Annotated in this window: 46 protein-coding genes (2 of these 46 running past the window's edge); 18 read left to right on the top strand and 28 right to left on the bottom strand. The window is 67.6% G+C overall.

All coding sequences use genetic code 11. The features are described from left to right. The 12 genes from hisS to surE all read right to left on the bottom strand — a co-directional run. On the bottom strand, positions 1 to 1,211 hold the 5' portion of the coding sequence (hisS, locus tag ACSQ3D_RS21870; protein ID WP_436128312.1) for a histidine--tRNA ligase. 58 nt of this gene lie to the left of the window's left edge; only the first 1,211 of its 1,269 coding nucleotides appear in the window; its start codon is at positions 1,209 to 1,211; the stop codon falls past the left edge of the window. Between the two features lie 149 nt (positions 1,212 to 1,360). Then, a complete protein-coding gene (gene ispG, locus ACSQ3D_RS21865; RefSeq protein WP_396507362.1) occupies positions 1,361 to 2,641 on the bottom strand; it encodes a flavodoxin-dependent (E)-4-hydroxy-3-methylbut-2-enyl-diphosphate synthase in 1,281 nt (426 codons plus the stop codon). Continuing rightward, entirely contained in the window at positions 2,641 to 3,591 is a 951-nt protein-coding gene (locus tag ACSQ3D_RS21860) for a helix-turn-helix domain-containing protein (RefSeq protein WP_436128311.1), read from the bottom strand. The genes ispG and ACSQ3D_RS21860 overlap by 1 nt, the downstream gene beginning before the upstream one ends. Further along, positions 3,584 to 4,417: a type IV pilus biogenesis/stability protein PilW gene (pilW, locus tag ACSQ3D_RS21855; RefSeq protein WP_396507364.1), complete on the bottom strand. Its 834-nt coding sequence runs from the start codon at positions 4,415 to 4,417 to the stop codon at positions 3,584 to 3,586. The genes ACSQ3D_RS21860 and pilW overlap by 8 nt, the downstream gene beginning before the upstream one ends. A 35-nt stretch (positions 4,418 to 4,452) precedes the next feature. Further along, positions 4,453 to 5,574 carry a 23S rRNA (adenine(2503)-C(2))-methyltransferase RlmN gene (rlmN, locus tag ACSQ3D_RS21850; RefSeq protein WP_436128302.1) on the bottom strand — a complete coding sequence of 374 codons (1,122 nt, stop codon included), beginning with the start codon at positions 5,572 to 5,574 and terminating at the stop codon, positions 4,453 to 4,455. Between the two features lie 87 nt (positions 5,575 to 5,661). Next, positions 5,662 to 6,087: a nucleoside-diphosphate kinase gene (gene ndk / locus ACSQ3D_RS21845; protein WP_056173919.1), complete on the bottom strand. Its 426-nt coding sequence runs from the start codon at positions 6,085 to 6,087 to the stop codon at positions 5,662 to 5,664. 92 nt (positions 6,088 to 6,179) lie between these two features. Beyond that, positions 6,180 to 7,802, bottom strand: coding sequence for a pseudouridine synthase (locus ACSQ3D_RS21840; RefSeq protein WP_436128301.1), 1,623 nt, complete (start codon positions 7,800 to 7,802; stop codon positions 6,180 to 6,182). After that, positions 7,802 to 8,665 (bottom strand): SMC-Scp complex subunit ScpB, encoded by an 864-nt coding sequence (gene scpB / locus ACSQ3D_RS21835; RefSeq protein ID WP_436128300.1) that lies wholly within the window; start codon positions 8,663 to 8,665, stop codon positions 7,802 to 7,804. Before scpB ends, ACSQ3D_RS21840 begins: the two co-directional genes overlap by 1 nt. A gap of 153 nt (positions 8,666 to 8,818) precedes the next feature. Continuing rightward, positions 8,819 to 9,853, bottom strand: coding sequence for an RluA family pseudouridine synthase (locus tag ACSQ3D_RS21830; RefSeq protein WP_436128299.1), 1,035 nt, complete (start codon positions 9,851 to 9,853; stop codon positions 8,819 to 8,821). 28 nt (positions 9,854 to 9,881) lie between these two features. Further along, positions 9,882 to 10,811: a peptidoglycan DD-metalloendopeptidase family protein gene (locus ACSQ3D_RS21825; RefSeq protein ID WP_436128298.1), complete on the bottom strand. Its 930-nt coding sequence runs from the start codon at positions 10,809 to 10,811 to the stop codon at positions 9,882 to 9,884. A 233-nt stretch (positions 10,812 to 11,044) separates the two neighbouring features. Further along, positions 11,045 to 11,821, bottom strand: a complete 777-nt coding sequence (locus ACSQ3D_RS21820; protein WP_436128297.1) for a protein-L-isoaspartate(D-aspartate) O-methyltransferase — start codon at positions 11,819 to 11,821, stop codon at positions 11,045 to 11,047. Between the two features lie 2 nt (positions 11,822 to 11,823). After that, positions 11,824 to 12,612 carry a 5'/3'-nucleotidase SurE gene (gene surE, locus ACSQ3D_RS21815; RefSeq protein WP_056411712.1) on the bottom strand — a complete coding sequence of 263 codons (789 nt, stop codon included), beginning with the start codon at positions 12,610 to 12,612 and terminating at the stop codon, positions 11,824 to 11,826. A gap of 151 nt (positions 12,613 to 12,763) precedes the next feature. Between surE and ACSQ3D_RS21810 the strand changes: the two genes are divergently transcribed. The 5 genes from ACSQ3D_RS21810 to ACSQ3D_RS21790 all read left to right on the top strand — a co-directional run bounded on the left by ACSQ3D_RS21810 (position 12,764) and on the right by ACSQ3D_RS21790 (position 19,641). Further along, positions 12,764 to 13,738: an NADPH:quinone oxidoreductase family protein gene (locus ACSQ3D_RS21810; protein WP_436128296.1), complete on the top strand. Its 975-nt coding sequence runs from the start codon at positions 12,764 to 12,766 to the stop codon at positions 13,736 to 13,738. Positions 13,739 to 13,871: 133 nt separating this feature from the next. Beyond that, positions 13,872 to 15,413: a GGDEF domain-containing protein gene (locus tag ACSQ3D_RS21805; protein WP_436128295.1), complete on the top strand. Its 1,542-nt coding sequence runs from the start codon at positions 13,872 to 13,874 to the stop codon at positions 15,411 to 15,413. A 295-nt stretch (positions 15,414 to 15,708) separates the two neighbouring features. Then, complete coding sequence (locus ACSQ3D_RS21800) at positions 15,709 to 17,274, top strand: alkaline phosphatase D family protein (RefSeq protein ID WP_436128294.1); 1,566 nt, start codon at positions 15,709 to 15,711, stop codon at positions 17,272 to 17,274. A gap of 157 nt (positions 17,275 to 17,431) precedes the next feature. Next, entirely contained in the window at positions 17,432 to 19,297 is a 1,866-nt protein-coding gene (locus tag ACSQ3D_RS21795) for a gamma-glutamyltransferase family protein (protein WP_156370968.1), read from the top strand. Between the two features lie 23 nt (positions 19,298 to 19,320). Continuing rightward, positions 19,321 to 19,641 carry a hypothetical protein gene (locus ACSQ3D_RS21790; protein ID WP_436128293.1) on the top strand — a complete coding sequence of 107 codons (321 nt, stop codon included), beginning with the start codon at positions 19,321 to 19,323 and terminating at the stop codon, positions 19,639 to 19,641. Positions 19,642 to 19,812: 171 nt separating this feature from the next. Here the strand turns inward: ACSQ3D_RS21790 and ACSQ3D_RS21785 are convergent, their stop codons facing one another. Then, positions 19,813 to 20,253, bottom strand: a complete 441-nt coding sequence (locus tag ACSQ3D_RS21785; protein WP_436128292.1) for a cupin domain-containing protein — start codon at positions 20,251 to 20,253, stop codon at positions 19,813 to 19,815. 180 nt (positions 20,254 to 20,433) lie between these two features. Further along, positions 20,434 to 21,192 carry a sulfite exporter TauE/SafE family protein gene (locus ACSQ3D_RS21780; RefSeq protein WP_436128291.1) on the bottom strand — a complete coding sequence of 253 codons (759 nt, stop codon included), beginning with the start codon at positions 21,190 to 21,192 and terminating at the stop codon, positions 20,434 to 20,436. Between the two features lie 105 nt (positions 21,193 to 21,297). Here ACSQ3D_RS21780 and ACSQ3D_RS21775 point away from each other — a divergent pair, with 105 nt between their 5' ends. The 3 genes from ACSQ3D_RS21775 (at position 21,298) to ACSQ3D_RS21765 (ending at position 25,409) form a co-directional block, all read left to right on the top strand. Beyond that, positions 21,298 to 22,275 carry a LysR substrate-binding domain-containing protein gene (locus ACSQ3D_RS21775; RefSeq protein WP_436128290.1) on the top strand — a complete coding sequence of 326 codons (978 nt, stop codon included), beginning with the start codon at positions 21,298 to 21,300 and terminating at the stop codon, positions 22,273 to 22,275. 484 nt (positions 22,276 to 22,759) lie between these two features. Beyond that, positions 22,760 to 23,245, top strand: coding sequence for a type III secretion system chaperone (locus tag ACSQ3D_RS21770; RefSeq protein WP_436128289.1), 486 nt, complete (start codon positions 22,760 to 22,762; stop codon positions 23,243 to 23,245). A gap of 10 nt (positions 23,246 to 23,255) precedes the next feature. Then, a complete protein-coding gene (locus tag ACSQ3D_RS21765) occupies positions 23,256 to 25,409 on the top strand; it encodes a DUF4135 domain-containing protein (protein ID WP_056173876.1) in 2,154 nt (717 codons plus the stop codon). Positions 25,410 to 25,771: 362 nt separating this feature from the next. Here the strand turns inward: ACSQ3D_RS21765 and ACSQ3D_RS21760 are convergent, their stop codons facing one another. Then, a complete protein-coding gene (locus ACSQ3D_RS21760) occupies positions 25,772 to 26,476 on the bottom strand; it encodes a pyridoxamine 5'-phosphate oxidase family protein (protein ID WP_436128288.1) in 705 nt (234 codons plus the stop codon). A gap of 285 nt (positions 26,477 to 26,761) precedes the next feature. Further along, complete coding sequence (locus tag ACSQ3D_RS21755; RefSeq protein WP_436128287.1) at positions 26,762 to 27,337, bottom strand: carboxymuconolactone decarboxylase family protein; 576 nt, start codon at positions 27,335 to 27,337, stop codon at positions 26,762 to 26,764. A gap of 165 nt (positions 27,338 to 27,502) precedes the next feature. On the opposite strand from ACSQ3D_RS21755, the gene ACSQ3D_RS21750 reads away from it, so the two are divergent. Continuing rightward, positions 27,503 to 28,387, top strand: a complete 885-nt coding sequence (locus ACSQ3D_RS21750; protein ID WP_396507393.1) for an AraC family transcriptional regulator — start codon at positions 27,503 to 27,505, stop codon at positions 28,385 to 28,387. A gap of 234 nt (positions 28,388 to 28,621) precedes the next feature. Here the strand turns inward: ACSQ3D_RS21750 and ACSQ3D_RS21745 are convergent, their stop codons facing one another. Continuing rightward, positions 28,622 to 30,304: a diguanylate cyclase domain-containing protein gene (locus ACSQ3D_RS21745; protein ID WP_436128286.1), complete on the bottom strand. Its 1,683-nt coding sequence runs from the start codon at positions 30,302 to 30,304 to the stop codon at positions 28,622 to 28,624. Between the two features lie 2 nt (positions 30,305 to 30,306). Continuing rightward, entirely contained in the window at positions 30,307 to 31,401 is a 1,095-nt protein-coding gene (locus tag ACSQ3D_RS21740; RefSeq protein WP_436128285.1) for an ABC transporter substrate-binding protein, read from the bottom strand. 58 nt (positions 31,402 to 31,459) lie between these two features. Here ACSQ3D_RS21740 and dnaG point away from each other — a divergent pair, with 58 nt between their 5' ends. The 4 genes from dnaG (at position 31,460) to ACSQ3D_RS21720 (ending at position 39,143) form a co-directional block, all read left to right on the top strand. Further along, positions 31,460 to 33,547, top strand: coding sequence for a DNA primase (dnaG, locus tag ACSQ3D_RS21735; protein ID WP_436128284.1), 2,088 nt, complete (start codon positions 31,460 to 31,462; stop codon positions 33,545 to 33,547). A gap of 257 nt (positions 33,548 to 33,804) precedes the next feature. After that, positions 33,805 to 36,177, top strand: coding sequence for an RNA polymerase sigma factor RpoD (gene rpoD, locus ACSQ3D_RS21730; protein ID WP_056411739.1), 2,373 nt, complete (start codon positions 33,805 to 33,807; stop codon positions 36,175 to 36,177). Positions 36,178 to 36,485: 308 nt separating this feature from the next. Beyond that, positions 36,486 to 37,520, top strand: a complete 1,035-nt coding sequence (locus ACSQ3D_RS21725; protein ID WP_056411740.1) for a tripartite tricarboxylate transporter substrate binding protein — start codon at positions 36,486 to 36,488, stop codon at positions 37,518 to 37,520. Positions 37,521 to 37,568: 48 nt separating this feature from the next. Continuing rightward, the gene (locus ACSQ3D_RS21720; protein ID WP_056411741.1) at positions 37,569 to 39,143 is read left to right on the top strand and encodes a methyl-accepting chemotaxis protein; all 1,575 of its coding nucleotides are present in this window, start codon (positions 37,569 to 37,571) and stop codon (positions 39,141 to 39,143) included. Positions 39,144 to 39,804: 661 nt separating this feature from the next. Here ACSQ3D_RS21720 and ACSQ3D_RS21715 read toward each other — a convergent pair. From ACSQ3D_RS21715 to ACSQ3D_RS21705, 3 genes are all read right to left on the bottom strand, one after another. Continuing rightward, the gene (locus tag ACSQ3D_RS21715) at positions 39,805 to 40,824 is read right to left on the bottom strand and encodes a Bug family tripartite tricarboxylate transporter substrate binding protein (RefSeq protein ID WP_436128283.1); all 1,020 of its coding nucleotides are present in this window, start codon (positions 40,822 to 40,824) and stop codon (positions 39,805 to 39,807) included. 81 nt (positions 40,825 to 40,905) lie between these two features. Next, a complete protein-coding gene (locus ACSQ3D_RS21710) occupies positions 40,906 to 42,150 on the bottom strand; it encodes a CaiB/BaiF CoA transferase family protein (protein ID WP_436128282.1) in 1,245 nt (414 codons plus the stop codon). Between the two features lie 44 nt (positions 42,151 to 42,194). Further along, positions 42,195 to 43,151 carry a hydroxymethylglutaryl-CoA lyase gene (locus ACSQ3D_RS21705; protein ID WP_436128310.1) on the bottom strand — a complete coding sequence of 319 codons (957 nt, stop codon included), beginning with the start codon at positions 43,149 to 43,151 and terminating at the stop codon, positions 42,195 to 42,197. A gap of 151 nt (positions 43,152 to 43,302) precedes the next feature. Between ACSQ3D_RS21705 and ACSQ3D_RS21700 the strand changes: the two genes are divergently transcribed. From ACSQ3D_RS21700 to ACSQ3D_RS21690, 3 genes are all read left to right on the top strand, one after another. Next, entirely contained in the window at positions 43,303 to 44,250 is a 948-nt protein-coding gene (locus ACSQ3D_RS21700) for a LysR family transcriptional regulator (RefSeq protein WP_436128281.1), read from the top strand. 161 nt (positions 44,251 to 44,411) lie between these two features. Beyond that, positions 44,412 to 44,726, top strand: a complete 315-nt coding sequence (locus ACSQ3D_RS21695; RefSeq protein ID WP_056173851.1) for a winged helix-turn-helix transcriptional regulator — start codon at positions 44,412 to 44,414, stop codon at positions 44,724 to 44,726. Between the two features lie 166 nt (positions 44,727 to 44,892). Then, a complete protein-coding gene (locus ACSQ3D_RS21690; protein WP_056411744.1) occupies positions 44,893 to 45,252 on the top strand; it encodes an FKBP-type peptidyl-prolyl cis-trans isomerase in 360 nt (119 codons plus the stop codon). Positions 45,253 to 45,434: 182 nt separating this feature from the next. Here the strand turns inward: ACSQ3D_RS21690 and ACSQ3D_RS21685 are convergent, their stop codons facing one another. The 4 genes from ACSQ3D_RS21685 to ppsA form a co-directional block, all read right to left on the bottom strand. Beyond that, a complete protein-coding gene (locus ACSQ3D_RS21685; protein ID WP_056411745.1) occupies positions 45,435 to 45,953 on the bottom strand; it encodes a hypothetical protein in 519 nt (172 codons plus the stop codon). Between the two features lie 140 nt (positions 45,954 to 46,093). Then, the gene (locus ACSQ3D_RS21680; RefSeq protein WP_056411923.1) at positions 46,094 to 48,217 is read right to left on the bottom strand and encodes a VC_2705 family sodium/solute symporter; all 2,124 of its coding nucleotides are present in this window, start codon (positions 48,215 to 48,217) and stop codon (positions 46,094 to 46,096) included. Beyond that, the gene (locus ACSQ3D_RS21675) at positions 48,210 to 48,578 is read right to left on the bottom strand and encodes a DUF4212 domain-containing protein (RefSeq protein ID WP_056411746.1); all 369 of its coding nucleotides are present in this window, start codon (positions 48,576 to 48,578) and stop codon (positions 48,210 to 48,212) included. Before ACSQ3D_RS21675 ends, ACSQ3D_RS21680 begins: the two co-directional genes overlap by 8 nt. Positions 48,579 to 48,657: 79 nt before the next feature. Continuing rightward, positions 48,658 to 51,048, bottom strand: coding sequence for a phosphoenolpyruvate synthase (ppsA, locus tag ACSQ3D_RS21670; protein WP_436128280.1), 2,391 nt, complete (start codon positions 51,046 to 51,048; stop codon positions 48,658 to 48,660). A 205-nt stretch (positions 51,049 to 51,253) separates the two neighbouring features. Between ppsA and ppsR the strand changes: the two genes are divergently transcribed. After that, positions 51,254 to 52,075: a posphoenolpyruvate synthetase regulatory kinase/phosphorylase PpsR gene (ppsR, locus tag ACSQ3D_RS21665; protein WP_056411749.1), complete on the top strand. Its 822-nt coding sequence runs from the start codon at positions 51,254 to 51,256 to the stop codon at positions 52,073 to 52,075. A 221-nt stretch (positions 52,076 to 52,296) separates the two neighbouring features. Continuing rightward, positions 52,297 to 52,518: a hypothetical protein gene (locus ACSQ3D_RS21660; RefSeq protein WP_156370974.1), complete on the top strand. Its 222-nt coding sequence runs from the start codon at positions 52,297 to 52,299 to the stop codon at positions 52,516 to 52,518. Positions 52,519 to 52,527: 9 nt separating this feature from the next. Here the strand turns inward: ACSQ3D_RS21660 and ACSQ3D_RS21655 are convergent, their stop codons facing one another. The 3 genes in view from ACSQ3D_RS21655 to ACSQ3D_RS21645 are tightly spaced (at most 50 nt apart) and all read right to left on the bottom strand, a layout consistent with a single transcriptional unit that may run on beyond the window. Further along, on the bottom strand, positions 52,528 to 52,917 hold the full coding sequence (locus ACSQ3D_RS21655; RefSeq protein ID WP_436128279.1) for a hypothetical protein: 390 nt from the start codon (positions 52,915 to 52,917) through the stop codon (positions 52,528 to 52,530). Between the two features lie 50 nt (positions 52,918 to 52,967). Further along, entirely contained in the window at positions 52,968 to 56,087 is a 3,120-nt protein-coding gene (locus tag ACSQ3D_RS21650) for an efflux RND transporter permease subunit (RefSeq protein WP_436128278.1), read from the bottom strand. 13 nt (positions 56,088 to 56,100) lie between these two features. Then, positions 56,101 to 56,701: the 3' portion of an efflux RND transporter periplasmic adaptor subunit gene (locus ACSQ3D_RS21645; protein ID WP_436128277.1), read on the bottom strand. Its footprint extends 521 nt past the window's final position; the window shows 601 of its 1,122 coding nt (coding positions 522-1,122); the start codon falls outside the window, past its right edge; it ends in the stop codon at positions 56,101 to 56,103.

Genomic DNA, 56,701 nt, shown 5'->3' with positions numbered 1-56,701 from the left:
GTCTGTGCGCCGCCCGCGCCATCGCGCAGCGACTTGACCACGACCATGCCCCTGGCGAGTTCGTCCTCGCCAAAAATGAGCGCGTAGCGTGCACCGCTGGCGTCTGCCTTTTTGAATTGCGACTTCATGCTGCCCATACCCCCGCCTGCCGCAGGAGCCGCATGCATCTGCACGCTGATGCCCAGTCCGCGAAGGCGCTCGATGGTCGTGACCGCCACCGGCAACGCAGCCGTGCCCGGAATGATGGCGTAGGCGTCAGGCACCAGCGCAGGGATCTCGCCGGCCTGCTCCTTGAGCAGTTCCAGCACGCGCTCCACGCCCAATGCCCAGCCCACGGCGGGCGCGGGCTTGCCACCGATCTGCTCGATGAGATAGTCATAGCGCCCACCACCACAGATGGTGCCCTGCGAGCCCAGTTGCTCGGTGATGAACTCAAACACCGTGAGGTTGTAGTAGTCCATGCCGCGCACCAGGCGCGGGTTGACCGTCCATGCCACGCCGTTGGCATCCAGGATGGATTTCACCGCATCGAAATGGGCCAGCGATTCCGCCCCCAGGAAGTCGATGAGGCGGGGCGCCGCATTCACCAGCGCCTGCATGGCGGGGTTCTTGGTGTCCAGGATCCGCAGCGGGTTGGCATGCAGCCGGCGGCGCGCCTCTTCATCGAGTTGGTCGGCGTTCTGCTCGAAATAGGCGATCAGGGCCGCGCGGTGCGCTTTGCGCTCCTCGGGCTGGCCCAGGCTGTTGAGCTCCAGGCGCACATTGCGCAGGCCAATGTCACGCCACAGCGCGTTGGCAAGCAAGATCAATTCAGCATCGACCTCGGGGCCTCCGAAGCCCAGAGCCTCGGCACCCACCTGGTGGAACTGGCGGTACCGGCCACGCTGCGGTTTCTCATGGCGGAACATGGCCCCCATGTAGTACAGGCGTTTGCCGCCTTCATACAGCATGTTGTGCTCGACCACCGCGCGCACCACGCCTGCGGTGGCTTCCGGGCGCAGCGTGAGGCGTTCGCCGTTGAGCTGGTCGACAAAGGAGTACATCTCCTTTTCGACGATATCCGTCACTTCCCCCAGGCCGCGCACGAACAGCGGCGTAGGCTCGACGATAGGGGTGCGCATGTTGCGGTAGGCGTAGCGTGCCATCAGCTGGCGCACCTTGTCTTCCAGCCATTCCCACCGGGCAGACTCGGGTGGGAGGATGTCGTTCATGCCTTTGACCGCCACCAGCTTTTCAGGCTTGGGTGACGCGGCGATTTTTTCGTTGCTCACAACTGTTCTTTTCCGTGATCTTGCAGGGGGTAAGAATGCCGCCGCCGCGCACTCCCCCACGGGCCCGTGGGCAGGTGCGGCGCGGGGTGTCAGTTCACAGCCACCGCAGCGCCGAAACGCTTCTCGATGTACTGCTCGACAATTTGATGGAACTCGTTGGCGATGTTGTCGCCACGCAGGGTCAGGGCCTTTTCACCATCGATGAAGACGGGGGCCGCAGGGGCCTCGCCCGTGCCCGGCAGGCTGATGCCGATGTCTGCATGCTTGCTCTCGCCCGGGCCATTGACAATACAGCCCATCACCGCGACACGCAGGCCTTCGACACCGGGGTAACGCACTCGCCACACCGGCATCTGGGCACGCAGGAAATCGTCGATCTGCTTGGCGAGCTCCTGGAACGTCGTACTGGTCGTGCGGCCGCACCCAGGGCACGCGGTGACGCTGGGCACGAACACGCGCAGGCCCAGCGCCTGCAGTATCTCGGACGCCACCACCACCTCCTGGGTGCGCGCTTCGCCAGGCTGCGGCGTCAGGGACACCCGGATGGTGTCGCCGATGCCTTCTTGCAGCAGCACCGACAGCGCCGCAGCAGACGCCACCGTCCCCTTGGTGCCCATGCCGGCTTCCGTCAGGCCCAGGTGCAACGCATAGTCGCAGCGGCGTGCCAGCTCGCGGTACACCGAGATCAGGTCCTGCACACCACTGACCTTGCACGACAGGATGATCTGGTTGCCGTCCAGGCCCATGGCTTCGGCGCGGCGCGCGGACTCGATGGCGGACGTGATCAGGGCCTCGTACATGACCTGGCGTGCCTCCCAGGGGGTGGCGCGCCGGCTGTTGGTGTCCATGAGGTCCGCCAACAGTTCCTGGTCCAGGCTGCCCCAGTTCACACCGATGCGCACTGCCTTGTCCCAGCGCATGGCGGCCTCGATCATCTGGCCGAACTGCTTGTCCCGCTTGTCGCCCTTGCCGACATTGCCGGGGTTGATGCGGTACTTGGACAGGGCCTGGGCGCAATCCGGAAAGTCCGTCAGCAGCCGATGGCCGTTGTAGTGAAAGTCACCCACCAGGGGAACGCTCTCGCCCATGCGGTCCAACTGCTCGCGGATGTACGGCACAGCCGCGGCCGCCTCAGGCGTGTTCACGGTAATGCGCACGAACTCCGACCCGGCCTGCGCGAGTTCCTTGACCTGGATGGCGGTGCCGATGGCATCCACCGTGTCGGTGTTGGTCATGGACTGCACGCGCACGGGGGCATCACCGCCCACGGTCACCACGCGTGAACCCCACACCACCCTGGCTTGCCGCGACCGTCGAGGCAATGCAGACGCAACCGCGATGGGTCCGAATTCAGTTGGGAGCTTTTCCACTATTTCACCTCGAAACGGGCGACGTTCTCACGCGATACACCCGCCAAATCAAAAGGCTTGCCACGCACAAAGACTTCGGTGGCGTCGGCACGGCCGATCACCACCGCCAGAGGCGCCGGAGCACTCACGGAAACAGACTCTTCTGCCGCCAGGTTGCGCTGCAGCACCACAGAACCCGCAGCATCCTTGACCTGCACCCAGGATTGGCTGCGCGCACGCAGCACCAGGGTACCGGAAGCCACCGCAGCCGCACTGGCCGGTTCACTGGCTGCCACCGCAGGCGAAGGCGTCGCAGCGGTAGCGGTAGCAGCAGCCGGTCCCGCACCCGCCACAGGAGCCGAGGCGGTCGGGCGTGCGCCGGGTGCCGTGGCGACGGGATCGCTGGCCACTGTCTGCGCAGTCACTGCCACAGGCTCTACCACCGACGCAGGCTCGGTGGGCGGCGATGCCGGCACGGGCTCGCCCGCGCCGGGCTGGGTTGCAGGCCCGGAAGAAAGGAACGACCAGCCGCCAGGCTGGCGGGGGAAAAAGAACACAGCCACCGCCCCGACCAGCAAGGCGAGCACCACCAACGACACGGATCGCGACCGCGCATTGCCGCCGGAAGAAAACGATGCCGAGGATGACGAAGACTTTCCGGCACTTACCTTGACCGGCGCGTTCAGCCCGGCGCTGTCGGCAGACAAACGCGGACTCTGGCTCTGGGGCAAAAGGGAGAGGACGGGCCCCGGGTCCACCTTGAGCGTCCGGCACACGCTGGATGCGAGTGCCCGCACGAACACGGTGTCCGGCAGCGCCGCATAGTCGTCGGCCTCCAGGGCCTCGAGCTTGCTGACGGGCACCTTCAGTGCCACCGCCAAAGCCGCGATGTGCATTCCGCTCGCCTGGCGCGCCTCACGCAGCAACCCGCCTGCCGTTACCGTCACAGCACCCTCCACAACCTCACTCATTGAAAGCCCCGCGTTCGTATGCACCCAGTTCCCGGGATTCCGGGAAACGCTTGCGCAACTGGTCTACCAATTGCCGCATCGCCACCGTATCGCCCAGCGCTCGCTCGATCTTGATACCCAGCCAGAGCGATTCAGAATTGGCAAACTGGCTGTTGTTCAGGCGACGGATGTAAAACTGGGCGCGGGTCAGCTCATCGCGCCGCAAAAGAAGCGAAGCAAGGTGATAGCCAACGACGGGATTCGCAGCGTCCAGCTCATAGGCCTTCAGCATCGATTGCTCGGCCTCCACAAACTGGCCCGCGCCCGACTGGCACAGCCCGCGGGCCATCAAGGTCTTCGAACGTGTGAGATACGCTGGATTGGCCAATGCACGCACGAACTGCTGGTCCGCTTCTGCATACTTCTGCTGCTGGCACATCAACCATCCATAGTTGTGCTGCAGGTTCGGATCGTTAGCACGCAGTGCCAGGGCCCGGCGAAAACTGTCCTCGGCCTGAATAAGATCGTTCAGGCGCATGTAAATGAGGCCGCGCAAGTTGAAAGCGTCCGTGTAGCTGGGGTCAGCTACCAGCGCCTGCTTCACTTCATCCAGCGCCACAGCCGTCTGCCCATTTTCGAAATAGTTGGACGCCAGTTCCAAGCGAATGCGCGCGCGGCGGCGTGCTTCGGGCTCGTCGGATGGGGTCACCAGCCCGGCATCCGAATCATTGGCGGCACCGCCAGAATTGGTTGCGCAGCCTTGAAGGACCGCCATGCAGGCGACCGACCCGCACGCCACCAGTGTCCAGCGGCACCATTGCTGCCAGCGTCCAACCAATCCCACCATGTAGCGCCTCCTTGAAGTAAGCCGATATCCGTCGATCAATTCACCGGTTTGAGAACGATTGTGCGCTGCTTTGCCATGCGTTCAGCGGCACGTGTGCGGTCTTTGACATCACCCGCCAGTTGCCCGCAGGCGGCGTCGATATCATCGCCGCGGGTCTTGCGCACTGTCGTGACAATACCTGCATCGCTCAAGACCTTGGCAAAAGCCAGCACCTGATTCTGCGGCGAACGCAACAGCCCTGATGCGGGGAACGGATTGAAGGGGATCAGGTTGAACTTGCAGCGCACGCTAGCGCCGCGCGCCGGACGCACCAACTCAATGAGTTGATGCGCATGCTCGATCTGGTCATTGACGCCGTCGAGCATGCAGTATTCGAACGTGATGAAGTCGCGTGGCGCATGCGCCAGATAGCGGTTGCAGGCCTCGAGCAGCTCCTCGATCGGATACTTGCGGTTGAGCGGCACGAGGTTGTCGCGCAGCGGATCATTGGGCGCATGCAGCGACACCGCCAGGGCCACGGGGCAGTCCTGGGACAGCCGGTCCATCATGGGCACCACACCCGATGTGGAGACCGTCACGCGCCGGCGCGACAGGCCATAGCCGTGGTCGTCCAGCATGGCGCGCAGTGCCGGCACGAGAGCGGTGTAGTTCTGCAGCGGTTCACCCATCCCCATCATCACGACGTTGGAGATCACCCGTTCGTCGGTGTGCAGGCGCTTGCGCAGCGAATGTTCGGCAAACCACAGCTGGGCGATGATTTCGCCGGTGGTCAGGTTTCTGCTGAAACCCTGGTGTCCCGTGGAGCAGAAACGGCACCCCACGGCGCAACCCGCCTGGGATGAAATGCACAGCGTGCCGCGGTCATCCTCGGGGATGAACACGGCCTCCACGGCATTGCCGTCGCCCACGTCGAACAGCCACTTCACGGTGCCGTCGGACGACACGTGTTCAGAAATGACGGGCAGCGCCTCGACCCGGGCGCAGCCCTTGAGCTTGTCGCGCAAGGCCTTGGCCAGATCGCTCATGGCGTCGAAGTCACTGGCGCCGCGCTGGTGTATCCAGCGGAACAGCTGGGTGGCGCGAAAGCGCTTTTCCCCCAGCTGCTCACAGAAGGCCGCCAGGCCGTCGAGATCGAATTCGAGCAGGTTCGTGGTCATCGCACCGACCTCCCATGGGGCCGGGCGCAGTGCTCCCCATGACGCAGGCATCCCACCATGGCGGGAACAGGCATGGGGATCACCATATCAACGCGAGTAGACGTTCAGGCCGGGGAAGAAGAAAGCGACTTCTGCGGCAGCCGTTTCGGCAGCGTCGGAGCCATGCACTGCATTGGCGTCGATGCTGTCGGCGAAGTCAGCGCGGATGGTGCCGGCTTCTGCCTTCTTGGGGTCGGTGGCGCCCATCAGTTCGCGGTTCTTCAGGATGGCGTTCTCGCCTTCCAGGGCCTGGATCATCACGGGGCCGGAGATCATGAAGTCCACGAGGTCCTTGAAGAAAGGACGCTCCTTGTGCACGCCATAGAACTGCTCGGCTTCCAGGCGCGACAGGTGCACCATGCGGGCGGCCACAACCTTCAGGCCAGCAGCTTCAAAGCGGGCGTAGATCTGACCGATGACGTTCTTGGCCACTGCGTCGGGCTTGATGATGGAGAGAGTGCGTTCGATTGCCATGTTGATTTCCTGAATGAATGATTTAGCTGTGATTCGTTTGTCCAGCGGACAAAGCCCTCGATTCTAACCGGCAGCGCCGACGGGTCGGCGCGTCAACGCCCACCGCGCCGAGGGCCACCACCGCCGCTGCCACCGCCACCGGGGCGGCGCTTGTCCTGGCGATGGCGCGCAAGACTGTCCGTGCCGATGTAGCCCACCGAGGTCTTCATCGGGTCGGGTTGCGCGCTGCCCCCCGAGCCATTGCCACGGCCGCCCTGCCCCTGGCCACCGCCGTCGCGGCGCGGTTTTTGTCCGCGTGCGGGCGCCTGCCCGCCAAACGCTCCGGTCGGGCTGGGGAAACCGTCGCGGCGCGGACCATTGCCGCGCGAGGCATTGCGGCCGCCCCGCTGGCGCTTGTCACCATTGCGGGAACCCGCATCGCCATGGGCACCGGCCGGGCCCTCGGCGCGCGCTGGAGCCCCTTCGGGCGCACCGGCACTTGCGGCCCGGACCAGGGCCCGGATGTCGCTGTCGTCCAGCTCCAGCCATGCGCCCCGCTTGAGGCCGCGCGGCAAGACCATGGCGCCGTAGCGGATACGGATCAGGCGGCTCACCGCGTGACCCACGGCCTCCAGCATGCGGCGCACTTCGCGGTTGCGCCCTTCGGAGATCGTGACGCGGTACCAGCAGTTGGAGCCTTCTCCGCCGCCATCTTCGATGGAACCGAAAGCGGCCATGCCGTCGTCCAGGCGCACGCCGTCCAGCAGCTTTTGCTTCTCTTCGTTGCTGAGCGCGCCCAGCACACGCACTGCGTACTCACGTTCCAGGCCAAAGCGCGGATGCATCAGCTTGTTGGCCAGCTCGCCTGAACTGGTGAACAGCAGCAGCCCTTCGGTGTTCAGATCCAGGCGACCCACGGACTGCCACTTGCCCTGCATCAGGCGCGGCAGCTTGCGGAACACGGTGGGCCTGTTTTGCGGATCGTCGTGCGTCACCACCTCGCCCACGGGCTTGTGATAAGCGATCACACGGGCTGGCGGCGGGTCGATGCGGTAGCGGATCGGCTTGCCGTTGACCTTGACCTGGTCGCCGTACTGGATGCGCTGGCCGATGTGGGCCGGCTCGTTGTTGACGGAGATGCGCCCCTCCAGGATGAGCTGCTCCATCTCCAGCCGGGAGCCCAGGCCCGCCTGCGCCAAGACCTTGTGCAGCTTGGGGGTTTCCACCTGAGGCAGCAGCACGCGCTTGGCGGGCACGGCCTCTGCAGAGGTTTCTTCGTCGTCGAAGCGGCCCGACACCACATCCGCAAACTCATAACCATCCACCGCCAGCGCAGGCTGGTTGCGCTTCTGGCCACGGCCTTCGCCCTCAGGGCGCGGCGGGCGCTGGCCGCGGGACTGACCCTGCGGAGGACGCCGGTCGCCACGCGCAGGCACGTCGGTTGCCTCAGCGGCATCCGCGGCATCCGGCGCATCCACTGCACTCGGATTTTCACCCTGGGGAGCCTCGTCGCCGGCGGGCGCGGAAGCCACGTCCAGCTGTGCAAGCTGCTCCGACGGCTGTGGAGCCTCGGCGGACGACGAGTCCACGCTCACCGCATCCACCGGCGCGTCCGCCGCCACCACGGCCGGGGCGGGCTTCTTGCGGGGCGCACGCTTGGCAGCCGGCTTCTTGGCCGATACAGCGGGCTCTGCGTCCGGCTCGGTGGCCGGGTTGTCGGGGGTCGAATCGTTCATCAAGTTTTTCCCTGGATACCACCGGGGGTATCGGCGTCGTCATCGTGGAGACCTGTCTCCACATTGTCAAAAAAATCGTCCCTGCGCAGCTCTGGCTCTGGCTCTGGCTCTGGCTCTGGCTCTGGCTCTGGCTCTGGCTCTGGCTCTGGCTCTGGCTCTGGCTCTGCCGAAATCTGCGGTTCCGCCTGCTCCTCTTCACGCTCCGGTGCCACGGCCACGGCTTCGGCTTCGGCTTCGGCAACCTCCACCCCCAGCCCCGGTTCCGGTGCCTGCGCGGCTTCGGGTTCAGGCTCAGGCTCGATCACACCTTGCGCCGCTGCCGCCATGGCCTCCAGCACGTTGGCATTGCCAGACGGGTCGTCGAGCACTGGCAACTGGTCCAGCGACTGCAGGCCCATGTCGTCCAGAAACTGCCGCGTGGTCGCAAACAGCGACGGTCGGCCCACCGTCTCCCGGTGGCCGATGACCTCGACCCAACCCCGGTCCTCCAATTGCTTGATGATCAGGCTGTTGACCGTCACGCCCCGGATGTCCTCGATATCGCCGCGGGTGACCGGCTGGCGGTACGCAATGATCGCCAGGGTCTCCATGGTGGCCCGGGTGTAGCGCGGGGGCTTTTCGGGGTGCAACCGGTCCAGGTACTCCCGCATTTCCGGGCGGCTCTGAAAGCGCCAGCCTGTGGCCACCTGCACCAGCTCCACGCCACGCTGCGCCCAGTCCAGCTGCAGATCCTGCAGCAGCAGCTTCAAGGTGTCGGACCCCAGTGCGTCGTTGAACAGCACGCGCAGCTCGCGCAAAGGCACAGGCTGCTGCGCGCAGATCAGCGCAGTTTCGAGGACCCGTTTGGCATCCACCGTGTTCATGGTTTGGCGATTCCTGGAAAAGTGGCACGCGTCGCGACGGGTGTCACATCAACAGCAGGGGGCAATCAATAGCAATGGCGCACTGTGCAAGGCGCCGGCGCGACGCAAGGGCCCGGCGGGATTCCGTCTTCGGGCTGGGGGCCTGTGGGGCCGTCAGGGCGCATTGTAGCCCAGGCCCCATGCAGCAAGGGCCTGGCGCATATCCTCGGGCACCGGGGCCATGAACTCCAGGGCCTGGCCCGTCACGGGGTGGGCGAAGGCCAAGCGGTAGGCATGCAGCGCCTGCCGCTGCATCGCCTCCACGGGCGCGCCACCGTACAGCACATCCCCCACCAGCGGGTGTTTCAGCGATGCCATGTGCACGCGGATCTGGTGCGTGCGGCCGGTGTGCAAGGTGCACTGCACCCAGCAGCCCTGCTCCGAGCCCTCCAGCCAGCGGATGTCGGTGCGCGCCGCCTTGCCGGCATGCACCGCCAGGTCCACCACCGCCATCCGCAGGCGGTTGCGCGGGTCCCGGCCGATGGGCGCGTTGACAGCGCGGGTCGTGGGCCCGCTCCAGGCGCCGTGCGCCAAGGCGACGTACTGGCGCTTGACCTGGCGCTCGGCAATCAGCGCGACCAGGGCGTCCATGGTGGCACGATCCCGGGCCACCACCATCAGGCCGCTCGTGTCCTTGTCCAGACGATGAACGATGCCGGCGCGCGGCACCATGAGCGCCTTTTCGTCGCGGGCCAGCAGGCCGTTGAGCAGTGTGCCGCTCCAATTGCCGGGCGCCGGGTGCACCACCAGGCCGGCAGGCTTGTTCACGACCAGCAGGTGGGCATCTTCGTAGACCACGTCGATGTCCATCGGCTCGGGCCTGAACGCCTGGCTCTGCAGGGTCGGCCGCATCTCCAGCACGATTTGATCGCCGGCCTTCACCTTGGCCGATGCCTTCAGTGCCGGCGCGCCTTGCAGGCGGACCATGCCTTGCGACAGCAGTTGCTGTAGGTAGCTGCGCGAAAACTCGGGCACCAGCTCGACCAGCGCCCGGTCGAGCCGCGCGCCGTGCTGCGCGACAGCGACGGTCATGGTGCGCAGTTCGCCGGCAGCGCCTTCGGCCAGGCCGCCGGAATCTTCGGATTCGTCGGAGTCTTCAGGCAGCAGGTCACTGTCGCCGGCCTGCACCGTCCGCGCAGCGGGGCTCATACCGCTGAGCGGCGGGGTGGCCACGGCTTCAGCGCGCTGGCAGGTAGCGGGACGGGTCGACAGGCTTGCCCTGGCGGCGGATCTCGAAGTGCAGCTTCACGCGGTCGGCGTCGGTGCTGCCCATCTCGGCGATCTTCTGGCCCTTGCGCACCGCCTGGTCTTCCTTGACCAGCAGCGTCTGGTTGTGGGCGTAGGCCGTCAGGAAGGTGTTGTTGTGCTTGAGGATCACCAGGTTGCCGTAGCCGCGCAGGCCGGCACCGGCGTACACCACGCGGCCATCGGCCGCGGCCAGCACGGGGTCGCCCGCTTTGCCAGCGATGTCGTAGCCCTTGTTGCGCGCCTCGTCGAAGCCCGCGATCAGCGAGCCAGGGGCGGGCCAGATGAAGGCCAGTTCGTCGTCTCCCCCTGCAGCGGCGGGAGCGCTGGGCGCGGCAGGCACCGGTGCAGCCGCCACCACCGGGCCCGAGGCTGCAGGCGCACCGGGCTTGGCTGCGCTGGCGGGCGGCACAGGGCCGCTGGCCGGCGTGGCCGGCGTCACCGAGGACGACGCCACCGGGCGGGTGACCACCCCGGTATCGGACGCCACCGCTTGCGATGCAGCCCCGGGAGCCACCACGCGCAGCACCTGGCCGACTTCGATCAGGTTGGCGTTTTCCAGGTTGTTCCAGCGGGCGATGTCTTTCCAGCTCTGGCCGGATTCCAGGCCGATGCGAATGAGGGTATCCCCAGGCTTGACGGTGTAGTAGCCCGGCTTGCCTGCGTTTTCGGCGCCCGGCAGGGGCTTGATGGGGGTGCCCACCACCACGCCGGACTGTGCGCCGGCAGAAGGCGCGGGAGACTGGGACGCCGTGCCCCGGTCTTCCACAGGAGCCCTGTTCAGCCGGGTGCCGCAACCGGTGAGCGCAAGCCCCGCCAGCGCCACGGTAAACCCAACCACAAGACCACGCGATACGAACATAAGCATTTCCCTTTGGACCGTGTTGTGCACTCACGTGCTCACGAAAACCGGTAAAAGGCCCGGCAACAAGGCGCGCGATGCGCCAAGAGATGAAGACCGCAAGCGGGCTGCGATGCAGAAGCCGGACCTTTTCCCGGCTGTTCCCATGCGCTGGACCATGAGATCAACGCTCGCGCCGTGGCAACCGCTGACCTCATGCCCCAGGGAGGACGCGTGCCAACGCACGAGCCCTTCTAGGCAACCCCCGATTTTAGGGGGACAAAATGTACGGGCTCCAGCACGTTTTGTTTCAATCCGTGCGGGGTTTTGTCGATCACGAGCAACATCTGCCGCCCGCCCGCCACGGCCATGGGGGCCACCAGCCGTCCGCCGACGGCCAGCTGGTCGCACCACGCCTGCGGCACGGCGTCGCCGCCTGCGGCCGCGATGATGGCCGCGTAAGGCGCCCCCTTGGCATAGCCCAGCATGCCGTCGCCAAACAGCAGATGGACATTCGCCAGCCGAAACGGCCGCAGATTGCTGCGGGCCTTGTCGTGCAGCCCGCGCAGCCGCTCCAGCGTGTAGACCTCGCGCGCCAGATGGCTGAGCACCGCCGCCTGGTAGCCACAGCCAGTGCCGATCTCCAGCACCCGGCCCAGGCCGCCGGAGCGTGCAATGTCCGCGCCCAGCAGCAGCTCGCACATGCGGGCCACCACATTGGGTTTTGAAATGGTCTGGCCGAGCCCAATGGGCAGGCTGGTGTCTTCATACGCCTGGTTGACGAGCGCGCTGTCCACGAACTGGTGGCGCTGCACCGCCCCCATGGCCTGCAGCACGGCGGACGACGTGATGCCGCCCGCCGCCAGCTTTTGCACCATGCGCGCGCGCACGGCCGCGGAATCAAGCCCCACCCCCGACGGCGAAGGTGCCGGCGGCCGCCCCCCCAGCGGCGCCGCAGGGGCCGGGCGCGCTGGCGTCGGTGCCGCCGCACCCGGCAGACGGGCCGGGAATCCGGGGCGGCGCTGCTGCATCGTCACGCCTTCGGGGCGTGGGCTGCCCCTGACGCCAGTCGCGACGCCGTCTGCGCCCAATAACCCAGGTTGTCGTGGTCGGTCAGGTCCACCTTCAGCGGCGTGATCGACACATGGCCTTGCACGGTGGCGTGGAAGTCGGTGCCTTCGGCATCGTCCTTGGCTGCGCCCGCGCTGCCGATCCAGTACATCGCCTCACCCCGCGGGTTTTCCTGCACGATGACACGCTCGGCCGCATGGCGGCGGCCCAGCCGGCACAGCTTGATGGGCTTGAGCACATCCAGGGGCAGGTTGGGAATGTTCACGTTCAACAACCACGGTGTTTCATTGACGAGCTGCTGGGCGCGCATTTGCTCCACGATCTCGCGGGCCTTGGCGGCTGCAGCCTCGATCTCGCCCCAGCCCTTGTCGACCTGTGAGAACGCGATCGCCGGAACGCCGAACAGGTAGCCCTCCATCGCCGCACCCACGGTGCCCGAGTAGATGGTGTCGTCGCCCATGTTGGCACCGTTGTTGATGCCGGAGACCACCAGGTCGGGCCGGTAGCCCAGCAGCCCGGTGAGCGCGATGTGCACACAGTCGGCCGGCGTGCCGTTCACATACCGAAAGCCGTTGTAGGCCTTGGTGACGGTCAGCGGCGAGTGCAGCGTCAGCGCATTCGACTTGGCGCTGTTGTTGTGCTCGGGCGCAACCACCTCCACCTCGACCCCGTCAAGGGTCTTGAGTGCATCGTGCAATGCCACGATGCCCGGAGCCTGGTAGCCGTCGTCGTTGGAGATCAGAATTTTCATGGGTTGCAGCAGGGGTTGCAACCGATTGTAGGTCGCAGTGCCCCGCCCGCCCCACCCTCGCGCGCCAGCCAAGGCGGTCGCTCGTGGGACAACGCGCGCCCGGGCCCCCCACCTATCATCCGTTCAACAAAATTGACCGGAGACCCATCCCATGCACGCTTGGCTTTGCACCAACCCCGTCGGCGTCGACGCCCTGGCCTGGACCGAACTACCCACGCCCACGCCCCAAGCCGGCGAGGTGCTCATCGAGATCAAGGCCGCCAGCCTGAACTTTCCCGACCTGCTCATCGTGCAGAACAAGTACCAGATGAAGCCGCCGCTGCCCTTCGTGCCCGGCTCCGAATATGCCGGCGTGGTAGCGGCAGTGGGTGACGGCGTGACGCACCTGAAGGTCGGCCAGAACGTGGCCTGCCTGTCCGGCACGGGCGGCTTCGGCACGCACACCATCGCGCATGCTGCGCTGTGTATGCCGCTGCCCGAAGGCTTCTCGCACGTGGACGCGGCCGCGTTCATCATGATCTACGCCACGTCCTACCACGCGCTGGTGGACCGCGCCGCGCTCAAGGCGGGCGAGACGGTGCTGGTGCTGGGCGCTGCCGGCGGCGTAGGCACCTCGGCCATCCAGATCGCCAAGGCCATGGGCGCGCGCGTGATCGCAGCGGCCTCCAGCGACGAGAAATGCGCGCTGTGCACCTCCATCGGGGCGGACGCCACCATCAACTACAGCAAGGACAACCTGCGCGAGTCCATCAAGGCACTGACCGACGGCAAGGGCCCCGACGTGATCTACGACCCGGTGGGCGGCGACTTTGCCGAGCCCGCGTTCCGCTCCATCGCCTGGCGCGGCCGCTACCTGGTGGTGGGGTTTGCGTCCGGCCCCATCCCGGCCCTGCCCTTCAACCTGGCGCTGCTCAAGGGCGCGTCCATCGTGGGCGTGTTCTGGGGCGACTTCGCCAAGCGCGAACCCAAGGCCAACGCCGCCATGATGGGCGAGCTGGCGCAGTGGTACGCCCAGGGCAAGATCAAGCCGGTGATCGACCGCACCATGCCCATGGCCGAGCTGCCAGCCGCCTACGCGCACATGGGGTCGCGCGGCGTGATGGGCAAACTGGTCATGGTCAACTGACAGCGGCAGGGCGCATCAACCCGCGCCCGCCACCCCGGGTCACCGGCGTTTTCGCCCCCCGGGGGCGGCACCCAAACAGCGGCTGCTGTGTCACACTTGGGCACTTCGCCCCCTCAGACCCTGGTGTCAGCACATGGCCGACCGTCCACCCTCCGAAATCGCGCGCGAGACACTCAAGCAGCTGGCCATCCGCCGGTTGCAGCCCACGCCCGACAACTACCTGGCGCTGTATGACGAGATCGCCGAAACCCGCAGCCCGCAGCCCTTTCCCGAAGGGCCGCTGAGCCAGATCCTGCGGGTGCTGCCGGGGCAGACCCCAGCGCAAAAGCGCCTTTTGGGCCAATTCGAGCGGGCGATCATCCAGAAGGACTGGTCGTCGTTGCAAAGCACCATGGTCGGCTACGCCAACCTGGGGCTGAACCCCATGTCGGCCACGGCCACGCCCATCGAGACGGCCGCGGACGCCGCCCCGCCCGCCGCCATCCTGCCCGACGAGTTTGCGCAGCTCCTGGCGCGCCTGGTGGACAACGTGCTGCCCGCGCTGGGCGACGACGACGCCCGCGTGATCGAGATGGCGCAGCAGCTCGTCACCTTCCTGCGCGAGCCCGCGCCCCCCATCTCCACCGCCCAGCTCATGCTGGGCAACTTCACCTACCGGCTGTCGTTCGCCACCGAAGAGCAAGGCGCCATCCGCAGCGGACTGCTGAACCTGCTGCACATGGTGTTCGAGAACATTGCCGTGCTCAGCGCCGAAGACCGCTGGCTGCAGGGCCAGGCCCAGGCGCTGATGGCAGCATCCACCCCGCCGCTGACCCTGCGCCGGCTGGACGACGTGCAGCGCCGCCTGAAGGACGTGATCTTCAAGCAGGCCGAGGCCAAGGCCCGCACGGTCGAGGCGCAGGAGCAGATGAAGGAGATGCTCACCACCTTCATCGAGCGCCTGGCGCGAATCACCGCCTCCAGCACCACCTACCAGGGCACCATGGAGCGCTGCGCCGACCTGATCGGCAAGGCCAACACCATCGAGGAGATCGCCCCGGTGCTCCAGGAGGTGATGAGCGCGACCCGCTCCATGGCCCTGGACAGCCGCGTGACCCACGACGAACTGCAGGACCTGCGCGAGCGCACCGAAGCCAAGCGCGCCGAGGTGGCCAAGCTGCAGGAAGAGCTCGACCGCGCCAGCGCCCAGGCACGGCACGACCCGCTGACCGGATCGCTCAACCGCAAGGGCCTGGACGAGGCGATGGAGCGCGAAATCGCCCGATCGCGCCGCCTGGGCTCGCCGCTGTGCCTGGCGCTGCTCGACGTGGACAATTTCAAGACCATCAACGACCGCCTGGGCCATTCCGGCGGCGACGCGGCCCTGGTTCACCTGGCACAGGTCACGCGCGAGGTCATGCGACCGCAGGACCTGCTGGCGCGCTACGGCGGTGAAGAATTCGTGCTGGTGCTGCCCGACACCACGGTCGAAAGCGGCGTGGCAGCCATGACCCGGCTGCAGCGGGAGCTGACCACCCGTTTCTTTTTGCAGGGCGCCGAGAAGGTGCTCATCACCTTCAGCGCCGGCGTGGCCCAGTTGGCGGACAGCGAAAGCAGCGCCGACGCCATCCGCCGCGCAGACCAAGGTATGTACCTGGCCAAGCGGTCGGGCAAGAACCGGGTGATGCCGGCGTAGTCACTCCTCCCTGAGTCGCCTGCGGCGCCTTCCCCCCAGGGGACGCAGAGCTTGGAAGCCCCCCCTGAGTCGCCTGAGGCGCCTTCCCCCCAGGGGGACGCAGAGCTTGTAAGCCCCCCTGAGTCGCCTGCGGCGCCTTCCCCCCAGGGGGACGCCACCCGTGGCCTGGCAGAGCCAGTTCCACGGTGGCACTGGCCTGGGGGCGCGCCGGTATCGACGTCCGCTTGATTAGGATGCTGCTCAAAGCAGCGCCTGCTCGGGCTGCTGTTGCCCATCACCTGAAACGTCACCGACCATGGACCGCCGCGCATTTCTACAACTCGCCGCCTACGCGGCCGCAGCGACTGCCCTGCCCCGCTGGGCGTGGAGCAACGCGCCGTCGCTGTCCACCCACCCGTTTGCGCTGGGCGTGGCCAGTGGCGATCCGGCGCCGGACGGGGTGGTGCTGTGGACGCGCCTGGTGCTGACCGATGCGGCGCAGGTGCAGGCGGCCCACACCGTGCGGTGGGAGGTGGCGCACGATGCGCGCTTTGCGAAGATCGTGCAAAAGGGCGAGGCGCCCGCCTTGCCGCAACTGGGCCACAGCGTGCATGTGGAGCTGCGCGGCCTGGCGCCGGGTCGCTGGTACCACTACCGCTTCATGCTGGGCGATGCGGTCAGCGCCGTGGGCCGCACGCGCACCGCGCCTGCGGCGGGCGACCTGCCGGATGCGCTGCGGGTGGCCTTTGCGTCGTGCCAGCGGTGGGAGCACGGTCACTACGCCGCGTGGCGCCATCTGGCCGCGGACCAGCCCGATTTGGTGCTGTTCCTGGGCGACTACATCTACGAATACGCCACGCCCAAGAATGCATCGGACCTGGCGCGCACCCACACCCTCAAGGTGGCGACCACGCTGGCCGACTACCGCGACCGGTACGCACTGCACAAGAGCGACCCGGCCCTGCAGGCCGCCCATGCCACCTGCCCCTGGGCCGTGACCTGGGACGACCACGAGGTACAAAACGACTACGCCGCGGGCGCTGGCCGGGGCGACACCCCGCACTTCCTGGCGATGCGCGGCGCCGCGTGGCAGGCGTTCTACGAGAACATGCCCCTGCGCGCCACGAGCCTGGCCCGGCCCTTCCCCGACACCCGGTGGGACGCGCTGCAGGTCTACCGCCGGCTGCGCTGGGGCCGCCTGGCCCACATCCACCTGCTGGACGGCCGCCAGTACCGCACCTGGCAAGCCTGCCGCACGCCCGATTCCGCCAGCGCGGGGGCCGTGCGCGGCGGCGCCTGCGGCGAGCTGGCCGACCCGGCCCGCACCTACCTTGGCGCGGCGCAGGAGCAGTGGCTCGACACAGGTCTGGCCAGCGACGCGGGCGCGCCGGACGCCACCCGCTGGAGCGTGCTGGCCCAGCAGACGCTGTTCTCGCCCCGCCACTACCCATCCGGCACGGTGACCACCGACAACTGGGACGGCTACCCCGCCGGCCGCGCGCGCCTGCTGCAATCGGTGGCCCGCCACGCCCCCCGCAACACCGTGCTGCTGGGCGGCGACATCCACCAGAACTATGTATGCCGCGTACACGCCGACGCGGACCGCCCGGATTCGCCCGTCATCGCCAGCGAGTTCTGCGGCACCTCCATCAGCTCACGCTCGGGCACCACGCAGGACAAGGTGGACGCCGTGGCACGGCACAACCCCCACGTGCTGCTGGCCCGCTGCGACCTGCGCGGCTACGGCATTGCCGACATCACGCCCGAGCGCTGGACCACCACCCTGCGCACCGTGGACGACCCGATGCGCGCGGACAGCGGCGTCAGCACCCTGGCCAAGTTCGTCGTGCAAGACGGCCGCGCCGGGCCCGTGGCGGCGTGAACGCTCCTCTTTTGATAGCTGGTCGCGCTTGTCCAGACAGCGGCAGGGCCATAAAAAGCTTCAAACCCAGCGCCTGTAGCGCAATGTAACGCCGAGCCCTTGCGCGGGCTGCGCACCGTACGATGGCCGCTTCTTGCTTGCCACGAAGGAGAAGCCCATGTCCCCCATCGTCCCGCCGGCCCCGGCATCGTCCCGGCGTTTGCGCCCTGGCCTGATCACCGGCACCGCGCTCGCCGCACTGTTGGCGGGCTGCGCTGGCACCATCAGCCCCTCGCAGTTCGCCTACACCGTGCCGGCCCAGCCGGAGGGCTCGTCGGGCTACACCGAAAAACCGGGCTGGGCCACCGAGAAGTTCGCCGTGGCCGCCGCCAACCCGCTGGCCACCGATGCGGGCTACCAGATCCTCAAGGCCGGGGGCTCGGCCGTGGACGCGGCCATTGCGGTGCAGATGGTGCTGACCCTGGTCGAGCCGCAGTCCAGCGGCATCGGCGGCGGCGCCTTCTTGCTGCACAGCAACGGCAAGGCGGTGGAGGCCTACGACGGGCGCGAGACCGCCCCCGCCGCTGCGGACGAAAAACTCTTCCTCGGCGCCGACGGCAAACCCGTGCCGTTCTACGACGGCGTGGTGGGCGGCCGCTCGGTCGGCGTGCCCGGCACCGTGCGCATGCTGGAGCTGGCGCACAAGCAGCACGGCAAACTGCCCTGGGCCACGCTGTTCCAGCCCGCCATCACCCTGGCCGAGGGCGGCTTCAAGATCAGCGCGCGGCTCAACACCCTGGTGGCGGCGGACCCGCACCTCAAAAAGGACCCGGTGGCCGCCGCCTACTTCTACAAGGCCGACGGCGATGCCCGCGACGTGGGCGTGAACCTGCGCAACCCCGAACTGGCTGCGGTGCTGCGCCGCATCGCCGCCGAAGGCAGCAAGGCCCTGCACGAGGGCGAGATCGCCCAGGCCATCGTCGACAAGGTGCAAAAGCACCCCACCAACCCCGGCAAGCTCAGCTTGGCCGACCTGGCCGGCTACCAGCCCAAAAAGCGCGAGGCGCTGTGCCACGACTACCAGGTCGCCACCAAGGACTTCCGCGTCTGCGGCTTCCCGCCGCCCAGCTCGGGCGCCATCGCCATCGGGCAGATCCTGGGCATCCTCAAGAACACCGACGCCGCCGCCAAGCCGCTTCAGGACGGCATCCCCTCGGCCGACTGGCTGCACCTGTACACCGAGGCTGCGCGCCTGGCGTTCGCCGACCGCGCGCAGTACGTGGCCGACCCCGACTTCGTGCAGCCCCCCGCGGGCAGCTGGAGCAGCCTGCTCGCCCCCGCCTACCTGGCCGACCGCGCCAAGCTCATCGGCGCGCAGAGCATGAAGGTCGCGCAGCCCGGCAACCCCGGCGCGGTGAAGACCAGCTACGCGCCCATGCCCGACCAGCCCGAGTACGGCACCAGCCACATCAGCATCGTCGACGCTTTCGGCAACGCAGTGGCCATGACCACCACCATCGAAGACCAGTTCGGCGCGCGGCAGATGGTGACCACCAGCGCCGCACGCAGCGGGGGCTTCCTGCTCAACAACGAACTCACCGACTTCAGCTTCGCGCCCGCCGACGCGCAGGGCCAGCCCATTGCCAACCGCGTGCAGCCCGGCAAGCGCCCGCGCTCGTCCATGGCCCCCACGCTGGTGTTCGACAAGGCCACGGGCGAGCTCTTGATGAGCGGCGGCAGCCCCGGCGGCGCGGCCATCATCCACTACACCGCCAAGACGCTGTACGGCGTGCTCAACTGGGGCCTGATGCCGCAGCAGGCCATCAACCTGCCCAACTTCGGCTCCATGAACGGGCCCACGCTGCTGGAGGAAAAGCGCTTCCCGCCCGCTACTGTGGAAGCCCTGCGCGCCCGCGGCGCCGAAGTGCGCGAGATGAACATGACCAGCGGCCTGCAGGCTATCACCCTGGGCAACGCCCATGGCAAGAAGCTGTGGATGGGTGGCGCCGACCCGCGGCGCGAGGGCGTGGTGATGGGCGACTGAACGAAGACAACAGCGCACGCACGATGAACAAATCACTCGCCCGAATTCATCTCGGATTGGCCATCTTCTACGGATTGTTGGCGGCACTGTTGAGCGCGATCCACCTCACAGGCGACAAGGCCAGCGCTACCGGCGTGCTCATTTTTGCAGCCGTGTTCGGCACACCGCTGGTACTCCACGCCCTGGCATTGAGGGGCGTTCGCAATGGGCTGCTGTGGGGTCGCAGCTTGTCCCGGACCCTGGGAATCCTGCTGCTTTTTGCGGTACCGATCGGCACGGTCCTCGGGGCTTTCGTGATCATGCGGACCGGTCCAAAGGATTGGGAAAATTCGGCGAGCGGCTAGCCAGCCATATGGATGCGCCCAGGGTGGCACGCAATCCCAAGAAAAAGTGCCGCTACCGCGCACTGGACAAGCGCCAGCAGCTATAAAAGAAAGAGCGTTCTGCCATCACGGTGCAGAACGCTCTTGGAGCCGTCACCCAGCCATGCCGTCACGGCACAGCCGGCCCGGGCTTCACTGCTCGGCAATCACATCCACAAACACCAGCGGCTCGGTGCCGGTGTTCGCAAGGCCATGGGACTCGCCCTTGCGCACGATCGTCACGTCGCCCGGTTTCACGGCCACGTCCTTGCCGTCCTTGTCGCGAAAGGTTCCGCGGCCGGAAATGATGATGTAGGTGTCTTCGTTGGTCGTGTGCTTGTGAAAGCCGATGGAGTCGCCCGGCTGCAGCGTGAGCCAGCTGATCTCCTTGATCGCGTGGTCCTTGAGCGCCTTATCGCGCGTGAAGGCGTATTCGCCGACCAGCGTGCCCTTGCCGCCGCCCGCGGCCTCCTTGTTGGCCTTGATCAGCTCTTCCTTGGTGAACACGTCGGCCAGCGCCGGCGCGGCAACCAATGCCAGTGCGACGGCGGCGCCTGCAGCGCGGGCCAGGGTTTTGTTGTGTGTTGTTGTCATGAAGTCTCCTCGGTGGATGAAGCCGCGGCTGCGGTTGCTTTGACGTTGGCGTTGGCGTTGACGTCGATGCAGCCTGGTGCGGCGGCCACGCCTGCGTGCAGCGGGGCGTGTGCCGGGGAGCATGTTAGGCCCGAACGCGCGGCCGCGCTGCCAGGCCGTCAGGGTTCTGACGGTGTGCCACTACACCCACCGCGCCAGCACCTTCGGCACACTCGCCACCAGCATCGCCACCCCCGACAGCGTCAGCATGCCCAGCACGATCTGCCGGAACCGCGCGTCGCTGATGCCGTGGTACAACCGGGCGCCCAGCAGCGTGGGCACCAGCATGGCGGGGACCACGATGGCCAGCAGGGGCAGGGCCTCGCGGGTGATCAGGCCCGTGGCCGCGTAGGTGCCGAAGGTCACCAGCAGCATCGCTAGGTTGAAGTTCTGGATGATGGCGCGCTGCACGTCCTTGTCCATGCCGCGCAGGGTGCACCACAGCGTGGGCAGCACGCCGGTGAAGCCGCCCAGGCCGCCCATCACCCCGCCGGCCAGGCCCACCACCGCGTCCGCCACACGCCCGCCGCGGGTGATGCGGGGCAACTGTTTGGCCATCAGCATGGCCGGGCACCACAGCACCAGCAGCGTGCCCAGCACGAGCTTGAAGGCGTCCATGTCCAGACGTGGCAGCACGGCCACGCCCAGCGGAATGCCCGCCAGGCCGCCCAACACGAACGGCAGCAGCCGCGCCTTGTCAAAGCCCCGGCGCACCGAGAACGCCGCCACCAGCTGGCCGGTGAGTGCGCCGCACACCGTCAGCACCGCGCCCAGGCGCGGCTCCAGCGTCCAGGCCCAGAACGACATGGCCACCATGCCAAAGCCAAAGCCCGACAGGCCCTGCACAAATCCCGCGGCCACCGCCCCGAGGGCTACCACCCACAGCACTGATGAGTCCATCACCTTCCCCTCCGTTGTTGCCGTGCATTGTGGAGAGTTCTCATAAGCAAAGCATCAGCAATTAATATCAAGCCATATTGATTTACTAATAGCCCGAAACCAGCCATGCCTGCGCATCTGCCGCTTGATCCCGACGCCGTCCAGGCCCGCCTGGCCTCGCGCCTGAAGATGCGCCACCTGGTGCTGCTGCAGCAGATCGAGGCGCATGGCACGCTCACCCGCGTGGCGCACCACATGGCCACGAGCCAGCCGGCCATCACCCATGCGCTGGCCGAGCTGGAGGCGATCTTCGGCGCGCCGCTGTTCGAGCGGTCCACGCGCGGCATGGTGCCCACGGCGCTGGGCACCGTGGCGCTGGCCCGTGCGCGCACCCTGCTGCAGGACCTGGGCCACTGGGCGCGCGACATGGAGTCCGCCAGCGCTGGCCGCGCGGCGCACCTGCAGGTGGGCGTGATCCCGTTCGTGCCGGGGCGCCTGCTGGCTGCGGCCATCGGCCAGACGCGGCCCCGCGGCCTGCGCGCCACGGTGAGCATCCACGAAGGCACCAGCGACCACCTGCTGCAGCGCCTGCGCGGTCATGAGCTCGACTGCGTGGTCGGCCGCACCTCCGCCGTGCTCGACATGCACGGGCTGGTGCACGAGGTGCTCTACCACCAAGAGCCGCGCCTCATCGCGCACCGCCGCCTGTCGGCGCGCCTGGCCCGCAAGCCCCTGGCCTGGGCCGAGCTGGCCGACCTGGACTGGGTGCTGGGCGCGCGGCAGACGCCCATGCGCGAGCAGATCACTGACTTCTTCCTGCGCGCGGGCGTGGTGCCGCCGCAGCCGTATGTGGAAAGCCTGTCGTCCAAGGTCATCGGCGAACTGGTGGCGGCCAGCGAACGGGCCGTGTCCATCGTGCCGGCCGACATCGCCCAGGAGCTGGTGCGCATCGCCGGCGTGGCCATCGTGCCGCACCGCTTTGGCTGGACGCTGCCGCCCATCACGCTGTTCCAGCGGCAGCGGGACGCGCAGCATGCCGAGGTGGCGCTGCTCGTGCAGGCACTGCGAGACGCGGCTACGCGGTTTGCAGCAGAGCAGGCATAAGAAAATACCTATCTCGCGCGCCAATTGCGCCTTGACCTGCGATAGCACCGACCCGACGGTTCTCAGTGACGAACCACTTTGCGCTCGTGCATACACCGACACTAGGCCACCAGTCTTGCTGACTTGGGTATGGTACAGGCGCCCCAGTTGGAGCTTAGGCTTCAGCAGCACCTCGCGCACTGGACACTGGTAGAAGTGTTGACGAATCTGCAGGCACCGCCCCTGCCTTTGCCGCTGTCGTGGCGCATCGCCTTGGCCTGCCGCGCAGGGTGCGCGTGTTTATGGAACGGCTGAAAAGCTTGCTCGAGCAGCACCTGGAGCAGCCATCGCGCAAAGCGCGGTCTATGCGGGCTGCAGCCACAGCATTGACATACGCCTTATGTGACCGGAAATCCCCTGTCACCGACCAGAGCATATAGTGTTCGAGATGGAACCTTTGTAGCCGGCTTGTGACTTACAGGCCACCACTACAAGGAGTACCAGCTTGATTCATCCTCAATTCGAATTCGTGCTGTCTGCTGTGCGCACGGCACTCAACCTCCCGGGCGTGCAGCCCGCCGATGATGGAACGTGCCAATTGGTGGTCGACGACGAGATCGTGGTCAACCTTGGGTGGATGGAGGCGCAAGCCCAGGTGGTTTGGTTCGCACCCGTGGGTTCGCTGAAGGGCGCGGCGGACCGCAGCCGCGCATTGGCGGACCTGTTGCGTGCCAATTTGTTCTGGCAGGAAACCGGTGGTGCGACACTCGCGCTGGCGAAGGATGATGACACGGTCGTGCTGGCTTACCAAACGCCCGCGCACAACATCACCGGCGAAGAGGTGCTAGCTGTGCTGCAATGGTTCATCGACATGACGGCCGCGTGGGTGGACAAGTTCGACGCGCTGGTACGCCCGCCAGAGGAGGCAGCCGCTCCGGGCATGGGAAGCTTTACGCTTGGCGCGTTCGCATCCGGCATGCTGCGCGGTTGAGGAGCACGCCATGCCACCAGTCGGTATCCAATCCTTCATCAATTATTCCGGCGGTGCTGCGCAAAGCGTCAGCTTGGCCAATGCAGGCAACGCGCTTCGCGCTGTCACCGGGTCGCTGGGCGAGCGTGTGTCGCTGTTCTTCACGCGTGCCACCACGATCCAGGCGCAGAATCAGGCGGTACGGCAAGAGTTTGCCAACGCGCTCACAACCCAGTATGGCGCGGCCGTAGCCAACCGCGTGTTCACGCCCGCGCACGTCAACCAGACACCGCTGTCCGCTCGCGAAGTGCGCACCGCCCTGGGCCAGGCCGCCTTGGAAAACCACCGGAACACCGCGCTCGCCGGCCAGCCCCCCATCGGTGCCTTCGCCACACAAAAACTGGAGGCGCGAGAAACCAGCTTCCTGCGCAACAACGCGGGACCCTTGCAGGCCAACGTTATGACCGGCCAGGTCGCCACGCAGATCGTGAACGCCTACCAAGCATCGGGCGCCATGGCCCTGGACCAGGAAGCCACACGCATGGCAGCCAGCGCGGCCCTTGGCACCGCGGCCGACGTTCAGGCTACCGCGGTGGTCAACCACGCCGTGGCCAACATGGCCACGCCCAACGCGGCGCGACAGCCGATGTACGAGGCCTTCCTGCGCACTGCGCTGGCGAACATGGCCCCGCGCGCCATGGCGGCCGACCCGCGCCCCAATTGCCCGCTGCTCACGCAACTGGCGGGCAAGCTCGCAGAGTCGCTGGACAACCACATCGGCATGATGATGAGCACACAGATCATGGCCCACCCGAACCATGACGCGCTGGCTCTCCAACTGGCAGCCGACCCGGTGGCGCTGTTCGCCCAGAACCCCAGCATGCTGCAAGCGCTGGACACCGAAATGGTGGCCTTTACCCGCAACATCGACGACATGCTGCAGCGCGCGCAGGCCGACATCGCCGGCATCGAGAACACGTTCTTCGCGGGTGCGGCAGCGGGTGATGTGACCGGCATCCACGTCACCGGCAGTGACCCGCACCATGGCGGCCAGCGGGTGATGATCATGACCTTCGCCAATTTTCCGAACGATCCTGTGGTCTACAAACCACGCGACTGCCGGGTAGACGCCTGCATCGCGGGCGAAGGCGGCGCGGGTGGCGTACCGGGCAGCGTGGCCGACATCGTAAATAATGCCGTCGGCGCAAACACCATACCGACCTACCGCTACATGCTGGGTGGCTTGAACGGCGACGAATACGGCTTCGTGCAGCACCTTTCGCACCAGGCGGCGGATTTCGATTGCGGCGCCAACGCCGCCCTGGCCGGCAATTACTTCCGCGACATGGGTCGCCAGGCGGCCGTGGCCTATCTGTGCGGCGTGACCGATTTGCACCAAGGAAACTTCATCGTCTCGGGCGGGAGGCCGCACATGACCGACCTCGAGATCGCCTTCAGCCGCTCGGTGCTCGACCGTACCGGCGCGCTGCCCAGTGTGGGCGCCACGGGTCTCGACCGGGCGCTGACCAGCGTGGACGAAAACGAGTTCCGCCTGCCCTTCATGGTGGGCGGAGGCGGTGCGTTCGTTCCCCAGCATAATGTCGCGCCGAGCGCCACCGCGAATTTCGTCAATTTCAATGGGCATCCTGCGCGGCTGGACGATCCCATACACGGAGCCGCGTTCCAAGCGGAAGCGCAGACAGGCTTTGACGAGGTGCTCGACGCCCTGGCCGCCAACCCTGCCAACGGGCAACTCACCACGCTACTGCACAACCACTTCGGCGGCATGAACGTGCGCTACCACCCCATCACGACCCTGTCGCAGCTGCAGACGCTCGAAGTGCGCAAGCTCAACTCCGATTTGGCGCCTGACCGCGCCGTGGCGGGCAACCTGACCGTCGGCGACGTGGACCAACGTTATGCTCTGGGAGATGTACAACACCGTTTCGACGCCGTGGCCAGACAGGACTTCGCGATCGGCGACGTGGCGTATTTCACCCGACAGCTCGGCAACGCGCAGGACGTGTTCCACCACGACCGCAACGGCGCAGCCGTGGTGCCCGACGTCGGTCACGTCTTCGGCTATGACGGGCTTGGCGATGCACTGGCCCGCATCGCCGATATCCATAACAACCCCGCGACGGTTTTGGCGATGAAAGCCAGCATGGCGAACTTGGTAGGGTAAACCTACATATGCACGGTGCTGGGCATTGGCTCGGCGCCGTTCCAAGGAGGCTCTAGACCCCGCTTGAGCCAGAGGCTTCATCGACAGGGAACGCATCCAGTGGCTGAACGCAGCGCGCGACCCCGAGGACATCGCGCAGCATTACGAGCGTGGGCCGCAGCTGACCTTGAAAGCCAGTTGGGGACGAACCTTCGGATTGGATCGGCGTAGCTTCAGGCATCGCAGTCGAGCACGCACCCCAGCGGGAAACTGCATCTGAAATGGCCGAGTTCCGGAAGCACACCGCGCTGAGGGTGCGAGCCCATGCGACCGACGGCGACAACGCGAAAGCAATCAAGCGCGGACCTAGCGCGGCTCTCCCCTCAATACAAGGTAGCCTGCTGCCGCGTTGGCAGCGCTTCGTCATACGCAGCACCATCAAAAGCGTCGTGCGTGATGGCCGCCAGGATCGCGCCCGGCGTGGGCACCGGGCGCGGGGTGCCGGCGGGCACGGCGTCCCACAGGCGCGAGCGCTGGATGGCGCGCGCGCACTGGAAGAACACGGTGTCCACGTCCACCACGATCACGCACTTGGGCGGCTGGCCGTTGACCACGAAGCGCGCGAGCAGCTCGGGCGCCACGCTGATGCGTGCGCGGCCGTTCACCCGCAGGGTTTCGCCCACACCGGGAATGAGAAACAACACCGCCACGCGCGGGTCGGTGAGGATGTTGCGCAGGCTGTCGGCGCGGTTGTTGCCGCGGCGCTCGGGCAGCAACAGGGTCTTATCGTCCAGCAGTTGCACAAAGCCCGGCGGGTCCCCGCGCGGCGATGCGTCGAGCCCGCCGGGGCCGGTGGTGGCCAGCACGGCAAACGGCGCGGCTTCGATCATCGCGCGGTAGGTGGGGTGCACGTAGGGCACCTCTTTGTGCAGGGAGGCATCGCCGGGCTGGCCCATCAGCGCCTCCAGGGCGGCCAAGGTGTCGATGGCATGGGGGTCCGCCTGCGCAAGGGCGGGGCCTGCGGTGGCGGCGGTTTCGGTGGCGGCGGTTTCGGTGGCGGCGGTTTCGGTGGCGGGATGAGGTGGCATGGCGGTCTTGGTCGGTAGGTGATGGCAAGGATCAGTGCCGGGGTCCATGGTGCGCGAGACGGCCGCCGCTGGCAAATGACATTGACATTGGACATTGCAGCGCAGCATGCGTGACAACGTCTCCCCCATGCCGCCCGCCATGACGCCTCCAATGTCACAGCGCTGCCTCCGCTCCACGCTTTGCGGCGTGGCTGCAGCTGCAGCTGCAACTGCACACAGCCGAAAGCCCTGAAGCCAGCGCTGACCCGTGACGCCTCACTGTCAGCGCCTCAGCGCCTCAGCGCCTCAACGCGCGGGGCGCAGCTTCACGCCCGGAAAGTCCACTGGCACCGCCAGCGCCACGTTCACGTAGTTGGTGAACAGGTTCAGCGCCACGTGGGCGATGATCTCGACGACGTGCTCGTCGTCCAGGCCCTGGTCGCGCAGCGCCTGCACATCGGCGGCGTCGACCTGCCCGCGCTCGTTGACCAGTTGCAGCGCAAACCGCAGCACGGCGGCGGTGCGCGGGTCGGCCGATTCGCCCGACTGCGCGGCGGCCAGCGCATCGCCGCTCACGCCCGCCTTGCGACCCAGCGCGGTGTGCGCGGCCAGGCAGTAGTCGCAGGCATTGCGGTTGGCCACGGCGACGGCGATCTGCTCGCCCAGCGCGGCACCAATGACACCACCTCCCAGGGCGCCGAAAGCGCTCCACATGCTCTGCAATGCCGCCGGTGAGTGGGCCACTGCGCGGAACATGTGGGGTGTGGCGCCGAAAGCACCGTGGATCTGGTCCAGCAGCGCGCGGGCCGGGCCGGTGGCGGTGGCGCGGTCCACCAGGGGAATGCGGGGCGAGGCGGAGACAGCAGCGGTCTGGGAGGTCATGGTGGTTTCCTTGGAAGTGATGGGAAAGAGGTTGCAGGCCGGCGCCCAGGGGGTTGGAGCACCGGGTGCTTGATGAACTCAGCACCCCTGCAGTGTCTGGCCGAGAGTCGCACCATTGGGAATTAATCATCTACAATTCATACCCATTCATCCAGAACCACGGCCATGACCCAGAGCGACTCCACCCCGCAGCCGGCGCCGTTCGACCGGCTGTCGTCGCTGCTGGAGCGTTTTCGGGTGCGGGCGCATCTCTTTCACACCGGCCCGCTGTGCGGGGTGACGCACTTCGCGGCCGCGCCCGGGCGGGGGTTTTTGCATGTGCTGCGGCGCGGCGAGATGGTGGTCACCCACCAGCCGCTGGCCGGCCCGCCCGAGCGGCTGGAGGTCTGCGAGCCCAGCCTGCTGTTCTACGCGCGGCCGCTGGAGCATTTTTTTCACAACGCGCCGGTGGACGGCTCGGACTTCACCTGCGCCGCGCTCGACTTTGACGGCGGCGCCAGCCACCCGCTGGCCCGCGCCCTGCCCCCGCTGGTGCTGCTGCCGCTGGCTGATGTGCCGGGACTGCAGCTGTCGCTGGACCTGCTGTTTGCCGAGACCGACCGCCTGCGCTGCGGCCACCGCGTGCTGGCCGACCGGCTCTTCGAGGTCGTGCTGCTGCAGTTGCTGCGCTGGCTGCTGGACCACCCCGACAGGGCGCAGATGCCGCCCGGCCTGCTCACCGGGCTGGCCGACCCGCAGCTTGCGCGCACGCTCACGGCCCTGCACGAAGCGCCCGGCGAGCCGTGGAGCCTGGAGCAGATGGCCGCGCAGGCCGGCATGTCGCGCAGCGCGTTTGCCGCCCGCTTCAAGGCAGTGGTGGGCGAGACGCCTGCGGACTACCTGGCCCACTGGCGGCTGACGCTGGCGCAGGCCCACCTGCGCGGCGGCCGGTCGATCAAGTCGATGGCGCAGGAGCTGGGCTACGCCAACCCGTCAGCGCTGTCGCGCGTGTTCGCGCAAAAGCTGGGGCTGTCGCCACGCGCATGGCTCGATGCCATGGGGCAGCCGTGACGGACGCCAGGGCGCGGTGATGCGGTAGGAAGGCCGTAGGAAGGCGAGACGGAGGCGTGCAGGCCTGGCGGGCGCGGGCACTGCAGCAGCGTACAGGGCGCTTTTCATGCATGAAAAATGCCTCTACCGCTCTCTGGAAAAGCGCGAACAGCTATCAAAACAGTAGCGCCTATCACTTTCAGCACCCGGGGACAGTGGCCCTGAGTGGCAACGCGTGTGCGCCCCCCGCACCGCTCACACGCGGCGGCGATGGCTTTGCTTGGTGCGGTACATCGCCGCATCCGCGTTGGCCAGCAGGGTGTGCGCGTCCTGCGCATCGCGCGGGAACAGGCTCACGCCGATGCTGGGGCGCACGGGCAGCGGGCGGCCTTCGATGCTCAGGGGCACGTGGAAGGCGCGCTCGAGCTTGGCGGCGATCTGCAGCGCTGCGTCTTCGGAGTCGACGTTCTCGCACAGCACCGTGAACTCATCGCCCGCCAGCCGCGCCACCGTGTCGGACTGGCGCACCGCCCCCACGATGGTGCGGGCTGCAGCCTGCAGCACCAGGTCGCCCACCGCATGGCCGTGCGCGTCGTTGATGCGCTTGAACTCATCGAGGTCCACGAACAGCAGCGCGCAGGCGCGGCCGCTGCGGCGCGACAGCTCCAGCGCCTGGGCCAGGCGCTGCTCGAACATGCGGCGGTTGGGCAGGCCGGTGAGCGCATCGTGGTGGGCCAGGTGGGCCATGGCGTCGCGGCTGGCGTTCAGCTCGGTGATCTGGCGGCCGATCTGCTGCTCCATGTCGTGAAAGCTGCGCGCCAGCTCGCCGATCTCGTCCTTGCGCTGCAGCGGCAGGTCGCTGTGGGGCCGGCCCTGCGAAAACGCCTGCGCGGCACGCACCATGGCCTGCAGCGGCTGCGTGACCAGGCGCGAAACGCCTGCGGCCAGCAGCACGCCCACCGCGCTGAGCACCAGCAGGATCTTGAACACGCTGCGGCCGAGCTCCAGCACCTCGCCCTGCACCGCAGCCAGCGGCTGCGACAGCCCCACCACCATGAACCGGCCCTCACCCTCCCGCCCGAACGGCATGCGCACGAACGAGAACGCGCGCGCCTCCTCGTCGTCGGTGGCCGGCTGGCTGAACACGGCCTCCGTGCGGGCGCCGCTGATCAGCGGGGCGGCGGGCGCAAAGGTGTCCTGCACCAGAATGCGCTGCCCGCGGTCGAAGCCGAAGGCCTGGGTGGCATCCGGGTGCACCAGAAAGTCGCCCCAGCGGTTGCTCAGGAAGAAGCCATACGGCGCGGGCAGCGCTGCATGGAAGCTCTGCAAGAACCGCTGCGCCGCCACCCGCACCACCACCACGCCCCGCACCTGGCCGCCGCGCACCACCGGAGAGGCCATGCTGAAGACCGGCAGCGCCTCGGCATCGTCCGCGCCTTCGTGGTTGATGCCGAACTCCGACACATACACCTCGCCCGCGCCCAGCGCCAGGGTTTCGAACACGAAGGGGAAGTGCGCCTTCTCCTGCAGCTCGTCGTCGCCAGCGCGTATCCAGGCGTCACCCTTGCGGTCGATGCGCACCTGCTCGAGGCCATAGTCCTGCGCCGCGATGAAGCGGATCTGCAGGTAGCTGGGGTGGGTGATCAGGCTGGCGCGGAACACATCGGCCAGCACGTTGCGGTCCTGCTCGATGCTGGCCACGCTGGCCAGGAAGGCGGCGTCCCGCGCCACTGCGCCGAAGCCCGCCTGCAGGTGCCGCGCCAGCACCTGCGTGGTGGCCAGCAGCGCCTGCTCCGCCCGCCCCTGCAGGCGCGTGCGGCTGGACTCGAAGGTGTAGTAGCCCGCCAGCAGCGCGGCCAGCACGCTGAAGGACGCGAGCAGCACGGCCAGGCGCAGCGCAATGCCCCAGGTCACGCCGCGGCTGCGGGGCGACGCCATCGTCAGAACCTCGCGGGCCGGTCGCCCGACAGGATGCGCCGCCACAGCTGCGCGCGGCGGGCTTCGTCCTCCACCGGCTCCAGCCACACGATGGCGCCGGCCGGCGCATCGCCCGACAGCGCGGGCGGCTCCTCCAGCGTGTTGGCCAGGCCCTGGCGCCGGGTGAGCTCGCGGCTCACGGCCGGCTCGAGCATGTAGTCGATCCACTGCGCCGCCAAGCCCGCCTGCGTGGAGCGGCGGGTGATCGCCCAGCAGTCGAGCCAGGCCAGCGCCCCCTCGCGCGGCACCACGTAGCCCACGTCCAGCCTCGCGTCGCGCAATTGCTTGAGCTGCTGCTGGCCGTAGTTGGCATGCATGACCGCGATGCGGTGCTTGCGAAACAGCTCCAGCGATTCTTCCGGCAGGCTGTAGAACGAGCGCACGTTGCGCCGCAGCGCCACCAGGTCCCGGGCCAGCGGGCCGAACTGGCTGGCGGCGATGTGAAACGGCGGCAGCCCCCGGTACATGGCCGCCAGCGAAAACCCGTGGCTGCTGCCGTCGAACGCCAGCACCCGGCCGCGCCAGCGCGGGTCCCACAGCACGCCGATGGACTGCGGCGGAGTCGTGAACTGCTGGCGGTCGTAGATGAGGCCCATCTCCGAATAGGTGTAGGGCATGCCATAGACATCCATGCCCTGGGCCAGGCCGGCGATGGCCTGCAGGTTGCGAAAGCGCGGCAACTGGCGCTGGGCGTTGGGGATGTTGCTCAGCGGCAACGGTGACAGCAGGCGCCGGGCTGCCAGGCGGGCGATTTCCGCCGTGTTGGCGGCCACCAGGTCAAAGCCCGGTGCGGCCGCGCCGGCCAGCTGGGCCCGCAGGACGTCGTCGGACGCCACCGTAGTGATCTCCACCTTGACCCCGTGGCGCTTCTCGAACGTGGCCACGATGTCCGGGTCCGCGTAGCCCGGCCAGGCCAGCACGCGCAGCACCGTGGCTGCCCGCGCGGGCACGGGGTGCAGCACCGCAGCGGCCCAAGGCAGCAGCGCAGCCAGGTCCCTGCGCCGCAGCGCAGAGGTGCTGGACGCGCCGACCGCCCGCCACCGTGCCATTGCCACCATGCCCGAAAGCCTTTTTTGCAATACTTGGTAACAAACAGTTTACGCGGACAATAGGCCGGTGACGATCCCCCAGTCTTTCATCCAGGAACTGCTTGCCCGCGTCGATGTGGTCGACATCGTGGGCCGGTACGTGCAGCTCAAGAAGGGCGGGGCCAATTTCATGGGGCTGTGCCCCTTCCACGGCGAAAAGTCCCCCTCCTTCAGCGTGAGCCCCGCCAAGCAGTTCTATCACTGCTTTGGCTGCGGCAAGAACGGCAACGCCATCAGCTTTCTGATGGAGCACGCAGGCATGGGCTTCGTCGAGGCGGTGCAGGACCTGGCCCAGCAAGTGGGCCTGCAGGTGCCCGACGACGACATCTCCCCGCAAGAGAAAGAGCGCGCCGCCGCCGCCCGCCAGAAGCAGGCCACGCTGACCGATGTGCTGGAGAAGGCGGGCGACGCCTACCGCCGCCAGCTGCGCGAGTCGCAGCGCGCCATCGCCTACTTCAAGGGCCGCGGCGTCTCGGGTGCCATCGCCAAGCGCTACGGCCTGGGCTATGCGCCCGAGGGCTGGCGCAGCCTGGCCAGCGTGTTCCCCCACTACGACGACCCGCTGCTGGAAGAAAGCGGCCTGGTCATCGTGGGTGAAGACGGGCAGGACAAACGCTACGACCGCTTTCGCGACCGGGTGATGTTCCCCATCCGCAACGTCAAGGGCGAATGCATCGGCTTTGGCGGGCGCGTGCTGGGCGACGACAAGCCCAAGTACCTGAATTCGCCAGAGACCCCGGTGTTCCACAAGGGGCGCGAGCTGTACGGCCTGTTCGAGGCCCGCACGCCCATCCGCGAGCACGGCTACGCCCTGGTCACCGAGGGCTACATGGACGTGGTGGCGCTGGCGCAGCTGGGCTTTCCGAACGCGGTGGCCACGCTCGGGACAGCCTGCACGCCCGAGCATGTGCACAAGCTGCTGCGGTTTACCGAATCGGTGGTGTTCAGCTTTGACGGCGACGCCGCCGGCCGGCGCGCGGCGCGCAAGGCGCTCGATGGCGCCCTGCCCCACGCCACGGACACGCGCAGCATCAAGTTCCTGTTCCTGCCGGCCGAGCACGACCCGGACAGCTTCATCCGCGAGCACGGCACCGATGCCTTTGCCAAGCATGTGAGCGAGGCGGTGCCGCTCAGCCGCTTCCTGGTCGAGTCGGCCAGCGACGGCTGCGACCTGGCCACCGCCGAGGGCCGCGCCCACATGGCCAGCAACGCGCGCCCGCTGTGGTCGGCCCTGCCCGACGGCATCTTGAAGCGCCAGGTGCTGGGCGAGCTGGCGGACCTGACCCAACTGCGGGCGCAGGACCTGGCGGACCTGTGGGGCCAGGCCACGGCGCGCGAGGCACCGCGGTCATCGCACTCCGGCCACGGCGGCCCCGCGGGCGCCGGCAGCGCGCCGCCCCGGCAGGCCCCTGCGGCCTATGACCACGAGCCGCCCTCCTGGGACGCCCCGCCCGACGCGGGGTCCTGGCCGCCCCAGGGCGAGCCGGCCGGGGGATACGACGGTGGCTACCAAGGCGGCTACGGTGGCGGTGGCGGTGGCGGCACTGGACAAGGCGGCCAGGGCGGCAGCTACGGCAACAAGCCCCCGTTTCGCAAGAGCGGCGACTGGAAGGGCAACTGGAAGAAAAGGGACAAGGACGCCCCCTGGCCGCCCCAGCCCCGCCTGCCGCGCACGCCCACCGCCAGCCGCACCGACCACGCCGCGCGCCTGCTGCTGTCGCACATGGCGTTTCTGGAAGAGCTGACGCACGACGACCACGCCACCCTGTGCGCGCTGCAGCCGCCCCACGGCCCGCTGTTCAGCTGGCTGGAGGCGCAGTTCCACGAACACGGCCCCCTGGCCTGGGCGGTGCTGCGCGAGAGCCTGCGCGAGCACGAGTGCGAGGCGCTGGCTGTGAAGGTGATGACGGGCTCGCACGCCCAGACCGAAGGCGACCTGCAGGAGCTGCGCACGGAACTGCGCGATTTACTGAACCGCATGCAGGTCGAGGACATCGAAGAGCAGCAAAAACTGCTGATGCTGCAGGCCGCCACCGACGCGACCGCCCTGGAGCGCTACCGCGAGCTGGAGCACAAACGCAGGGTTTTGCTGGGCTTGGGGCCGAAGGCCGCTTGAAATACCGCCAAGAGGTATAATGTAGGGTTAGTTAGCGGCAAGAGCGACAGCAGCACCTCCGAACCGGGCCACCGTGACAAACGCGCACAACCAGCCCAACCATCGCAAGGACTGCACACCAAATGATCGCCCAGACATCTTGCCCCTGAGGGTTCCCCCTCGACCAGCGCATGCCTTTCGGGGCTCGCTGTGCCACCCGCGCCGGGATCTGTGGCGTTTGCGTTTTCTTTGTGTCCGTTTTTGATTCTGAGGTGCCCATGCCCGCTCAAAAGTCCGCGAAGCCGCCCAAGTCTGCTCCAGCTACCGCCGCCAAGGCCGTCTCCACCCCTGCTGCCAAAGCGCCCGCGAAGGCCGCGGCCAAAAAGTCCGCCCCCGCACCCGCTAGAGCGGCCAAGAAAGTCCAACCAGTGCCCGTGAAAAGTTCTGCCGAGCTGACCAAAGCTGCCGATGAATTGCTGAAGAAGAAGCCTGCCCGTGCCAAGGCAGTTGCTGCATCCGACGAAGACGATACTCCCAAGAAGCGCCCTGGCCGTCCCGCCAAGGCCGCGGGCGACGCCGACGCCAAGGCGCCCGCCAAGCGTGGCCGCAAGCCCAAGGCCGCCGCCGGCGCCGAGGAAAGCGGTGACGATACCGACCTGTCCGACATCGAAGCGGACCTGGAAGGCGAAGTCGAGGACACGCCGGAGGCCGCAGCCACGGTCGAGAAGGTCAAGCCGCTGCGCATGAAGATCAGCAAGGCGAAGGAACGCGCCTTGATGAAGGAATTCGGCCTGGACGAGACCGTCCTGTCCGAAGAAGACATGGCCAAGCGCCGTGCGCGCCTGAAGGCACTGATCAAGCTGGGCAAGACGCGTGGCTACCTCACGCACGTTGAAATCAACGACCACTTGCCTGACAAGCTGGTCGACGCCGAAACCCTCGAAGCCGTCATCACCACGCTGAACGACCTGGGCGTGGCGGTGTACGAGCAGACGCCCGACGCCGAAGCGCTGATCATCACGGACAACGCCCCCGCTGGCGCCACCGAGGAAGAAGCCGAAGAAGCCGCCGAAGCCGCACTGTCCACCGTGGACTCGGAATTCGGCCGCACCACCGACCCGGTGCGCATGTACATGCGCGAAATGGGCACGGTCGAGCTCTTGACCCGCGAAGGCGAAATCGAAATCGCCAAGCGCATCGAAGGCGGCCTGATGGCCATGATGGAGGCGATCAGCGCATCGCCCGCCACCATCGCCGAGATCCTCAACATGGGTGAAGAGATCCGCGAAGGCAAGGTCGTCATCTCGACCATCGTGGACGGCTTCTCCAACCCCAACGAGGCCGACGACTATGTGGCCGAAGAAGACTTCGACGAATTCGACGAAGCCGACGACGACGACGGCAAGGGCGGCTCCAAGGCGCTGACCAAGAAGCTCGAAGAACTCAAGAAGCAGGCGCTGGAGCGCTTTGACAAGCTGCGCGAGCTGTTCGAAAAAGTGCACAAGGTGTACGACAAGGAAGGCTACGGCACGCCTGCGTACGTCAAGGCGCAAGCCGCTTTGTCGGCCGAGCTGATGACCATCCGCTTCACCGCCAAGACCATCGAGAAGCTGTGCGACATGGTGCGCGGCCAGGTGGACGACGTGCGCAAGAAGGAGCGCGAGCTGCGCCGCATCATCGTGGACAAGTGCGGCATGCCGCAGGAAACGTTCATCAAGGACTTCCCGCCCAACCTCTTGAACCTGCAGTGGGTCGAGAAGCAGGCCAACGCCGGCAAGCCCTGGTCATCCATCATCGCGCGCAACATCCCGCCCATCCAGGACCTGCAGCAAAAGCTGATGGACCTGCAGTCGCGCGTGGTGGTGCCGCTGACCGAGCTCAAGGGCATCAACAAGCGCATGAACGAAGGTGAAGCCACCTCGCGCGATGCCAAGAAGGAAATGATCGAGGCCAACCTGCGCCTCGTGATCTCGATCGCCAAGAAGTACACGAACCGCGGCCTGCAGTTCCTGGACCTGATCCAGGAAGGCAACATCGGCCTGATGAAGGCGGTGGACAAGTTCGAATACCGCCGCGGCTACAAGTTCTCGACCTACGCCACGTGGTGGATCCGCCAGGCCATCACCCGCTCGATCGCCGACCAGGCGCGCACCATCCGTATCCCGGTGCACATGATCGAGACGATCAACAAGATGAACCGCATCAGCCGCCAGCACTTGCAGGAGTTCGGCTTCGAGCCCGATGCGTCCATCCTGGCGGCCAAGATGGAGATCCCGGAAGACAAGATCCGCAAGATCATGAAGATCGCCAAGGAGCCGATCTCCATGGAAACGCCGATCGGCGACGACGACGACAGCCACCTGGGCGATTTCATCGAGGACGGTGCCAACACCGCCCCGATCGAAGCCGCCATGCAGGCCGGCCTGCGCGACGTGGTCAAGGACATCCTGGACGGCCTCACGCCGCGCGAAGCCAAGGTGCTGCGCATGCGCTTCGGCATCGAGATGACCAGCGACCACACGCTGGAAGAAGTGGGCAAGCAGTTCGACGTGACCCGCGAACGCATCCGCCAGATAGAAGCCAAGGCGCTGCGCAAGCTCAAGCACCCCAGCCGCTCGGACAAGCTGCGCAGCTTTATCGACTCGCTGTAATACGGCGCACAAGACGCGGCATTCAATGCCGCGAACCCCTCAAAAAGCCCTGGCCGCGTTGCGGCGCAGGGCTTTTGCCATTTTTTCTGCTGTTTCACCACAGACCCGCGTTAACCCGGACGCTCTAGACAGCAAAATGACAGCTTGTAACGCGACGATTACACACCGCTGAAGGAGACTGTCATGCAGTTCGGCAATCTCCAGGAGCAGGCCTTGTGTCCCGACCCGGATTCCGGTTCAGACACCTGCCCCCTGTGCATCCTGCGCGTGCCCGTTCAACGACCTGCCACCTTTTTGCGAGACACCGCATGACCACATCCTTCAACCGCCGCGACATCCTGGCCCGGGCTGCTGCAGCCAGCGCTGTCAGCGCCCTGGGCGCCACCCTGGCGCCCGCCGCCTGGGCCCAGGCCGCGGGGGCGGCCGCACGCAGCAGCGCCCATGCCAAGGCCACCAAGCTGGCCCCCACGCTGCGCATCGTGATTCCGGCCAACCCCGGCGGCGGCTGGGACCAAACAGGCCGTGCGCTGGGCGCCGCCCTGGTGGGCGTGGGCGCAGCGGACCAGGTCGAGTACGAGAACATCGGCGGCAAGGGCGGCACCATCGGCCTGGCCAAGTACGCTGAAAAATACGGCAACGACGCCAACACCCTGCTGATGGGCGGCATGGTGATGGTGGGCGCCGTGGCGCTGCAAAAGCCCGCCGTGGACCTGACCCAGATCCAGCCGCTGGCACGCCTGACCAGCGACTACCTGGTGGCCGCCGTGGCCGCCAAGTCCCCTATCCAGAACACCAAGGACCTGGCCGAAGCCCTGCGCGCCGACCTGCGCGCGGTGCCCGTGGCCGGCGGTTCGGCCGGCGGCGTGGACCACATCTTCGCCGGCGTGCTGGCGCGCGCGTCCAAGGCCAACCCCGAGAACCTGGTCTACAAGCCCTTCGCCGGCGGCTCCGAGGTGGTGGACGCCGTGCTGTCGGGCAGCGCGACCGTCGGCCTGTCGGGCTACAGCGAGTTCAGCGATGCGATCGCCGCCGGCAAGCTGCGCGCCATCGGGGTGTCGTCCCGGCGCAGCGTGTTCGGCCTGCCCGCCTTCCGCGAGCAGGGCCTGGACGCGACCATGGCCAACTGGCGCGGCGTGTTCACCGGCAAGGGTGTGGCAGCCGCACGCACGGCCGAGATGCTCAACGCCGTCGAGGCCGCCACCGGCCATGAATCGTGGCAGCGCACGCTCAAGAACAACCGCTGGGACGCCTCCTGGCTCTCGGGCAAGGACTTGGCGGAGTTCATGGAACTGGACCTCACCACCGCCCGCGTGATGGTCTACCTGCTCAAGCTCAAGGCCTGAACCTTGCGGCCCATGGCGAGACCCCCTGCTGATCTCTGGAACTGACCCATGAAGATGTCCAACCACTCCATCGGCGCCCGCATGGCGACGGCGCTCGGCCTGGTGCTGGCGCTGATGATCGGCGCCGCCCTCTTCGGCATCGCGGCGCTGTACCGCACGCTGGGCACCTACGACACCACGGTGCAGGAACGCGTGGCGCAGGAGCGCGCCGTGAGCCGCATGGAAAGCGACTTCAAGACGCAGGTGCTGGAGTGGAAGAACACCCTGCTGCGCGGTGAGGACTCGCGCAAGCGCGAGCTGCACTGGGCCGCCTTCCAGGCCAGCGAAAAGCGCGTGGCCGATGCCGCCCGGACGCTGGAGCCCCAGTTGGCCGACGCGCAGGAAAAGGCCGCGCTCCAAAAATTCACCCAGGCCCACACGCAGATGGCGCAGGGCTACCGCAAGGGCTTCGAAGTGTTCCAGTCGCTGGGCTTCGTGCCGTCCGCGGGCGACGCCGACGTGGCCGACATCGACCAGGGCCCGGCCAAGCTGCTGACCGAACTGAGCCAGCAGGTGGCGGCCAGCAGCGCGGCCATTGCCCAGCAGGCGGCTGCTGACGCGCGGCGGGCCCTCGTCAGCAGCCTGGTGGCGCTGGCGCTGGTGACCGCGCTGGGCGCCTGCGCCGGCTGGCTGCTCACCCGCTCGGTGGTGCGCCCGCTGGGCGTGGCAGTGTCGCTGGCCCACAAGGTGGCGGCGGGCGACCTGACCACCAGCATCCGTGTCGAAGGCCGGGACGAACCCGCGAAGCTGCTCGAAGCCCTGCGCGCCATGCAGGACAACCTGGAGAACGTGGTGGCCGGCGTGCGCAGCAATGCCGAAGGCGTGGCCAGCGCCAGCGCCGAGATCGCCCAGGGCAATGCCGACCTGAGCATGCGCACCGAAGAGCAGGCCGCCTCGCTGGACGAGACCTCGTCGTCCATGCAGCAGCTGCAGGCCACGGTGCAGCAGAACGCATCGAACGCACAGCGCGCCAACGAACTTGCCCGCAACGGCGCCACCGTCGCGCAGCGCGGCGGCGACGTGGTCACGCAGATGGTGGAAGTGGTCCAGGGCATCCAGGACAGCTCGCGCCGCATCTCGGACATCATCGGCGTGATCGACGGCATTGCGTTTCAGACCAACATCCTCGCGCTCAATGCCGCAGTGGAGGCCGCACGCGCGGGCGAACAAGGCCGCGGCTTTGCCGTGGTGGCCAGCGAGGTGCGCAACCTCGCCACGCGCAGCGCCAGCGCTGCGCGCGAGATCAAGGCGCTGATCCAGACCAGCGTGGAGCGCGTGCAGGCCGGTTCCGACCTGGCGCGCGACGCGGGCACCACCATGGCCGAAGTGGTGTCCTCCATCCGCGAGGTGAGCAGCCTCATGGAAGAGATCAGCCAGGCCAGCGCCGCGCAGACCTCGGACATGCAGCGCGTGACCCAGGCGATCGTGCGCATGGACGACGTCACGCAGCAGAACGCCGCGCTGGTGGAAGAAAGCGCCGCCGCCGCTGGCAGCCTGAGCGGCCAGGCCCGCCAGATGGTGGAGGCCGTGGCGGTGTTCCGGGTGCGGCAGCACCACGCGGCGCTGCCAGGTCCAAAGGCTTGATATCTCGCACGCCGGACCTTTGATACGGTCTTGGCGAGGGTGTGGTTAGAGCCTGAGATAGGCCAAGTGTCCTGCCCGCCCGCCCCCACCCGTTCGGGCTGAGCGTGTCGAAGCCGGGGCAAGACCTCAGTGCAGCCCTTCGACAAGCTCAGGGTGAACGGTTCAGGGGCTGGGGACGGGCTGGGATCCACATCCACCCGTTCGGGCTGAGCCTGTCGAAGCCGGGGCAAGACCTCAGTGCAGCCCTTCGACAAGCTCAGGGTGAACGGTTCAGGGGCTGGGGACGGACTGGGATCCACATCCACATCCACATCCACATCCACATCCACATCCACATCCACATCCACATCCACATCCACATCCACATCCACCCGTTCGGGATGAGCCTGTCGAAGCCGGGGCACGACCTCAGTGCAGCCCTTCGACAAGCTCAGGGTGAACGGTTCAGGGGCGGGGACGGACTGGGATCCACATCCACATCCAAATCCACCCGTTCGGGCTGAGCCTGTCGAAGCCGGGGCACGACCTCAGTGCAGCCCTTCGACAAGCTCAGGGTGAACGGTTCAGGGGCTGGGGACGGGCTGGGATCCACATCCACATCCACATTCACCCGTTCACCCGCAAATACAACTACGGCGACACCGCCCAGGACGCAGCCTCTTCAATCTACCTTCACATTCGCGTTCTTCACCACCTGCGCCATGCGCGCGGCCTCGCTCTTGAAGAACGCCGCGGCCTGCTCGGGCGGCGTGAGCTTGATCTCATAGCCCTGTGCGACCAGCGCATCGTGCGCCTCGGGCATTTCCATCGCGGCCTTGAAGCCGTTGTACAGCCGCGCCAGTTCGGCCTTGGACAGCCCGGCCGGTCCCACCGGGGCGATCCAGCCGTCCAGTTCGAAGCCTGGGAGTCCCTGCTCAGCAATCGTGGGCACGCCGGGCAGCGACGCCACGCGGCTGCCCGTGGTCACACCCAGCGCGCGCAGAGCGCCGGACTTGATGTGCGCGGCCGCAGGCGCCACCGCCACCACGCCCAGCTGCACCTGGCCGCCCAGGATGTCGTTCATGAGCGGGCCCATGCCGCGGTATGGGATGTGTTTGATGTCCAGCCTGGCCTGGTCCACGAACATCGCAGCCCCCAGGTGCAGGATGGTGCCGTTGCCCGACGAGCCGTAGTTCAGCACGCCGGGCTTGGACTTCGCATAGGCGATCAGCTCCTGCACCGTCTTGGCGGGCACCCCGGGGTGCGCCACCAGCACGAAGGGCGTGGCGCCGAGGATGGTGATGGGCGTGATGTCGGCGAGCGAGTCGAACGGAATATTCTTGTAGACGCTGGGGTTGACCACGTGGTTGTTGGACACCACGCCGATCACCGAGCCGTCCTTGGGTGCGCGCACGATCTGCGTGGTGCCGGTGATGCCGCCCGCGCCTGGCAGGTTCTCGATGACCACCGGCTGGCCCAGCGCCTTGGACAGGCTGTTGCTGATGGCACGGATGGCGCCGTCCGCCCCCGAACCCGCCGACAGTGGCAGGATCACACGCAGCGGCTTGCCGTCGCCCTGGGCGCGGGCCACGCGCGGCAAGGCCCAGGCAGCGACGCCCAACGCAGCGGCGCTGGCGGCCAAAGCCTGGCGACGTGTGAGCAGGCTGCGGGACAAGGAAATGGCGGGGGCAGTGGTGGGCATGGGTTTGTCTCCAGTCGTTGTCATGCAATCCGGGGGCTGCGGTCTGCGCCGCGTGGGTGCCCCGGGCCGTCGAGAAATAAATCAGGCAATCGCGCCCGCGGCGTGCAGCGCCGCCACGGCCTCGGGCGTGTAGCCCAGGCTGTGCAGCAGCTCGGCCGTGTGCTGGCCCAGGCGGGGTGGGTCGCAGCGCACATCCAGGCGCTGGCCGTCCATGCGCAGCGGCATCAGCGTGACCTGCGCGGTGTGGCCCGCGCACTCGCCATCGGGAAGCGTGATGTCGGCGAGACCCCCCGTGGCTTGGAGGTGCGGGTCGTCGAACAGCTCTTCGGGCCGGCGGATGGGTGCGAACGGCAGGCCGTGGCGCTCGAAGATCGCGGCCAGCGCGTCGGCCGGGTGCTGCGCCAGGCGCTCGCGCAGCACCGGCATCAGCGTGGGCCGCGCGCGCACGCGGTCGTTGTTGGTGGCCAGCTGCGGGTCGGCCTTCAGGTCGGCATAGCCCATGGCGTCGCAAAAAGTCTGCCACTGCGCGTCGCTCACGGCGGCCAGGAAGATCTGCCCGCCGTCCTTCACGCTGAACACGTCGTACACGGCCCAGGACGAGATGCGGTCGGGCATGGGCGCGGCAGGCTGGCCGGTGACGGCGTACTGCATCATGTGCTGGCCCACCAGGAAGACGTTGTTCTCGAACAGGGCCGAGTCCACCTCCTGCCCGCGCCCGGTGATGCCGCGCTGCATCAGCGCGGCCATGGCGCCGATGGCACCGAACATGCCGCCCATGATGTCGTTCACGCTGGTGCCCGCGCGCAGCGGGTCACCGGGCCGGCCGGTCATGTAGGCCAGGCCGCCCATCATCTGCACCACCTCGTCGAGCGCGGTGCGGTGCTCGTACGGGCCGGGCAGAAAGCCCGTGTGGTTGACGTAGATGAGGCGCGGGTTGAGCTGGCTCAGCGCCGCGTAGTCCAGGCCGTACTTGGTCATCACGCCGGGCTTGAAGTTCTGCGCCACCACGTCGGCCGACGCCGCGAGCTTGCGCGCGGCCGCCAGGCCCTCGGGGCTGCGCAGGTCGATGGCAATGCTCTTCTTGTTGCGGTTGAACATGGGGAAGAAACCCGCGCCCGCGCCCAGCAGGTGGCGGGTGCGGTCGCCGTCCACCGGCTCGACCTTGATGACCTCGGCCCCCAGGTCGGCCAGCACCATGCCGCAGGTGGGACCCATGACCATGTGGGTGAACTCGACCACGCGCAGGCCCTGCAGGGGCAAGGCGCGGGGGGCCGGAGTGTCGGGCGGCGTGGGGGGGGCAAAGGAAGAATCGGTGTAGGAAGTCATGGGGAGACGATACGGGATGGAAGGACGCGCGGCGGTGGATCAGGTCAGTGGGTGGCGGCCAGGGAGGTGGCTCCCGCGCCGGTGCCCGGTACTCCTGCCTGCCAGAGCGTGCCGTGCAGCGTCTCGCCAGCCAGCCAGCCCGCCACGCGCTCGCGCAGTGCCAGCAGCGCGGCCACGTCGATGCCGGTTGCCACACCCATGCGTTCGAGCATGAACACCAGGTCTTCGGTGGTGACGTTGCCGCTGGCGCCGGGCGCGTGCGGGCAGCCGCCGATGCCGGCCAGGCAGGCGTCGAAGCGGGTAATGCCTGTGTGCCACGCGGCATAGACGTTGGCCAGGCCCATGCCTCGCGTGTCGTGAAAATGCGCGCAGGCCAGCCGGTCGCCCACCAGCGCCCGGGCCTTGCCGAACAGCCGGGCGACCGAGGCCGGGTCGGCGTAGCCCACGGTGTCGGCCAGGCTCACGCGGTCGGCGCCCGCGTCGAGCAGGGCCTGCATCAGGCGCAGCACCTCGCTCTCGGCCACCTCGCCCTGCAGCGTGCAGCCAAACGCCGTGCCCACGCCCCCTTCGATGAGCGTGCGGCTGCCGCTGGCATCGCGCAGCGCGCGGATGCGCGCCACCTCGGCCACCACCTCGTCCGGCGTCTTGCGCAGGTTGGCCAGGCTGTGGGCGTGGCTGGCCGACAGGGGCACGACCATGAGGTCGGCGCCACATTCCAGCGCGCGTTCCGCCCCCTTGTAGTTGGGCACCAGCACCGAGGCGACGAGCCCCGGCAGCGTCTTGGCGTGGGCCAGCACCTCGGCGGTGTCGGCCAGTTGCGGCAGCAGGCGGGCGGGCACGAAGGAGCCGACCTCAATCTCGCGCTGACCCGCCGCGTAGGCCGCGTCCACCCACTCGATCTTGCGGGCCGTGGAGACGATGGTGGCAATGCTCTGCAGGCCATCGCGCAGGCCGACTTCGCGCACCAGGGCGGCGGCTACGGGGCGCGGTGCCCGCGGCAGTTCGAACGAGGCGCCTGTCGATAGGGGGCTGCTCACGGGTTGTCTCCATTTCTTGTGTCTGCGACCTAGCGTGGATTCTAGGAATTCCCATTTGAATCAGAAAATACATTGTGGAAGCTCTATGATTCCCAAACGGAATACCTCAGCATCCATGCGCGACCTCGACCTTCAGACCCTGCGCCTCTTCGCCGCCGTGTGCGAGCACCGCAGCATTGCGCGCGCGGCCGAGCAGGAGGCCATCGTGGGCTCGGCCATCAGCAAGCGGCTGGCGCAGCTGGAGGACACGGTGGGCACGCCGCTCTTGGTGCGCAAGCGGCGCGGCGTCATCCCCACCCCGGCGGGTGAGACGCTGCTGGAGCACGCGCGCACCATGCTGGCCAGCGTGGGCCAGATCGAGCGCGACATGGCCGCCTACGCCACGGGCACGCGCGGCCACGTGCGCATGCTGGTCACGGCCTCGGTCATGGCCGAGTCGCTGGCCGACGATGTGGCGGCGTTCTTGCAAGACCCGGCGCACCGCGACATCCAGGTGAGCCTGGAAGAGCGCGTGAGCCCGGACGTGGTGCAGGGCATCCGCGACGGCAGCGCCTCCATCGGCATCTGCTGGGATGCGGCCGACCTGTCGGGCCTTGCGGTGTGCGGCTACCGCCACGACCACCTGGCGGTGGTGGCCCACGCCTCGCACCCGGTGGCGCAGCGCCAGAGCGTGCGTTTTGCCGACGTGCTGGACCATGAATTCGTCAGCATGCCCGCCCTGAGCGCCGTGCAGGTGCTGCTGGCGCGCGCGGCGGCGGTCGAGGGAAAGATGCTCGCCCACCGCGTGCTGGTGTCCAACTTCGACGCCGCGCTGCGGGTGGTGCGCGCCAACCTGGCCATCAGCGTGGTACCGCAGGAAGTGGCCCAGCCCTTTGCCGACATCGCCCCGGTACGGGTGATTGCGCTGTCCGACCCGTGGGCCCGCCGGCGCTTCGCCATATGCTTTCGCAGCGCCCAGATGCTCACCCCGGCGGCGCGTCTGCTGGTGGACCATCTGGCCCGGCTGGGAGCCGGCGGTCCGGACTCCGGCGGCGTGGCCGCTCCGCAACAGTTTGATATGTAACGCCGTATTTTTGGTGTTTAGCGCATATGTGCTGTGCGTTCTGAGCTACCAAACTTGTAGCAAATTAGGTTCCGAGCTATAGTCAACGCACATCGTCGGGCCGGTCTCGCATCCGCCCAGAACGAACTTTCGAACCAACACTTGCGCGAGGAGAAGCGTCCATGAGCTCCAAAGAAAATGCCGCCATCAACCAGTTGTTCGAGCGGCTCGAATGCCGTTACGCACTGCGCGTGCTGTGGGCCCTGAAGGACGGCCACCCCCAAACCTTCCGCCTGCTGCAGGACAGCGTGGGGGGCATCACTCCCAACACGCTCAACACCCGCATCAAGGAACTGCGCGAAGCCGGCTTCGTGGACCACGGCAGCGACGGCTACACCGTCACCCCCTCCGGCGCCGACCTGCTCAAGCGCCTGTCGGACGTGCAGGCCTTCGCCACCCGCTGGGTGGCCGGCCGCGCCAAGAAGCAGACGCCCTGAGCCCCGGGGCTGCCAACTCCCCCTGCCCCGCACCAGCCCTGCCGCTCTGCAGGGCCTCCAGGCAGGCCCACCCGGGGCAGCCGTTAAAATGACAGTCTGAATAGCTTCTAGCGCCCATCCACCAAGCGCTAGGAGCTATATTTTTAATAGCACTCAAGGAATCACCATGGCATTGACCACCACCGCATCCGGCCTGCAGTACGAAGACACCACCGTGGGCGAAGGCGCCGAGGCCACCAAGGGCCAGAACGTGTCGGTGCACTACACCGGCTGGCTGTACAACAACGGCGAGCAAGGCGCCAAGTTCGACTCCAGCCGTGACCGCAACGACCCCTTCGAGTTCTCGCTGGGCGCCGGCATGGTCATCAAGGGCTGGGACGAAGGCGTGCAGGGCATGAAGATCGGCGGCCAGCGCACCCTGATCATCCCCGCATCCCTGGGCTACGGCGCCCGCGGCGCCGGCGGCGTGATTCCCCCGAACGCCACGCTCAAGTTCGACGTCGAACTGCTCAAGGTCGGCCGCTGATCCAGCCCCCTCCTGTCCCTTGTGGCAAAAACAAAAGCGGCCTGCGGGCCGCTTTTGTTTTTATCGATCCCGCCGTCCAAACCCGGCGCGCCCCCTACGCCAGTGCACCCGTGGATCTGGCTCCGCCAGGCCACCGGGTGCGTCCCCCTCCGGGGACGCCGCAGAGCGGCTCAGGGGGGCTTTCAATCAAACAGTGCCTTGTCCAGCCGCTCGAACTTGGCATCGCCCACGGCTTCGCGGATCTTCGGCGCCAGCGCCGCGAGGTCGTCGAAGCTGCCGGCGCTTTCGACCGCCAGGTTCAGCCGAAAGCCACGCAGGCCCAGGCCGGCGGTGATTTCCGTGGCAATCGGGTAGGCCGCCTGGTAGCGCTCCATGGGGCTGCGGCCCGAGCCTTCCCCGGCGGCGGCCACGGTGCCCAGGTCCATGGCGTCCGCCAGCGGCGCGGGCGCGGGCGCGACCGGCAGGCCTGCGGCCACGGCGGCGACCGCGGCGGACTTGCCCGCCAGCGGCTCCAGCAGGCCCTGGGCGATCATGGCCTGCACGTCGTCCTGGGTGATGCCCATGGCAGCGGTGGCGGCCAGGATCTCACCCGTGGTGCGCTTGCCGTCAAAAAGTATGAAGGCCGAACGCTGGCGTGAACTGAGGCTGCCGCGCCGGTCCTTGAGTGCTTCCTGCCCTGCCTGGGTCTTGACGAGAACCATGAATCTCCTTGAATGGAGCACGCGGCCGCCCTCCGGCCCGACATGCTGGGTTCCAGACTCTCACGTTTTGACACAGTTGAATATCGGGGTTTTCACATAACCCACGGCATGTCGTGCGCTCCGGGCGCCCTGATGCAGGACTACATCTCGGAGCGTATGCGGGGCAGCTCGGGCCCGGGGCGGGTGATCCAGCTCACCACCACCGCCACCGCCGCGCCGGCGGGCACGCCGAACACGCCCGCGGAAATCGGCTGGATGCCGAACCACAGCCCGTCGGCCAGCAGCCAGGGCGGCAGGGCTGCGCGCATGGCCGGCACGTGCGACAGCATGTAGTACACCGCCACGCCCAGCCCGGCCAGCATGCCGGCCACCGCGCCCTGGCGCGTGGTGCCGCGCCAGAAGATGCCCAGCACCATGGTGGGCACGAAGGCCGAAGCGGCCAGCGAGAACGATGCCGACACCATGGGCAATATCTCGGACGGCTTGAGCGCCGCCACGAAGGCCGCCGACAGGGCCACCGCCAGCAGGGTGAACTTGGTCAGGATCACGCGCTGCTCGGGCGAGGCCTTGCGCTGCGCATCCGGGAAGTACAGGTCGCGCACCAGCGCATTGCTGATGGTGAGCAGCAGCCCGTCGGCGGTGGACAGCGCAGCGGCCAGCCCGCCCGCCGCCACCAGGCCCGACACCACGTACGGCAGCCCGCCCAGTTCGGGCGTGGCCAGCATGATCAGGTCGGCCCCCAGGCGAATCTCGCCGAACTGCACGATGCCGTCGCCGTTGACGTCCTCGATGGAGAGCAGCGAGCTGTCCACCCGCGCCCACTGGGCCATCCAGTTGGGCAGCGCCTCGAAGCTGCTGCCCACCAGGTTCTGCATGACCTCGAACTTCACCAGCACCGCCAGCGCGGGCGCGCTCAAGTACAGCAGCGCAATGAAGAACAGCGACCACGCCACCGACGCCCGCGCGCCGCCCACCGTGGGCGAGGTGTAGTAGCGCGTGAGCAGGTGCGGCAGCCCGGCCGTGCCCACCATCAGGCAGAACATCAGCGCGAGGAAGTTGCGCCGCGTGAGCTCATAGTCGCGCTGCTCATCGGGGGTGCCGTCCGGGTCGCCCACATAGGCCTGGCTGTGCAGCGGCAGCCCGCCCAGGGGCCGGGCACGCTCGTAGTTCTCGCGCATCTCGCGCGTCCAGCGCTCGCGGGCCGCGGCGGCATCGCGCGGGAGCGCGGCCAGCTCGCGGCTGGCGCTGACGATGAGCCCCACGTCGGCGTTCTGGGTGCGCAGCGTGCGGATGCGCTCGCGGCCCTTTTCGCGCTCGCGCTCCAGCGCGCCCTCGACGTCCTGCAGGCGCGCCTCGTAGTCCTTGGCGCGCTGCAGGTAGGTCTGCACCACCTGGTGCTCGGCCGGGGAGTCGAGCAACTGGGCTTCCAGGTCCGCGATCTTGCTGATCTGCGTGCCGTAGACCAGCGGCGCGAGCGGGCTGCCCAGCTGCTTGTAGGCCAGCCAGGACACGGGTATCAAAAAGGCCAGCAGCAGCACCACGTACTGCGCCACCTGCGTCCAGGTGATGGCACGCATGCCGCCCAGGAAAGAGCACAGCAGCACACCGCCCAGGCCCAGCATGATGCCGATCTCGAACTGCACACCGGTCAGGCGCGAGGCGATCAGCCCCACGCCGTAGATCTGCGCCACGACATAGGTGAACGAGCACAGCACCGCCGCCAGCGCCGCGATCACGCGCGGCCAGCGGCCGCCGAACCGCACGTGAAAGAAGTCGGGCACGGTGTACAGGCCCATGGCCCTGAGGTGCGGGGCAATGAGCATCGCCACCAGGCAAAAGCCCCCCGTCCACCCCAGCAGGTAGGCCAGGCCCCCTGCCTGCCCCGGCGTGCCGGAGAAGCCCTGCAGGTACAGGGCGCCCGAGAGGCTGATGAACGACGCGGCACTCATCCAGTCGGCCGCCGCCGCCATGCCGTTGTACATGGGCGGAATGCGCCGCCCGGCCACGTAGTATTCCTCGGGGTCGCTCGTGCGGCCGTACACGCCGATGCCGGCGTAGGCCATGACGGTGATGAATAGGAAGATCGGCCCGATCCAGTGGCGCGACAGGCCCTGGTGCTCGGCCCAGGTCATCAGCGCCAGAAAGGCCAGCACACCCACCACATACAGCGCCAGGATGCGGTGCAGCCGCCACAGGTAGGCCGACCCGGAGGTCGCCCGCCCGCGGCTGTCGGTGCCGGGGGACCCGGCGCCCTTGTCAGCCATGGGGGCCATGCAGTCCACCCGCTGGTGCAGGGTCTTGCGCCGCCAGCTCACCCTGCGCTGCGGCCAGGCGCTCGGCGTCCTGCCGCTCGAAGCGGTTCATGGCCCAGCAGTACGCCACGACGATGCCGATGAACACCACCACCGCACCCTGCGCGGCGATCCAGTAACCGAGCGGCCAGCCGCCCACCACGAGCGCCTGCAGGTCGCGGGCGAAGTACGTGGCCACGAAGGACACCAGCGCCCACAGCAGCAGCAGGCCCGCCTTGAGCTTCAGGTGGCGCACGTCGTGCAGGTCGGGCGGGAACGGGCCTGCCATCTCGGCGTCCGCAGGCCGGGCGGGCCCCGGCTGCGTGAACTGCATCACAGGCACCGCAGTGCAGGCACTGCGGCAGGTGGTGCAGACAGTGCGCGCATACCGCAGTCCCCCGGGGTCTGGGCGTTCAGCCGGCCAGTTGCTGCCAGGTCGCGATCACGCTGTCAGGATTGAGCGAGATCGACGAGATGCCTTCCTTGGACAGCCACTGCGCAAAGTCAGGATGGTCGCTGGGGCCCTGGCCGCAGATGCCGATGTACTTGCCCTGGGCCAGGCAGGCCTTGATGGCCTTTTCCACCAGCGCCAGCACAGCGGGGTCACGCTCGTCGAAGTCCTGCGCCAGCAGCTCCAGGCCCGAATCGCGGTCCAGTCCCAGCGTGAGCTGGGTCAGGTCGTTGGAGCCGATGGAAAAACCGTCGAAGAATTCCAGGAAGCGCTCGGCCAGGATGGCGTTGCTCGGCACCTCGCACATCATGATGACCTTGAGGTCGTCCTTGCCACGCGAGAGGCCGTGGGTGGCCAGCAGCTTGGTCACGCGCTCCGCCTGGCCCAGCGTGCGGACAAAGGGCACCATCACCTGTACGTTGGTCAGGCCCATGTCGTTGCGCACGCGCTTCAAAGCCTCGCACTCCATCGCAAAGGCTTCACCGAAGTCTTCGCTGATGTAGCGCGCCGCACCGCGAAAGCCCAGCATCGGGTTTTCTTCCTCGGGCTCGTAGCGGCTGCCGCCGATGAGCTTGCGGTACTCGTTGGACTTGAAGTCCGACAGGCGCACGATCACGGGCTTGGGGTAGAACGCGGCGGCGATGGTGGCCACGCCTTCGGCGACCTTGTCGACGTAGAAGGCGCGCGGGCTGGCGTGGCCGCGGGCCACCGATTCCACCGCCTTCTTCAGGTCGGCATCGATCTGGGGGTAGTCCAGGATGGCCTTGGGGTGCACGCCGATGTTGTTGTTGATGATGAACTCGAGCCGCGCCAGGCCCACGCCCTCGTTGGGCAGCTGGCAGAAGTCGAAGGCCAGCTGGGGGTTGCCCACGTTCATCATGATCTTGGTCTTGATGGCGGGCATCTCGCCGCGCTGCACCTCGGTGACCTCGGTCTCGAGCAGGCCGTCGTAGATGTGGCCGGTGTCGCCCTCGGCGCAGCTCACGGTGACCAGCGTGCCGTCTTTGAGCAGCTCGGTCGCGTCACCGCAGCCCACCACGGCCGGAATGCCCAGCTCGCGCGCAATGATGGCCGCGTGGCAGGTGCGCCCGCCGCGGTTGGTGACGATGGCGCTCGCGCGCTTCATCACGGGCTCCCAGTTGGGGTCGGTCATGTCGGTGACCAGCACGTCGCCGGGCTGCACCTTGTCCATCTCGCTGATGCTGTGCACCAGGCGCACGGGGCCGGTACCGATCTTCTGGCCGATGGCGCGGCCCTCGGCCAGCACGGTGCCGGAACCCTTGAGCTTGAAGCGCTGCTCGGCCTGGCCCTTGGACTGGCTTTTCACCGTCTCGGGGCGGGCCTGCAGGATGTAGAGCAGGCCGTCGGTGCCGTCCTTGCCCCATTCGATGTCCATGGGGCGGCCATAGTGCTGCTCGATCACCAGCGCGTAGTGCGCCAGCTGCTGCACGTCGGCGTCGCTCAGCGAATAGCGGTTGCGCTGCTCGGTGGCCACGTCGATGGTCTTCACGAGCTTGCCGCTGGCCTTCTTTTCGTCGGCCGAGGCAAACACCATCTGCAGCAGCTTGCTACCCAGGTTGCGGCGGATCACGGCCTGCTTGCCGGCCTTGAGCATGGGCTTGTGCACGTAGAACTCGTCGGGGTTCACGGCGCCTTGCACCACGGTCTCGCCCAGGCCGTAGCTGCTGGTGATGAACACCACGTCTTCGAAGCCCGATTCGGTGTCGATGGTGAACATCACGCCAGCGGCGCCCAGGTCGGAGCGCACCATGCGCTGCACGCCGGCCGACAGGGCCACCACGTCGTGCTCGAAGCCCTTGTGCACGCGGTAGGAGATGGCGCGGTCGTTGTACAGCGACGCGAACACTTCCTTCATCTTGTGCAGGACGTCGTCGATGCCCACCACGTTCAGGAAGGTCTCCTGCTGGCCCGCGAACGATGCGTCGGGCAGGTCTTCGGCCGTGGCGGACGAGCGCACGGCGAACGATGCGGCCGGGTTGCCGGCGCTCAGCGTGGCAAATGCTTCGGCAATGGCGGCCTGCAGGTCGGCCGGGAAGGGCTGGGCCTCGACCATGGCGCGGATCTCGGCGCCCACTGCGGCCAGGGCGCGCACATCTTCGGTGTCTAGGCTCTTGAGCTTGGCGCTGATCTTGTCGGCCAGGCCGTCGTGGGCCAGGAACTGGCGAAACGCGTGCGCCGTGGTGGCAAAGCCCGTGGGCACCCGCACACCCTGGGGCAATTGGGAGATCATCTCGCCGAGGGAGGCGTTTTTACCGCCCACCGACTCGACATCGGTCATTCTCAGGTTTTCAAACGGTACGACCAGGGCGGTCGGGCTGAAAAGTGCAGACATGGGAAAGCTCCAGAAGTTGAAACCGGGTCTGCGCGCCCGCCCCTTGCTGTACCTGGGAGCGATGGGCGAGCTGCCATGCACGGCGGGTGGCTTTGTCGTTGTGGTTGTGGGCCGACGAAGTGCATGGTGAGAATTTGGATAATTGTCACAATTGTAGGCCTGCGGCACTGGCGGCAGGCTGACGCACTGAAAGGCCCCCTGCTCCATGCACACGCGCACCGTATTTTTCGTCTCTGACGGCACCGGCATCACGGCCGAGACTTTTGGCAATGCCATTTTGGCCCAGTTCGAGATGAAGCCGCGCCACGTGCGCCTGCCCTTCATCGACAGCGTGGACAAGGCCCACCAGACGGTCCGCCAGATCAACCACACGGCCGAGATGGAGGGCAAGAAGCCCATCGTGTTCACCACGCTCGTGAACATGGAGGTCCTCAAGGTCATTCAGGAAGGCTGCAAGGGCATGCTGCTCGACATGTTCGGCACCTTCGTGCACCCGCTGGAGGAAGAGCTGGGCATCAAGTCGCACCACCGCGTGGGCCGCTTCAGTGACGTGAGCCGCAGCAAGGAATACACCGACCGCATCGAGGCCATCAACTTCAGCCTGGCCCACGACGACGGCCAGAGCAACCGCGACCTGGCCGGTGCCGACGTGATCCTGGTCGGAGTGAGCCGCAGTGGAAAGACACCCACCAGCCTGTACCTGGCCATGCAGTGCGGCCTGAAAGCCGCCAACTACCCGCTGATCCCCGAAGATTTCGAGCGCCGCCAGTTGCCGCCCGCGCTGGTGCCGCACCGCGCCAAGATCTTCGGGCTGACCATCCAGCCCGAGCGCCTGTCCGAGATCCGCAACGAACGCCGCCCCGGCTCCAAGTACGCCGACCTGGTGAACTGCCGCCACGAGGTGGCCGAGGCCGAGGCGATGATGCGGAGGTCGGGCATCCGGTGGCTGTCGACCACGACCAAGTCGATCGAGGAGATCGCGACGACGATCCTGCAGGAGATCCGGCCGGAGCGGCTGGTGTACTGACGGGCCGACACGCCGTGCGTGTGTGCCCAATTGCCGCGCAGCCGTCGTTAGAGTGAAAATAGGGCTCTACCGCTTGTCCAGCAATCGCTAGCAGCTATCAATTAATGAGCAACCGCACACCACACACCTTGCCCGCCTGAAAGCACGCGGACAAGGCGGCGCTGTGCCGCTACGCCTGGAGCACCCTTTTGAAAAAATCCACCGTCCTTCGCGCTGTTCTGATGACCTTGGCATTCGCCGTGGTGGTGACCCTGTTCATCGGCAAACGCTGGTACGACTACGTGAGCAGCGCCAGCTCGCCCTACGACGAAGTAGGGATCGAGCTGAACTCCCGCGCGCCCGGTCCCATCAACCGGTGGGGCTGCGCCAAGCTGCAGGAACGCTTCGCCCGGGCGACGCCGCCGTATGGGTGTTCGGCGGGCAACGGACGGCAGTGGAAGTAAGCGAGGCGGTTACTTCACCGCAAACCGCACGTTCGCCGGCTTCTTGCCCGGCAAGGTCACCAGCGCCACCACCTTGGTGCCCGCGGCCACCTTGAAGGTGCCCTTGGCTTCGAGCTTGCCCTCGCCCGCCGGTGCGAGCACGGCTTCGGATTTCTCCGTGCCGTTGAGCAGCGTGAGCTTGGCGGTCACCCCCTCGGAGCTGGCCGCCTTGCCGTGGTCGCGCAGGTACAGCGTGATGGCGTCCGGCTTGGCAACCAGTTCGTAGTCCATATCGTGGGTACCGGCCACGATGCCGCCGTGCTGGGGCTTGTGGTCGTCGCCATGGGCATGGTTGCCGGCGGCAAACGCAGCGCCGCTCACGGCCAGTGCGAGCGTGGCGATGAAGTATTTGGTGTTCATGAAAGTCCTTTCAAGGGTGGTCAAAGGGTGGTTGAGGCAGCGGCAAAAAATCAAAAAGCCTCGGCGTTCTTGTCGTCCAGCAAGCGCTCGGCATCGCGGCGGCCGAACAGCCAGAACAGGGCCGGGGTCAGGAAGGTGTCGAGCAGGGTCGAGCTGATCAGGCCCGAGAAGATCACCACCGCCACCGGGTGCAATATCTCGGTGCCGGGGCGTTCGGCCTCCAGCAGCAGCGGGGCCAGCGCAAAGGCGGTGACCAGGGCCGTCATGAGCACAGGGGACAGGCGCTCCAGCGAGCCGCGCACGATCATCGCGGTGTCGAAGTTCTCGCCCTCCACGCGCATCAGGTTCAGGTAGTGGCTCACCTTCAGGATGCCGTTGCGCACCGAGATGCCCGCCAGCGTGATGAAGCCGATCAGCGCCGCCACCGACAGCGGCTGGCCCGAGATCCACAGCCCCAGCACCGCCCCCACCAGCGCCAGCGGGATGTTGGCCATGATCAGCGCCGACAGCGTGGCCGAGCGGTAGCGCGTGTACAGCACCACGAACATCAGCACCAGCGAGACCACGGCCAGCATGCCCACCAGGCGGCTGGCCTCTTCCTGCGCCTGGAACTGGCCGCCCAGGGTGATGAAGTAGCCGTCCGGCAAACGCGTCTCGCCCACCACCTTGCGGATGTCGGCCACCACGTCGGACAGCGCCCGGCCCTGCGCGTTGGCCGAGAGCACGATGCGCCGCTTGCCATCGTCGCGGCTGATCTGGTTGGGGCCGTCGCCGTCCTCGATGCTGGCCAGGCGCGACAGCGGCACGCGTCCGCGTGGGGTCTCGATCATGATCTGCGCCAGGCCGTCCAGCGAGCGCGCGCTCTCGGGCAGGCGCACCACCAGCGCAAAGCGCCGGCTGCCCTCCACGATCTGCGTCACCTTTTCGCCCTCCACCAGGCCCTGCAACGTGGCCAGCACCTGCGCGGCCGGCACCCCGTACTGGGCGGCCGCGGCATAGTCCACGCGCACGGTGATCTGCGGCGCCAGCACCTGCTTTTCCACCTCCAGGTCGGCCAGGCCGTCGATGGTGGCCAGGCGCGCACGCAGCGCATCGGCCTGGCCGCGCAGGGTGTCCAGGTCTTCACCAAAGAGCTTGATCGCGATCTGCGAGCGCACACCCGAGAGCATGTGGTCGATGCGGTGCGAGATCGGCTGGCCGATGGCAATCGCCGCCGGCATCTGCGCCAGCCGGCTGCGGATGTCGGCCTGCACCTCGGCCATGCTGCGCTTGAGCTCGGCCGCGGGCAGCAGGCCCACGTCGAGCTCGCTCACGTGCACGCCCTCGGCATGTTCGTCCAGCTCGGCCCGGCCGCTGCGACGGCCCACGTGCGTGACCTCGGGCACCTGGCGCACCAGCACCTCGGCCTGGCTGGCCAGCGCGGCCGATTCGGCCAGCGTCACGCCAGGGTTCAGGCGCATGCCGATGAGCAGCGTGCCCTCGTTGAACGGCGGCAAGAAGGTGGTCGGAAAAAACGGCACCGCCGCCACCGACAGCACCACCGCCACCGCACTCACCGCCATGGCGACGCGCGGGTGCGCCAGCACCCGAGTGAGCCCGCCGCGGTAGCGCGCCTTGAGCCAGGCCACCACGCGGGTGTCGCCGTGGTCGAGGTTCTTCATGCGCGGCAGCAGGTAAAAGGCCAGCACCGGCGTGACCGTGACCGACACCAGCAGCGAAGCCACGGTGGAGACGATGAACGCGATGCCCAGCGGCACGAACAGCCGCCCCTCGATGCCCGGCAGCGCGAACAGCGGCAGGAACACCAGCACGATGATGGCCGTGGCGTAGAGGATGCCCGAGCGCACCTCCATCGACGCGAGCTTGACCACCTCGATGGGGTGCAGCCGGTGGTGGGGGTGCTTGGCCCGGTCCATCTTCAGGCGGCGCAGCACGTTCTCCACGTCCACCACCGCATCGTCCACCAGCCCTCCGATGGCAATGGCCAGGCCGCCCAGCGTCATGGTGTTGATCGACAGGCCGAAATACTTGAACACCAGCGCCGTGATGAAGATGGACACCGGAATGGCGGTGAGCGCGATCACCGTGGGCCTGAGCGTGCCCAGGAACACGAACAGGATCACCGCCACGAACACCGAGGCGCCGATGAGCTTGCCCTGCAAGGTGGTGACCGAGGCCTCGATGAAGCTGGCCTGGCGGAAGGTGACGCGCGGCGCTTCCATGCCTTCGGGCAGCGACTTCTTCAGATCACCCAGCGCCGACTCGATGCTGCGCGTGAGCGCGATAGTGTCGGCCGTGGGCTGCTTCTGGATGCCCAGGATCACGGCCGGCTTGCCCTCGAAGCCCGCGTCGCCGCGCTTGAGGGCCGCAGCAAACGTCACCTCGGCCACCTGGCGCAGCAGCACGGGCTGGCCGTTCTTCGCGGCGAGCGCCAGGTTCTGCAGATCCTCCAGGCGCGACGTGCGGCCCAGGTGGCGGATCAGGTACTCGCGCCCATTGAGCTCCAGGAAACCGCCCGAGGTGTTGCTGGAGAAGCCCTTGAGCGCCCCCGTGAGCTGGTCGTGCGTGATGCCCAGCTCGGCCATGCGCGCCGTGTTGGGCTGCACCTGGAACTGGCGCACCTCGCCGCCGATGGGGATCACCTGCGCGACGCCGGCAATCGCCAAGAGGCGCGGGCGCAGCACCCAGTCGGCGTACTCGCGAACGGCCATGGGCGTGGTGCGCTGCACGTCGATGGGGATCGCCACCTGCATGATCTCGCCCATGATGGAGCTGATGGGCCCCATGCGCGGCGTCACGCCCGCGGGCAGCCCTTCCTCCATGGACGACAGGCGTTCGGACACCATCTGCCGGGCGCGGAAGATGTCCGTGCTCCAGTCGAAGGTGACGTAGATGAAGGACAGGCCCGCGCTGGAGGTGGAGCGCACGCTCTCCACGCCGGGCAGGCCGTTCATGGTCGTCTCCAGCGGGAAGGTGATGAGCTGCTCCACCTCTTCGGCGGCCATGCCGCCGGCCTCCGTCATCAGCGTGACGGTGGGCTTGTTGAGGTCGGGGAATACGTCCACCGGGGTGCGCGACAGCGTGAAGGCCCCGTAGGCCATGAGCACGCCCGCCGCGATGAGCACCAGCAGCCGGTTGGCCAGGCTGCTTTCGAGTAGCCACTTGAACATTGCGTGGTTCCCTTCAGCGGACCTGGTTGATCAGCGTGGCGCCCTGCGTGGCCACGCGGTCACCGGCCTTCAGGCCCGAGGTCACGGCCACCGAGGCACCGTCCAGCGGCACGAAGGTGACCACCCGGGGTACGAAACGCTCGGGCGACTCCTTGACCCAGACGATGGTCTGGTTCGCGGGGTTGCGCAGCAGCGAAGCCACCGGCACCTGCACGCCCGCGGCCTGCTCGGTGGATTGCACGAACACGCGCACCGGCTGGCCCAGGGCCAAGGTGCCCAGCACCGCCGAGTCGCCCGCGAACTGCAGCGGCAGCGCCTGGTCGCGCAGGCTGCGCGCGGCGCCCAGAAAGCGCAGCGGCACACGCTGGCCACCCACGGCCATCGCGGCACCGGCCACGCTCTGGGCCTGGGCGGTGTCGTAAGCCAGGGCTTCGACGCGCAGGCGCGTGGGGTCCACCACCTCGAACACCAGCTCGCGCGCATCCACCACCTGCCCTGCCACGGCGTTGGCCGAGGCGATGACACCCGAGACGGGCGCCACCAGCGCATCGCGGGTCGAAAGGCCCGCCCCCACCGCGCCCAGTCGCTGGGTGACGCTTTGCAGCTCGCTCTCG

Source organism: Acidovorax sp. LjRoot117 (assembly GCF_964252695.1).
GTDB lineage: Bacteria > Pseudomonadota > Gammaproteobacteria > Burkholderiales > Burkholderiaceae_C > Acidovorax.
This window is presented reverse-complemented; position numbering and strand designations above follow the sequence as displayed.

What these genes read in the sequence shown, in the direction of transcription:
- surE (WP_056411712.1), bottom strand. Translation starts at nt 12,612, where the DNA reads ATGAAAATTCTGATCTCCAACGACGACGGCTACCAGGCTCCGGGCATC.
- ACSQ3D_RS21660 (WP_156370974.1), top strand. Translation starts at nt 52,297, where the DNA reads ATGACCTTGGCATTCGCCGTGGTGGTGACCCTGTTCATCGGCAAACGC.
- ACSQ3D_RS21785 (WP_436128292.1), bottom strand. Translation starts at nt 20,253, where the DNA reads ATGACAACAACACACAACAAAACCCTGGCCCGCGCTGCAGGCGCCGCC.
- ACSQ3D_RS21775 (WP_436128290.1), top strand. Translation starts at nt 21,298, where the DNA reads ATGCCTGCGCATCTGCCGCTTGATCCCGACGCCGTCCAGGCCCGCCTG.
- ACSQ3D_RS21765 (WP_056173876.1), top strand. Translation starts at nt 23,256, where the DNA reads ATGCCACCAGTCGGTATCCAATCCTTCATCAATTATTCCGGCGGTGCT.
- ppsA (WP_436128280.1), bottom strand. Translation starts at nt 51,048, where the DNA reads ATGTCTGCACTTTTCAGCCCGACCGCCCTGGTCGTACCGTTTGAAAAC.
- rpoD (WP_056411739.1), top strand. Translation starts at nt 33,805, where the DNA reads ATGCCCGCTCAAAAGTCCGCGAAGCCGCCCAAGTCTGCTCCAGCTACC.
- ACSQ3D_RS21805 (WP_436128295.1), top strand. Translation starts at nt 13,872, where the DNA reads ATGGCCGACCGTCCACCCTCCGAAATCGCGCGCGAGACACTCAAGCAG.
- ACSQ3D_RS21795 (WP_156370968.1), top strand. Translation starts at nt 17,432, where the DNA reads ATGTCCCCCATCGTCCCGCCGGCCCCGGCATCGTCCCGGCGTTTGCGC.
- ACSQ3D_RS21840 (WP_436128301.1), bottom strand. Translation starts at nt 7,802, where the DNA reads ATGAACGATTCGACCCCCGACAACCCGGCCACCGAGCCGGACGCAGAG.
- ACSQ3D_RS21655 (WP_436128279.1), bottom strand. Translation starts at nt 52,917, where the DNA reads ATGAACACCAAATACTTCATCGCCACGCTCGCACTGGCCGTGAGCGGC.
- ACSQ3D_RS21860 (WP_436128311.1), bottom strand. Translation starts at nt 3,591, where the DNA reads ATGAGTGAGGTTGTGGAGGGTGCTGTGACGGTAACGGCAGGCGGGTTG.
- ACSQ3D_RS21680 (WP_056411923.1), bottom strand. Translation starts at nt 48,217, where the DNA reads ATGGCTGACAAGGGCGCCGGGTCCCCCGGCACCGACAGCCGCGGGCGG.
- ACSQ3D_RS21825 (WP_436128298.1), bottom strand. Translation starts at nt 10,811, where the DNA reads ATGTTCGTATCGCGTGGTCTTGTGGTTGGGTTTACCGTGGCGCTGGCG.
- ACSQ3D_RS21755 (WP_436128287.1), bottom strand. Translation starts at nt 27,337, where the DNA reads ATGACCTCCCAGACCGCTGCTGTCTCCGCCTCGCCCCGCATTCCCCTG.
- ppsR (WP_056411749.1), top strand. Translation starts at nt 51,254, where the DNA reads ATGCACACGCGCACCGTATTTTTCGTCTCTGACGGCACCGGCATCACG.
- ACSQ3D_RS21685 (WP_056411745.1), bottom strand. Translation starts at nt 45,953, where the DNA reads ATGGTTCTCGTCAAGACCCAGGCAGGGCAGGAAGCACTCAAGGACCGG.
- ACSQ3D_RS21715 (WP_436128283.1), bottom strand. Translation starts at nt 40,824, where the DNA reads ATGCCCACCACTGCCCCCGCCATTTCCTTGTCCCGCAGCCTGCTCACA.
- ACSQ3D_RS21725 (WP_056411740.1), top strand. Translation starts at nt 36,486, where the DNA reads ATGACCACATCCTTCAACCGCCGCGACATCCTGGCCCGGGCTGCTGCA.
- ACSQ3D_RS21720 (WP_056411741.1), top strand. Translation starts at nt 37,569, where the DNA reads ATGAAGATGTCCAACCACTCCATCGGCGCCCGCATGGCGACGGCGCTC.
- ACSQ3D_RS21810 (WP_436128296.1), top strand. Translation starts at nt 12,764, where the DNA reads ATGCACGCTTGGCTTTGCACCAACCCCGTCGGCGTCGACGCCCTGGCC.
- ndk (WP_056173919.1), bottom strand. Translation starts at nt 6,087, where the DNA reads ATGGCAATCGAACGCACTCTCTCCATCATCAAGCCCGACGCAGTGGCC.
- ACSQ3D_RS21830 (WP_436128299.1), bottom strand. Translation starts at nt 9,853, where the DNA reads ATGAGCCCCGCTGCGCGGACGGTGCAGGCCGGCGACAGTGACCTGCTG.
- scpB (WP_436128300.1), bottom strand. Translation starts at nt 8,665, where the DNA reads ATGAACACGGTGGATGCCAAACGGGTCCTCGAAACTGCGCTGATCTGC.
- ACSQ3D_RS21740 (WP_436128285.1), bottom strand. Translation starts at nt 31,401, where the DNA reads ATGGTGGCAATGGCACGGTGGCGGGCGGTCGGCGCGTCCAGCACCTCT.
- ACSQ3D_RS21690 (WP_056411744.1), top strand. Translation starts at nt 44,893, where the DNA reads ATGGCATTGACCACCACCGCATCCGGCCTGCAGTACGAAGACACCACC.
- ACSQ3D_RS21760 (WP_436128288.1), bottom strand. Translation starts at nt 26,476, where the DNA reads ATGCCACCTCATCCCGCCACCGAAACCGCCGCCACCGAAACCGCCGCC.
- ACSQ3D_RS21780 (WP_436128291.1), bottom strand. Translation starts at nt 21,192, where the DNA reads ATGGACTCATCAGTGCTGTGGGTGGTAGCCCTCGGGGCGGTGGCCGCG.
- ACSQ3D_RS21800 (WP_436128294.1), top strand. Translation starts at nt 15,709, where the DNA reads ATGGACCGCCGCGCATTTCTACAACTCGCCGCCTACGCGGCCGCAGCG.
- ACSQ3D_RS21750 (WP_396507393.1), top strand. Translation starts at nt 27,503, where the DNA reads ATGACCCAGAGCGACTCCACCCCGCAGCCGGCGCCGTTCGACCGGCTG.
- pilW (WP_396507364.1), bottom strand. Translation starts at nt 4,417, where the DNA reads ATGGTGGGATTGGTTGGACGCTGGCAGCAATGGTGCCGCTGGACACTG.
- rlmN (WP_436128302.1), bottom strand. Translation starts at nt 5,574, where the DNA reads ATGACCACGAACCTGCTCGAATTCGATCTCGACGGCCTGGCGGCCTTC.
- ACSQ3D_RS21745 (WP_436128286.1), bottom strand. Translation starts at nt 30,304, where the DNA reads ATGGCGTCGCCCCGCAGCCGCGGCGTGACCTGGGGCATTGCGCTGCGC.
- ACSQ3D_RS21650 (WP_436128278.1), bottom strand. Translation starts at nt 56,087, where the DNA reads ATGTTCAAGTGGCTACTCGAAAGCAGCCTGGCCAACCGGCTGCTGGTG.
- ACSQ3D_RS21695 (WP_056173851.1), top strand. Translation starts at nt 44,412, where the DNA reads ATGAGCTCCAAAGAAAATGCCGCCATCAACCAGTTGTTCGAGCGGCTC.
- ACSQ3D_RS21700 (WP_436128281.1), top strand. Translation starts at nt 43,303, where the DNA reads ATGCGCGACCTCGACCTTCAGACCCTGCGCCTCTTCGCCGCCGTGTGC.
- ACSQ3D_RS21820 (WP_436128297.1), bottom strand. Translation starts at nt 11,821, where the DNA reads ATGCAGCAGCGCCGCCCCGGATTCCCGGCCCGTCTGCCGGGTGCGGCG.
- ACSQ3D_RS21710 (WP_436128282.1), bottom strand. Translation starts at nt 42,150, where the DNA reads ATGACTTCCTACACCGATTCTTCCTTTGCCCCCCCCACGCCGCCCGAC.
- ACSQ3D_RS21675 (WP_056411746.1), bottom strand. Translation starts at nt 48,578, where the DNA reads ATGCAGTTCACGCAGCCGGGGCCCGCCCGGCCTGCGGACGCCGAGATG.
- ACSQ3D_RS21790 (WP_436128293.1), top strand. Translation starts at nt 19,321, where the DNA reads ATGAACAAATCACTCGCCCGAATTCATCTCGGATTGGCCATCTTCTAC.